The 57,155-nt window shown below is 57.4% G+C and carries 56 protein-coding genes and 2 tRNA genes (2 of these 58 only partly in view); 25 read left to right on the top strand and 33 right to left on the bottom strand.

All coding sequences use genetic code 11. From position 1 onward, the window contains the following. The 4 genes from KQI82_RS07710 to KQI82_RS07695 form a co-directional block, all read left to right on the top strand. Positions 1-4,762, top strand: partial view of a SpaA isopeptide-forming pilin-related protein gene (locus KQI82_RS07710; RefSeq protein WP_216632238.1) — the 3' portion only. The gene continues 413 nt to the left of window position 1, outside the view; only the last 4,762 of its 5,175 coding nucleotides appear in the window; its start codon lies beyond the left edge, outside the window; its stop codon occupies positions 4,760-4,762. Positions 4,763-4,765: 3 nt separating this feature from the next. Next, a complete protein-coding gene (locus tag KQI82_RS07705; RefSeq protein ID WP_216632237.1) occupies positions 4,766-6,568 on the top strand; it encodes a VirD4-like conjugal transfer protein, CD1115 family in 1,803 nt (600 codons plus the stop codon). After that, positions 6,531-6,866, top strand: coding sequence for a TrbC/VirB2 family protein (locus tag KQI82_RS07700; protein WP_216632236.1), 336 nt, complete (start codon positions 6,531-6,533; stop codon positions 6,864-6,866). The genes KQI82_RS07705 and KQI82_RS07700 overlap by 38 nt, the downstream gene beginning before the upstream one ends. A gap of 67 nt (positions 6,867-6,933) precedes the next feature. Continuing rightward, positions 6,934-7,773, top strand: coding sequence for a VirB6/TrbL-like conjugal transfer protein, CD1112 family (locus KQI82_RS07695; RefSeq protein WP_216632235.1), 840 nt, complete (start codon positions 6,934-6,936; stop codon positions 7,771-7,773). On the opposite strand, the gene KQI82_RS07690 is transcribed toward KQI82_RS07695, so the two are convergent. After that, positions 7,770-8,006, bottom strand: coding sequence for a hypothetical protein (locus KQI82_RS07690; protein ID WP_216557295.1), 237 nt, complete (start codon positions 8,004-8,006; stop codon positions 7,770-7,772). The genes KQI82_RS07695 and KQI82_RS07690 overlap by 4 nt on opposite strands. Positions 8,007-8,087: 81 nt before the next feature. Between KQI82_RS07690 and KQI82_RS07685 the strand changes: the two genes are divergently transcribed. The 5 genes from KQI82_RS07685 (at position 8,088) to KQI82_RS07665 (ending at position 13,362) form a co-directional block, all read left to right on the top strand. Then, positions 8,088-8,315 (top strand): helix-turn-helix domain-containing protein, encoded by a 228-nt coding sequence (locus tag KQI82_RS07685; protein ID WP_241426659.1) that lies wholly within the window; start codon positions 8,088-8,090, stop codon positions 8,313-8,315. 68 nt (positions 8,316-8,383) lie between these two features. Then, positions 8,384-8,722 carry a PrgI family protein gene (locus KQI82_RS07680; protein ID WP_216632234.1) on the top strand — a complete coding sequence of 113 codons (339 nt, stop codon included), beginning with the start codon at positions 8,384-8,386 and terminating at the stop codon, positions 8,720-8,722. Continuing rightward, positions 8,719-11,073, top strand: coding sequence for a VirB4-like conjugal transfer ATPase, CD1110 family (locus KQI82_RS07675; protein ID WP_216632233.1), 2,355 nt, complete (start codon positions 8,719-8,721; stop codon positions 11,071-11,073). Before KQI82_RS07680 ends, KQI82_RS07675 begins: the two co-directional genes overlap by 4 nt. Positions 11,074-11,077: 4 nt before the next feature. Further along, on the top strand, positions 11,078-13,027 hold the full coding sequence (locus KQI82_RS15655; protein ID WP_241426658.1) for a C40 family peptidase: 1,950 nt from the start codon (positions 11,078-11,080) through the stop codon (positions 13,025-13,027). A 62-nt stretch (positions 13,028-13,089) separates the two neighbouring features. Beyond that, a complete protein-coding gene (locus KQI82_RS07665) occupies positions 13,090-13,362 on the top strand; it encodes an HU family DNA-binding protein (protein ID WP_216632232.1) in 273 nt (90 codons plus the stop codon). 72 nt (positions 13,363-13,434) lie between these two features. On the opposite strand, the gene KQI82_RS07660 is transcribed toward KQI82_RS07665, so the two are convergent. Then, positions 13,435-15,117: a helix-turn-helix transcriptional regulator gene (locus KQI82_RS07660; RefSeq protein ID WP_216632231.1), complete on the bottom strand. Its 1,683-nt coding sequence runs from the start codon at positions 15,115-15,117 to the stop codon at positions 13,435-13,437. Positions 15,118-15,154: 37 nt separating this feature from the next. After that, positions 15,155-16,489, bottom strand: a complete 1,335-nt coding sequence (locus tag KQI82_RS07655) for an extracellular solute-binding protein (RefSeq protein ID WP_216632230.1) — start codon at positions 16,487-16,489, stop codon at positions 15,155-15,157. A 320-nt stretch (positions 16,490-16,809) separates the two neighbouring features. Here KQI82_RS07655 and KQI82_RS07650 point away from each other — a divergent pair, with 320 nt between their 5' ends. From KQI82_RS07650 to KQI82_RS15885, 4 genes are all read left to right on the top strand, one after another. After that, a complete protein-coding gene (locus KQI82_RS07650) occupies positions 16,810-17,205 on the top strand; it encodes a hypothetical protein (protein WP_216632229.1) in 396 nt (131 codons plus the stop codon). Next, positions 17,202-17,516, top strand: a complete 315-nt coding sequence (locus tag KQI82_RS07645) for a double zinc ribbon domain-containing protein (RefSeq protein WP_216557312.1) — start codon at positions 17,202-17,204, stop codon at positions 17,514-17,516. The genes KQI82_RS07650 and KQI82_RS07645 overlap by 4 nt, the downstream gene beginning before the upstream one ends. Beyond that, positions 17,513-17,989, top strand: coding sequence for a hypothetical protein (locus KQI82_RS07640; protein ID WP_216632228.1), 477 nt, complete (start codon positions 17,513-17,515; stop codon positions 17,987-17,989). The genes KQI82_RS07645 and KQI82_RS07640 overlap by 4 nt, the downstream gene beginning before the upstream one ends. Positions 17,990-18,487: 498 nt before the next feature. After that, positions 18,488-22,204: an S-layer homology domain-containing protein gene (locus KQI82_RS15885; RefSeq protein ID WP_216632227.1), complete on the top strand. Its 3,717-nt coding sequence runs from the start codon at positions 18,488-18,490 to the stop codon at positions 22,202-22,204. A 112-nt stretch (positions 22,205-22,316) separates the two neighbouring features. On the opposite strand, the gene KQI82_RS07630 is transcribed toward KQI82_RS15885, so the two are convergent. Next, positions 22,317-22,676 (bottom strand): helix-turn-helix transcriptional regulator, encoded by a 360-nt coding sequence (locus KQI82_RS07630; RefSeq protein WP_119190805.1) that lies wholly within the window; start codon positions 22,674-22,676, stop codon positions 22,317-22,319. Positions 22,677-23,086: 410 nt separating this feature from the next. Here KQI82_RS07630 and KQI82_RS07625 point away from each other — a divergent pair, with 410 nt between their 5' ends. The 8 genes from KQI82_RS07625 to KQI82_RS07590 all read left to right on the top strand — a co-directional run bounded on the left by KQI82_RS07625 (position 23,087) and on the right by KQI82_RS07590 (position 27,134). Then, complete coding sequence (locus tag KQI82_RS07625; protein ID WP_216632226.1) at positions 23,087-23,527, top strand: sigma-70 family RNA polymerase sigma factor; 441 nt, start codon at positions 23,087-23,089, stop codon at positions 23,525-23,527. After that, complete coding sequence (locus KQI82_RS07620; protein ID WP_216557324.1) at positions 23,508-23,762, top strand: helix-turn-helix domain-containing protein; 255 nt, start codon at positions 23,508-23,510, stop codon at positions 23,760-23,762. The genes KQI82_RS07625 and KQI82_RS07620 overlap by 20 nt, the downstream gene beginning before the upstream one ends. Positions 23,763-24,227: 465 nt before the next feature. Then, entirely contained in the window at positions 24,228-24,440 is a 213-nt protein-coding gene (locus tag KQI82_RS07615; protein WP_216632225.1) for a helix-turn-helix domain-containing protein, read from the top strand. Positions 24,441-24,549: 109 nt separating this feature from the next. After that, positions 24,550-25,845: a tyrosine-type recombinase/integrase gene (locus tag KQI82_RS07610; RefSeq protein ID WP_216632224.1), complete on the top strand. Its 1,296-nt coding sequence runs from the start codon at positions 24,550-24,552 to the stop codon at positions 25,843-25,845. A gap of 187 nt (positions 25,846-26,032) precedes the next feature. Beyond that, positions 26,033-26,467, top strand: a complete 435-nt coding sequence (locus KQI82_RS07605) for a MarR family winged helix-turn-helix transcriptional regulator (protein WP_216632223.1) — start codon at positions 26,033-26,035, stop codon at positions 26,465-26,467. A 105-nt stretch (positions 26,468-26,572) separates the two neighbouring features. Further along, positions 26,573-26,660 (top strand) — tRNA-Ser (locus KQI82_RS07600). A gap of 21 nt (positions 26,661-26,681) precedes the next feature. Continuing rightward, positions 26,682-26,772: transfer RNA gene (locus tag KQI82_RS07595), tRNA-Ser, on the top strand. Between the two features lie 143 nt (positions 26,773-26,915). Continuing rightward, the gene (locus KQI82_RS07590; protein ID WP_216632222.1) at positions 26,916-27,134 is read left to right on the top strand and encodes a heavy-metal-associated domain-containing protein; all 219 of its coding nucleotides are present in this window, start codon (positions 26,916-26,918) and stop codon (positions 27,132-27,134) included. Positions 27,135-27,193: 59 nt separating this feature from the next. Here the strand turns inward: KQI82_RS07590 and KQI82_RS07585 are convergent, their stop codons facing one another. After that, positions 27,194-27,805: a nitroreductase family protein gene (locus KQI82_RS07585; protein WP_216632221.1), complete on the bottom strand. Its 612-nt coding sequence runs from the start codon at positions 27,803-27,805 to the stop codon at positions 27,194-27,196. Positions 27,806-27,899: 94 nt separating this feature from the next. Continuing rightward, positions 27,900-28,439 carry a manganese efflux pump MntP gene (locus tag KQI82_RS07580; protein WP_216632220.1) on the bottom strand — a complete coding sequence of 180 codons (540 nt, stop codon included), beginning with the start codon at positions 28,437-28,439 and terminating at the stop codon, positions 27,900-27,902. A 149-nt stretch (positions 28,440-28,588) separates the two neighbouring features. Here KQI82_RS07580 and safA point away from each other — a divergent pair, with 149 nt between their 5' ends. The 3 genes from safA to KQI82_RS07565 all read left to right on the top strand — a co-directional run bounded on the left by safA (position 28,589) and on the right by KQI82_RS07565 (position 30,785). Further along, complete coding sequence (gene safA / locus KQI82_RS07575) at positions 28,589-29,191, top strand: SafA/ExsA family spore coat assembly protein (RefSeq protein WP_241426657.1); 603 nt, start codon at positions 28,589-28,591, stop codon at positions 29,189-29,191. A gap of 346 nt (positions 29,192-29,537) precedes the next feature. Next, on the top strand, positions 29,538-30,608 hold the full coding sequence (locus tag KQI82_RS07570) for a sodium ion-translocating decarboxylase subunit beta (RefSeq protein WP_216633660.1): 1,071 nt from the start codon (positions 29,538-29,540) through the stop codon (positions 30,606-30,608). Between the two features lie 36 nt (positions 30,609-30,644). Then, positions 30,645-30,785, top strand: coding sequence for an oxaloacetate decarboxylase (locus tag KQI82_RS07565; RefSeq protein ID WP_216632219.1), 141 nt, complete (start codon positions 30,645-30,647; stop codon positions 30,783-30,785). Positions 30,786-30,836: 51 nt separating this feature from the next. On the opposite strand, the gene KQI82_RS07560 is transcribed toward KQI82_RS07565, so the two are convergent. The 27 genes from KQI82_RS07560 to KQI82_RS07435 form a co-directional block, all read right to left on the bottom strand. Beyond that, a complete protein-coding gene (locus KQI82_RS07560; RefSeq protein ID WP_216632218.1) occupies positions 30,837-31,712 on the bottom strand; it encodes a 4Fe-4S cluster-binding domain-containing protein in 876 nt (291 codons plus the stop codon). Between the two features lie 134 nt (positions 31,713-31,846). Next, positions 31,847-31,978: a hypothetical protein gene (locus KQI82_RS15765; RefSeq protein WP_277602908.1), complete on the bottom strand. Its 132-nt coding sequence runs from the start codon at positions 31,976-31,978 to the stop codon at positions 31,847-31,849. Between the two features lie 385 nt (positions 31,979-32,363). Then, positions 32,364-33,449, bottom strand: a complete 1,086-nt coding sequence (locus tag KQI82_RS07555) for an anti-sigma factor domain-containing protein (RefSeq protein ID WP_216632217.1) — start codon at positions 33,447-33,449, stop codon at positions 32,364-32,366. Next, on the bottom strand, positions 33,439-34,077 hold the full coding sequence (locus KQI82_RS07550; protein WP_241426656.1) for a sigma-70 family RNA polymerase sigma factor: 639 nt from the start codon (positions 34,075-34,077) through the stop codon (positions 33,439-33,441). The genes KQI82_RS07555 and KQI82_RS07550 overlap by 11 nt, the downstream gene beginning before the upstream one ends. Before the next feature lie 89 nt (positions 34,078-34,166). Then, positions 34,167-34,835 carry a DUF4956 domain-containing protein gene (locus KQI82_RS07545; protein ID WP_216632215.1) on the bottom strand — a complete coding sequence of 223 codons (669 nt, stop codon included), beginning with the start codon at positions 34,833-34,835 and terminating at the stop codon, positions 34,167-34,169. Positions 34,836-34,862: 27 nt separating this feature from the next. Then, positions 34,863-35,522 (bottom strand): DUF4956 domain-containing protein, encoded by a 660-nt coding sequence (locus tag KQI82_RS07540; RefSeq protein ID WP_241426655.1) that lies wholly within the window; start codon positions 35,520-35,522, stop codon positions 34,863-34,865. 22 nt (positions 35,523-35,544) lie between these two features. Further along, the gene (locus KQI82_RS07535) at positions 35,545-36,258 is read right to left on the bottom strand and encodes a polyphosphate polymerase domain-containing protein (RefSeq protein WP_216632214.1); all 714 of its coding nucleotides are present in this window, start codon (positions 36,256-36,258) and stop codon (positions 35,545-35,547) included. A 140-nt stretch (positions 36,259-36,398) separates the two neighbouring features. Further along, entirely contained in the window at positions 36,399-37,130 is a 732-nt protein-coding gene (locus KQI82_RS07530) for a hypothetical protein (RefSeq protein ID WP_216632213.1), read from the bottom strand. After that, positions 37,123-39,309 (bottom strand): M1 aminopeptidase family protein, encoded by a 2,187-nt coding sequence (locus KQI82_RS07525; protein ID WP_216632212.1) that lies wholly within the window; start codon positions 39,307-39,309, stop codon positions 37,123-37,125. The genes KQI82_RS07530 and KQI82_RS07525 overlap by 8 nt, the downstream gene beginning before the upstream one ends. Then, on the bottom strand, positions 39,306-40,166 hold the full coding sequence (locus tag KQI82_RS07520) for an ATP-binding cassette domain-containing protein (RefSeq protein WP_216632211.1): 861 nt from the start codon (positions 40,164-40,166) through the stop codon (positions 39,306-39,308). The genes KQI82_RS07525 and KQI82_RS07520 overlap by 4 nt, the downstream gene beginning before the upstream one ends. Positions 40,167-40,169: 3 nt before the next feature. Beyond that, a complete protein-coding gene (locus tag KQI82_RS07515; RefSeq protein ID WP_216632210.1) occupies positions 40,170-40,991 on the bottom strand; it encodes a hypothetical protein in 822 nt (273 codons plus the stop codon). A 147-nt stretch (positions 40,992-41,138) separates the two neighbouring features. Beyond that, on the bottom strand, positions 41,139-42,686 hold the full coding sequence (locus KQI82_RS07510; RefSeq protein WP_241426654.1) for a sensor histidine kinase: 1,548 nt from the start codon (positions 42,684-42,686) through the stop codon (positions 41,139-41,141). Beyond that, positions 42,670-43,332 (bottom strand): response regulator transcription factor, encoded by a 663-nt coding sequence (locus KQI82_RS07505; RefSeq protein WP_216632209.1) that lies wholly within the window; start codon positions 43,330-43,332, stop codon positions 42,670-42,672. Before KQI82_RS07505 ends, KQI82_RS07510 begins: the two co-directional genes overlap by 17 nt. A gap of 279 nt (positions 43,333-43,611) precedes the next feature. After that, complete coding sequence (locus tag KQI82_RS07500; RefSeq protein WP_216632208.1) at positions 43,612-45,189, bottom strand: PTS sugar transporter subunit IIC; 1,578 nt, start codon at positions 45,187-45,189, stop codon at positions 43,612-43,614. Positions 45,190-45,231: 42 nt separating this feature from the next. Next, the gene (locus tag KQI82_RS07495) at positions 45,232-45,477 is read right to left on the bottom strand and encodes an HPr family phosphocarrier protein (RefSeq protein ID WP_216632207.1); all 246 of its coding nucleotides are present in this window, start codon (positions 45,475-45,477) and stop codon (positions 45,232-45,234) included. A gap of 18 nt (positions 45,478-45,495) precedes the next feature. Continuing rightward, a complete protein-coding gene (ptsP, locus tag KQI82_RS07490) occupies positions 45,496-47,220 on the bottom strand; it encodes a phosphoenolpyruvate--protein phosphotransferase (RefSeq protein ID WP_241426653.1) in 1,725 nt (574 codons plus the stop codon). 12 nt (positions 47,221-47,232) lie between these two features. After that, positions 47,233-48,426 (bottom strand): MFS transporter, encoded by a 1,194-nt coding sequence (locus KQI82_RS07485; RefSeq protein WP_216632205.1) that lies wholly within the window; start codon positions 48,424-48,426, stop codon positions 47,233-47,235. Between the two features lie 10 nt (positions 48,427-48,436). Then, positions 48,437-49,228, bottom strand: coding sequence for an SDR family NAD(P)-dependent oxidoreductase (locus KQI82_RS07480; RefSeq protein ID WP_216632204.1), 792 nt, complete (start codon positions 49,226-49,228; stop codon positions 48,437-48,439). 17 nt (positions 49,229-49,245) lie between these two features. Next, complete coding sequence (locus tag KQI82_RS07475) at positions 49,246-49,734, bottom strand: PTS sugar transporter subunit IIB (RefSeq protein ID WP_216632203.1); 489 nt, start codon at positions 49,732-49,734, stop codon at positions 49,246-49,248. A 24-nt stretch (positions 49,735-49,758) separates the two neighbouring features. Next, on the bottom strand, positions 49,759-50,877 hold the full coding sequence (locus KQI82_RS07470; protein ID WP_216632202.1) for a 2-hydroxyacid dehydrogenase: 1,119 nt from the start codon (positions 50,875-50,877) through the stop codon (positions 49,759-49,761). An 18-nt stretch (positions 50,878-50,895) separates the two neighbouring features. Further along, on the bottom strand, positions 50,896-51,330 hold the full coding sequence (locus KQI82_RS07465; RefSeq protein WP_216632201.1) for a PTS sugar transporter subunit IIA: 435 nt from the start codon (positions 51,328-51,330) through the stop codon (positions 50,896-50,898). Positions 51,331-51,350: 20 nt separating this feature from the next. After that, positions 51,351-52,496, bottom strand: coding sequence for an iron-containing alcohol dehydrogenase (locus KQI82_RS07460; RefSeq protein ID WP_216632200.1), 1,146 nt, complete (start codon positions 52,494-52,496; stop codon positions 51,351-51,353). 14 nt (positions 52,497-52,510) lie between these two features. Then, positions 52,511-53,290 (bottom strand): class I fructose-bisphosphate aldolase, encoded by a 780-nt coding sequence (locus KQI82_RS07455; RefSeq protein WP_216632199.1) that lies wholly within the window; start codon positions 53,288-53,290, stop codon positions 52,511-52,513. A gap of 94 nt (positions 53,291-53,384) precedes the next feature. Further along, the gene (locus tag KQI82_RS07450; protein ID WP_216632198.1) at positions 53,385-54,131 is read right to left on the bottom strand and encodes a hypothetical protein; all 747 of its coding nucleotides are present in this window, start codon (positions 54,129-54,131) and stop codon (positions 53,385-53,387) included. Positions 54,132-54,144: 13 nt separating this feature from the next. Then, positions 54,145-54,879, bottom strand: coding sequence for a DUF5058 family protein (locus KQI82_RS07445; RefSeq protein WP_216632197.1), 735 nt, complete (start codon positions 54,877-54,879; stop codon positions 54,145-54,147). 46 nt (positions 54,880-54,925) lie between these two features. After that, on the bottom strand, positions 54,926-56,365 hold the full coding sequence (locus KQI82_RS07440) for an amidohydrolase (protein WP_216632196.1): 1,440 nt from the start codon (positions 56,363-56,365) through the stop codon (positions 54,926-54,928). Between the two features lie 64 nt (positions 56,366-56,429). Next, positions 56,430-56,705 (bottom strand): hypothetical protein, encoded by a 276-nt coding sequence (locus KQI82_RS07435; RefSeq protein ID WP_216632195.1) that lies wholly within the window; start codon positions 56,703-56,705, stop codon positions 56,430-56,432. A 47-nt stretch (positions 56,706-56,752) separates the two neighbouring features. Here KQI82_RS07435 and KQI82_RS07430 point away from each other — a divergent pair, with 47 nt between their 5' ends. Then, on the top strand, positions 56,753-57,155 hold the beginning of the coding sequence (locus tag KQI82_RS07430) for a hypothetical protein (protein ID WP_216632194.1). Its footprint extends 905 nt past the window's final position; the window shows 403 of its 1,308 coding nt (coding positions 1-403); it begins with the start codon at positions 56,753-56,755; the stop codon falls past the right edge of the window.

Raw genomic sequence — 57,155 nt, 5'->3', positions numbered from 1 at the left:
GATGGCGCTGTGGTGCTACCTGCTCCCCAACTGGAATATCAACAACCTGAAGGTCAATCCCAATCTCACCGGAAAAGAGCTTCAGCGGGCGCAGGCCATTCTCGCCGCAGCCAAGGACATCTATGTGCGTGGCACGGCGTGGAACAAGATCTACTCGCCCCGCGTCACTGCAACGGCTGACCGGGACACCGCCTATGCCGTCACGGTGGACGGGCAGCAGTACAAGCAGCAGGTGTTCACCGTCCATTCCGACACATGGGTATGTAATTACGCCATCCGCGTGGCGTTCTCTGATCCCGCCTCCGTCCCCGCAGGAGCGCGTATTGTGGACATGAACAACAAGGATATTACCACCATCACCACCTCCGGCACCGGGGATGGCTATGGCGGTAAATTCAAGGTGCTGTACCCTGCCGCTGCGGTGGTGGGCAAGACCGGCAGCGTCCAGCTATCTTTTACCACCGATGTTTATAAGTATGCTGTGTTTTACGCTGTGTGCGCAGAGCAGAACAAGTACGGTAAGCTGCAAAATTATATGTGCGACACCGATCCTACCGTCACCATGCGCCTGTCCGCATACAGCAATTTCAGCGATGGGGAAAAGCCCGAAGCGCCTGACACCGGCCTGAAGCTCATCAAGCTGGAAAAGGGTACGGATACTCCTCTCAGCGGCGCTATTTTTGAGGTGGTCGATCCTGATGGAGCCACCGTCGGCACCTTCGCCACCGGCTCGGACGGCACCGTGACCATCCCCCTGACGCTGGCGGGCAACTACACCGTGTATGAGCGTGTAGCGCCTTTGGATCACCTACTCAGTGATACGCCCGCACAGAATATCAAGGTTGAGTATGGCAAGGTGGCGGAGCTGACCTGCTGGAACGAGCCTTACGGAACGCTTCGCATCGAGAAGCTGTCCGACACCGGGGCGCACCTGCCCGGTGCCATGGTGCAGATCAAGCACATCGAGAGCGGCGTGACCTACACCGCCGAAACCAATTTTGCGGGCTATGCCATCTTTGACAACATCAAGCCCGGTGCTTACGAGATCAAGGAGATCACCGCGCCCTCCGGCTGGCTGAAGGACGATGCCACCTATACGGCTTCCGTAGCCACCGGCGAAACCACGACCTTTTCTCTCGTGAACAAGGAGCTGCCCGGTCTGCGGATCATCAAGTATGACCGCAAGAACATGGTGGCGATGGCCAATGTCACCTTTGAAATTTTCCGAGACAGCGTTTCTCTCGGCAAATTCCGCACGGACGAGTTTGGCGAGATCCTCCTGACCGATGCTGCTCCCGGCACCTACCGCGCCGTGGAGGTGGACACCGGCAGCGATGGCCACATCCTCGACACCACGCCGCAGGAGGTGGAGCTGTCTGCCGGCGACGGCATCAAGGAACTGCTGTTCTTCAATGATGTGAAGCCCGGTATGCGGCTTATCAAAGTGGACAGCACCGACCCCAGCAAGGTCATTCCCAACGCAGTTTTTGAAATTAAGTCCGTGGCTGGTGATTACGGCCCCAAGGAATTTACCACCGACCAGAACGGCGAAATTGACCTTTCCAAGCTGCCCACCGGCGCGTATGTGGTGACGGAAAAATCCTGTGAGGGCTATATCATCGACCAGGCCCAGCGCATCATTCAGTTGGACCCCAACGAGGACGCACAGTTTGTTTTCACCAACACCATCAAGCCCTCGTTGCAGATCATTAAGACCAGCTCGGACGGGAGCCGCCTGAAAAATGTTCATTTCCGTATTGCCAAGATCGAGGACGGGACGCATTATCTCGACCGCACCACCAATGAACAGGGCGAAATTCTGATTGCTGATTTGGAACCCGGCGTGTACTCCGTCAAGGAAACCGCCACGGATTCCTCGCATATCCTCGACCTGCGGGAGTATCACATGGAACTGTTCGCAGGCCGAACCAGCACCCTGACCATTGAAAACCAGAAGCGTCCCAACCTGACTGTCTACAAGCACGATGCCGACACCGGTGAGCCCATCGCAGATACCGTGTTTGAAGTCCGCGCCGCAGACGGCCACAGCGTCGATCAGATCAAGACAGACGGCGAGGGCAAGGCAGAGCTGAAAAATCTGCTGCCCGGTGTGTATGAAATCACAGAAAAATCTGTGCCGTCCCCCTATCTGCTGGATGCGCCCTCTCAGCTTGCCACCCTCTACCCTAACCGCGACCACACCGTGTATTTTGAAAACCATCAGAAGCCCGCACTGACCGTTAAAAAGGTGGACAGTGTGACCGGCGATCCCTTGCAGGGTGCGAAATTCCATGTTACTTATGCCAGCAATAGCACATCTTCCGGCGAGATCAACGACCTCGGCACTTACTATACCGATGAAACCGGCCAGTTCCAGTTGACCGGTCTGCGGGACGGCTGGTACAAGGTAACGGAGCAGGAGCCGCCCACGGGGTACGCCATCAAGGAGGCCACGCAGGAGGTCTATATCAAGTCCGGCACCGGCAAAGTGCTGACCTTTGAAAATGTTCCCCTTTCCGCGCTGGTGGTGTGGAAGTATGATTCTGTCACCGGCGAAGCGGTGAGCAACGCTGTATTCCAAGTGAAGTACCTCGGCGGCACCAGCGGGACGGGCGGTACGGTCATCGGCACCTACAAGACTTCCGCCAATGGCAGCTTCACCGTGACGGGGCTGAAGGAAGGCACTTATATCGTCGAAGAGCTTGCCAGTGACAGCAATCATGTGATCGACACCGCACCGCAGACGGCGTACATCAGCGGCAAGCAGCAGGATGTGGTGCAGCTCTATTTCGGCAATTCTCCCAAGGGCAGCCTGCTCGTCAAGAAGATCGACAGCGCGACACACGCGCCGCTCTCCGATGTGGAGTTCTTGGTGACGACTGCGGACGGAACGGTGGTGGGCGACGCCAACGGCAAATATGTGACGGATAGCGCGGGCAGCTTCACGATCAGCAATATCAACCCCGGCACGACGCTGGTGGTGAAAGAGACCCGCGCCAAGAACGGCTATGTGCTGGATGACACACCGCAGACGGCCACCATCAAGGCGGGCCAGACCGTGACGCTGGAGTTCCGCAACGCGCCGAAAGGCTCGCTCATCATTGTAAAGAAGGACGCTGTGACCGGCAAGGCACTGAAAGGCGTGACTTTTACCGTTACCACTTCCTCCGGCCAGTTTGTCGCGGACGCTGAGGGACAGATCAGCTCCAACGGACTCTATTACACCGACGAGAACGGAAAAATCATTCTCTCTGGGCTGGCTCCCGATACCTATGTGGTGACGGAAACCGCAACGATCCCCGGCTATGTGCTGGACAGCACCCCGCAGACCGTGGTGGTCAATGCCAACGACACGCAGACGCTTACCTTTACCAACGAACCCATTGGCGGCCTTATCGTTATCAAGAGCGATGAGGACAGCGGCAAGCGCATCTCCGGCGTTCAGTTTGAGGTGCGTAAGATGAACGGAGAAGTCATCGGCAGCTACACCACAGATCGTAACGGCGTCATTCAGCTTCCTGAACTGGAGCGCGGCTGGTACACCGTGACGGAGCTGAAGGCTGCGTCTGGCTACCTGCTGGATACCACGCCCCATCGCATTGAGGCCAAGGACGGCCAGACGGCCACGCTGGAGATCACCAACCACAAATCCTCCCGCATTTTGCTCCACAAAGTGGACAAAGCCACCGGCAAGGGCATCTATGGTGCGGTGTTCCTGCTGTACGACAGCAGTCACAACCCCATCGGGGAGTATGTGACCGATCAGGACGGCTATCTCTATGCCGATGAAGGGCTGGAGGATGGCCGCTACTATCTGCGTGAGATCAAGGCGGCAGACGGCTATGTGCTTGACCCGGAGCTGAAAACCATCTATGTCCGCTACGGCTCCACCACGGAGATTGAGTGGACGAATAGCGCAGAGTGCGGCCAGATCCAGATCATTAAGAAATCCGCAGACGATAACGCCACCAACGGCCTGAGCGCCGGGACGCTGCTGGAGGGCGCAGTGTTTGAGATCTACGACAAGGCGGGCAATGTGGTGGACACCATCAAGTCCGACCGCAACGGACGTGCTGTTTCCAAGACGCTGCCCCTGTCCCGCTATACCGTCCGTGAGATCAAAGCGCCTGCCAATTACTCCATTAACCCCACGGTGATGACCGCCTATCTGGAATTCAACGGACAGATCGTCACCTTTGAAGTGCAGAATACCAGCGTTTCCACCGGCGTATCCATCAAGAAAACCGGCCCCGTGCAGGCTGTTCCCGGTCAGCCGATTCGCTACGTGTTCTCACAGATCAAGAACAGCTCCAACGTCGCCCTCGACTCCTTCTATTGGCGCGACCAGCTTCCCGCGCAGGTGGCGCTGAATAAGATCGTCACAGGCAGCTACAACCAGCCGCTTTCCTACAAGGTGGTCTATAAGACCAACCTGTCCCACGATTATCGCACTCTGGCGGATAATCTGAGTACCAGCAAGGTCTATGTGCTGGATGCCCGCCCTGCCGTTCTTGGCCTTGCCGCCAACGAGCGTGTTACCGAAGTCATGTTTGTGTTTGGAAATGTAAAGGCGGGCTTCGCGCAGGTGGAAACGCCGTACATCTACGCCACCGCCCGCAGCGGTCTTGCCAACAACTCCGGCATTGTGAATGTGGCGGATGTGGGCGGTCTTTACAATGGGCAGTGGATTCAGGCAGTATCCCGCTGGCTCACCACTGTTTACACCAAAACAACGGTGAAGCTGCCCAAGACGGGGTACTAAGCCTTGCGGCAGAATGACTTTCGCAGCGCCGCCCCTGTGTGGGCGGCGCTTTCCCCGTTGGTTCTCTGGCTGGCGGTAATCGCTGCCTATGCCTATGAGGACGGCATGACCATTTTTACATGGATGGGGCGTTTCAGCCAAGTGCTGGAGCGCCCCTTTTCCATTGGATGGACGGCGCATACACCGAAATTTATGCTGGTGAGCCTGATCATCTATGCGTTCGGCATTGCCCTTTACTACTCCGGCAGAGAAAACCGCAGACCGGGTGAGGAATACGGCAGCGCTAAATGGGGCGACCCAAGGGCGCTGTGCCGGAAGTATATGGATCACCAGCATAAGGACGCCAATATCATTTTGACTCAGCGCGTCCGGCTGGGCATGGACGGCTACGTCACCCAGCGCAACATGAATGTTCTGGTCATTGGCGGCTCCGGCAGCGGCAAGACCCGCTACTTTTGTAAACCGGGCCTCTATTCGGCCAACTGCTCCTATTTGGTCACCGATCCCAAAGGGGAACTGCTGAAGGCTGCGGGGGGCCTTCTTCTGTCTCTCGGCTATGAAGTGCGGGTATTCAATCTCATCGACCCCGAACAGTCCGACTGCTACAATCCCTTCGTCTATGTGCGGGAGGAAAAGGATGTGCTGTCCCTCATCGACAACCTCATCAAGAACACTACGCCCCGCAACGCCTCCAGCAATGACCCCTTTTGGGAAAAGGCTGAGGTTGCGCTGGATTCCGCACTCATGCTCTACCTCATCCATGAAGCGCCGCAGGATGAGCAGAACTTTGAAACCATGATCTACATGATGAATTTTGCCGATGTGCGGGAGGAGGACGAGCAGTACCGCAGTCCTCTGGATATGCTGTTCCGGGCATTGGAGGAGGAGCAGCCCGCCCATGTCGCCGTTAAGCAGTATAAGGTTTTCAAGCAAGCTGCCGGCAAAACCGCAAAATCCATTCTTGTGACGGCTGCTGTCCGGCTGGCGGCCTTCAATATTCCGCAGTACGCCGCCATGACCTCAATGGACGAGATGGACTTCGGCAGCCTCGGCGAGCGCAAGCGCGCCATCTTCTGCGTCATCCCTGTCAATGACAGCAGCATGAACTACCTTGTTGGTATGCTCTATACCCAATGCTTTCAGGAACTATACCGCCGTGCGGACCTGAAATACAACGGACGGCTGCCCGTCCCCGTGCGCGTCATTCAGGACGAATGGGCGAATGTGGCCCAGCCGGAGAGCTATCCGAAGATCCTCGCTACCTGCCGCAGCTACAATATCGGGCTGAACATCATCGTGCAGAATGTGCAGCAGATCAAGGCGCTGTACGAAAAGGAACACGAGAGCATCATCGGCAACTGCGACACGCTTTTATTCCTTGGCGGCGGCAACGAGCCCGCTTCGCTGGAGTTTATCGTAAAGCTGCTGGGGCGGGAGACACTGGCTACCCGCACACGGGGACTGACCAAGGGGCGGAACGGCTCCAGCACCACGAATTATCAGCAGACGGGCCGCGACCTCATGACCGTTGATGAAGTCCGCAAATTGGACACCAATAAAGCGATTTTATTCATCCGCGGCGAGGACCCGGTGATCGACCGAAAATATAACCTTAAGCGCCATCCCAACATCAAATTGACCTCGGACGGCAAGGCAAAGCCATACATCCACAAGCCGCAGGGCGTGCCGGATTACGCACTGCCTGATCTGCCCTATGCGTTCAAATCACTGAACGATTACGAATTTATTGATATGGAGGAAAACGAACATGAGCAAACAGAAGAACAACGACATGATGAAGCCTGACAAGTGGAAGCGGCGTTACTGGACGGCGGCTGGTGCTGCCGTCCTCTGCCTCTGCTGCACCTCGCCCGCGATGGCGGCGGGCGGCGATCCGCTGGATATTGTGAATAACCTTTCCGATTTTATCTTCAGCATCATCAAGGCGCTGGGCGTTATCATTCTCGGCTGGGGCATCGTGCAGGTGGGTATGTCGATCCAGTCCCATGACGCCAGCCAGAGAACGCAGGGCTTCCTTTGCTTGTTTGGCGGCTTAATGATCGCCTTTGCAAAGGAGATTCTGACCGCCATCGGCGCGATCTAATGAAAAGAGCCGGAAGATACTGCCTTGCGGCGGATCTCCCGGCTCCCTTGCGGGAGGTGATTTTCATTTGGATAACAACTGGATCGTAGAAAACCTGACCAACGCCTTTGGCGTTTGGAACAGTAAAATGACGGAGATGTGGTCACTGCTGACGGAATCGCCCCAGACCTTCAAGGGCGGCACCATCTGGCAGGCCATTGTGACCATCAACGGCGGGATGCAAGCCATCGGCTACGGGCTGCTGGTGCTGTTCTTTGCCATCGGTATTTTTCGCAGTGCCTCCGGCTTTCGGGACTTTCAAAGGCCGGAGCATCTGCTGCGGCACTTTATCTACTTTGTGCTGGCAAAGCTGGGTATCACCTATGGTATGGACTTGCTGGTAGATGTATTTGATGTGTGCAGCGGCATTGTGGCAACGGCGGCGGGCAGTATCGGCGGCTTGACCGGCGCATCCGTGGCACTGCCGCAGGAGATTGCGGACGCCATTGGAGACGTGGGCTTTTTTGCAAGCATCCCCCTTTGGCTGGTGACGCTGCTGGGGAGCCTATTTATTACGGTGCTGGCCTTCATTATGATTCTCACCGTCTATGGGCGATTTTTTAAGATCTATATGTACGCCGCGCTGTCCCCGGTGGCACTGGCATCCTTTGCCGGAGAGGGGACTTCCCATTTCGGCAAGGCGTTCCTTCGGAGCTATGTAGGCGTGTGCATGGAAGGGGCGGTGATCGTTCTGGCCTGCATCATCTTTTCAGCCTTTTCCTCCAGCGGTACGCCGGTGGTGGATAGCAGTGCCTCCGTAGTGACGCAGGTGTGGAGCTATTTGGGCGAGGTCATATTCAATCTGTTGGTATTGGTGGGCTTGGTGAAGTCTGCCGACCACATCGCAAAAGAGATGCTGGGGCTTTAACCAAAATCATGGCGAATACCGCCACTGCTTCCGATTTCTTCAAATGCGCGAATGATCTCCTCAATTTTTTGAAAGCACTCACTGTCATTAAGACGATCATCTTCGATAATTGCTTTGATTTTACAGAGTGCTTGATAGCATTGTCCTTCCACTATCTGTGTAAATGGCTCGTTCTGCTGCGGGAAAGTGATCTGCACCTCACCTTGGGCAAGGATGTGACTTAATAATTCCATAGCCAACTCCACTTTTGAACACCTCAACTTTCTGTATGGGGATTATATCCCCTTAATACATGGGATTATAACCCCCATAATATGAGTAGTCAAGCTGAGGAGGTTCCCATGATTAAATTCGACAAGCTATGGCTGGTTATGGAGCAGAAGGGTGTCACTACCTACGCCCTTCGTGAAAAGGGCGGCATTGACAGTAAGACCATTCGACGGCTCAGAAATAACGAGAACATGGAGACAAAAACCTTAGACAAGCTGTGTAAGGCGTTAGATTGCAAGTTGGAAGATATTGCGGAGTATATCGCGGATTGAGTAAAGATGATTTGGAGGCTATTCCAAATCATCTTTTTTTATTATATTTGCAGAAAGAAGGGGTTTAATTGGAAATCAAAATCAATAAGGAAATTCGCGCTTACCGCGAAACGCTCTTTTTCGGCCTGTCTGTGCGGCAGTTTGTCTGCTCCGTTTTGGCGGTGGGCGCTGCGGTGGGACTGTATTTCAGCCTGAGCCGAGTGTTGGACCGGGAAACGGTGAGCTGGGTGTGCATTGTCGGCGCGGCTCCCGTGGCCGCTGCGGGCTTTTTTCAGTACAACGGCCTCACGCTGGAGCGATTTTTGTGGGCATGGCTGAAATCAGAGGTCATCATGGCAGGCAAGCGTGTCTGGAAAGCGGAGAACTATTATGAAGAAGCGATGAAACGAGAGGTGAAAAAACATTGATCCTTTTCAAGCATCGGCGCAGCGCAGAACGGGACACTTTTTCCGTTCCCCGCAGCGTCCAGAAATCCATTCCCATCAAACGTATTTATCAAGACGGCGTGTTTCAGGTAAGCGGCAAGTTTTCAAAAACTTGGCGCTTTTTTGATGTCAATTATGCCGTGGCCTCCCCGGAAAAGCAGAGGGAACTCTTTATGACCTACTGTTCCTTCCTGAACTCGCTGCCCATCGGAGCCACGGCAAAGATCACGCTCTTTAACCGTCAGCTCAATCAAAAGGACTTTGGGCGGACGCTGCTCATGCCCATGCAGGGTGACCGCCGTGACCTCTACCGGAACGAGTATAACGCGCTTGTTTTGGGCAAGGCGGCGGAGAGCAACAATCTCATTCAGGAAAAGTACATCACCGTTTCGGCGGAGAAGAAAAGCGTGGAGGAGGCCCGCGCGTTCTTCTCCCGTGTTGGGACTGACCTTACCACGGGACTTTCCCGTATGTCCTCCAGCGTCCGTGAGATCACGGTCAATGACCGCCTGCGGCTTCTGCATGACTTCTATCGCCCCGGCGAGGAACAGCTATTCCGCTTCAATTTGGAGGACACCATGCGAAGGGGCCATGACTTCCGGGACTGCATCGCCCCGGACTGTATTTCCTTTCAAAAAAATCACTATGAGTTGGGCGATCATGTGGGCCGTACCCTGTTCCTGCGGGAATATGCCAGCTTTATTTCCGATGAGATGATCACGGAGTTGATGGACTATCCCCGAAACATGATGCTCTCCATCGACATTATCCCCGTGGCGATGGACGAAGCAGTGAGCGACATCCGCAAGCGCATCATGTCTGTGGAATCGGACATCACCCGCTGGCAGCAGCGGCAGAATCAGAACAACAATTTTACCGCCAATATCCCCTATGACTTGGAACAGATGCGGAGCGAAACGAAGGAGTTTATGGACGACCTCATGAGCCGCGACCAGCGCATGATGCTTGCACTCGTCACGCTGACGCACCTGGCAGATAACCTCGAACAGCTCGATCAGGACACCGAGGCTCTGCAAGCCATTGGACGGGCGCGGGGCTGTCAATTCAACATTCTGCGCTACCAGCAGGAGGACGCACTGAACACGGTGCTGCCCCTCGGCTTAAAGCGCATTGACGCCACCCGTACCCTGACCACGGAATGTACCGCCGTTCTCATGCCCTTCAAGTCGCAGGAGATTCAGGACGCGGGCGGTATTTACTACGGCGTCAACGCCGTGTCGCACAACCTCATCATTTGCAACCGCGGAAACCTTTTGAACGGCAACGGCTTTATTACCGGCGTTTCCGGCTCAGGCAAGTCGATGGCGGCCAAGCAGGAGGTCTCCGCGCTGGCTCTCTCCACAGACCATGACATTATCATCGTGGACCCGGAACGCGAATATGGCGAGCTGGTACGGGCATTGGGCGGTGAGGTCATCACCATCTCCGCCTCTGACCCAAATGGCTGCCACATCAATGCGCTGGATTTGTCCGAGGGGTACGGGGACGGCAAAGAGCCGCTGGTGATGAAGTCCGAGTTTATCATGTCGCTCTACGAGCAGCTCATGGGCGCGGACAAGATCGAGCCGCAGGAGAAGTCCATCATCGACCGCAGCGTGGGCAATATCTATCGGGAGTATCTGAAAAACTATCAGGGGCAGCCGCCCACGCTGAAGGACCTCTATGACGACCTGATGAAGCAGGTCAACCCGGAGGCGCACCGGATCGCACTGGCGTTGGAGCTGTTCACGGTGGGCAGTCTGAATGTTTTTTCCCACCAGACCAATATCAACACAAAAAGCCGCATTCTCTGCTTCGATATTCAGGACTTGGGCGAAAATCTGAAATCGGTGGGCCTGCTGGTGATGCTGGACGCCATTTACAACCGCGTTATCCAGAACCGCAGAGAGGGAAAATACACCCATGTCTACATCGACGAGATCTATCTGTTTTTCGCCAACGGGAGCGGCAGCGGACACAGCATTACCAATTACAGCAGCGAATTTCTCTACAAGTGCTGGAAGCGCTTCCGTAAATACGGCGCGACGCTCACCGGCATCACACAGAATGTGGAGGAATGTCTGCTGTCCAATACGGCGCGTATGATGTTTGCAAACTCCGAATTTCTGCTGATGCTCAATCAGGCCACCACCGACCGAGAGCAGCTTGCCCGCCTGCTGGGTGCGTCGGATACGCAGATGAGCTATGTAGACAACGCCCCTGCCGGTCATGGACTCATCAAGGTAGGCGGGGCCATTGTGCCCTTCGCCAATGAGCTGCCTAAAAATACGGAGCTGTACCGCTTAATGTCAACCCGCCCCGGTGAGGACTGACGCTATGCGGGACTTGAAGATCAGACCCGGCATGGACACGCCCAAGGCAAAGCTGAAGAACCCCACACCCAAGGACGCAGAATCCATTCTGAAAAAGCACATGGACAATCGGCAGCGGGAAAAGGAGCCGGAAAGCCGCGATCCCGTGCGTTACGCCACCGACCGCGTGGAGAAAACTATGCGCCGTGGCGCATTTGGGGCGGCAGATACCTCGCGGCGTATGATAAAGCGCTATCAGAAGCAGAAACGGCAAGGTAGGAATAGTGCGTCGGAAAACCGTACTGCGGCAGAAACGCTCGAAACCATGGACGGTGTGACGCCAACAGAAAGGGGCCTGCCCGATACGCTGCAATCACACGCCGCACGAAACAAAGTCGGAAATCAGACCGTACCTCCGCAAAATCGCGGAGGTACAAAAAGCGCAAATGCCGCCCCGCAGGAGCGTGGGCGGCAGAAAGCCATACAGGACGCAAAAGCCGCCTATCGGCGGAACCTTGCCGAGAAAAGAACAGCAGAGCGGAACATTGTACCTCCACCGTCCGACCGTGGAGGTACAACGACCCCTCCGCATAAAAGCAATCAGGGCGCATCGGTCAAGGGCGGTCCTGCCCCAAAGAGCGGACAGGCCATGACCAAGGCTGCGCGCACCATGCGCGTTCGACCAACTGACCACGTAGCGCCGAACAATGAAATCATCACGCACCGCGCCAAGGCTGCGGCACAGCGCAAGGCACAGCAGACAATGCTCCAGACATCCGCAAAGAACGGAGGCAGGTGGGCAAAAAAGATGGGCGGCGCAATGGTGCAGGCGGCACAGACGATTAGGCGAGGTATTGCTTCTGCCGCAAGCTCCATCGTGGCGGCGGGCGGCGGTACGGTGGTGCTGGTGCTGCTCCTGACGGTGATCCTCGTGGCGGCAATCGTGGCATCACCCTTCGGCATCCTTTTTTCCAACGAGAGCCGGGAGGCAGGCGTTGTGCCGCTCTCCGCTGCGGTGGCGCAGGTCAATTATGAGTATAACGAGCGGTTGGAGGAATTGCAAACAGCGGACAGCTACGACTCCATCTCCGTGACCGGGCAGTCTGCTGATTGGGTGGAGGTGTTGGCGGTGTTCGCAGTGAAGGTGGCGGGCAGTAACGATGCGGACGCCGCGGACGTGGCCACCATGGATGCCGACCGCATTGCCCGCCTGAAAGCAGTCTTTTGGGACATGACCACCATTGCACACCGCATCGAGGTCATTCACCATCCCGGCAGTGGCGATGATGATGGATGGACGGAGCGAAATCTCTATATCACCATCACCGCAAAAACGGCAGAAGAAATGAAAGCAGTTCACCATTTCAACCGCAATCAAATTGCGGCGCTGGAGGAGCTGCTGGAGCAGCGGGATCTCCTGCGGGAGCTGATTGAGGATGTGTACTCCGTCAGCGGGGATACGGCGGCGCTGCTCCGCGATCTGCCGGAAGACCTATTGCCGGAGCGCGAGGCGGTGGTACGCACCGCCTGTTCTCTTGTCGGCAAGGTGAATTATTTTTGGGGAGGAAAATCCCTCGTAATCGGCTGGGACGCCCGCTGGGGCGAGCTGCGGCAGGTCACTGCGGCAGGCAGCTCCACCACGGGGACCTACCGTCCCTACGGGACGGATTGCAGTGGATTCGTCGATTGGGTGTTCTACAATGCCACGGGTGGCGGCTACATTATCGGTCATGGCGGAGGAGCCACCGCACAGCACAGCTATTGCACCGATATTTCATGGACGGACGCACAGCCCGGTGACTTGGTGTTCTACCCGGATAATTCCCATGTGGGTATTGTTGGCGGCAGGGACGCAAACGGAGAATTGCTCATCATCCACTGCGCCAGCGGCTACAACAATGTGGTCGTGACTGGGCTGGAGGGCTTTACCTCTATCGGACGACCGCAATACTACGCCGAAGCAGGCCGCAGTTGACAGTTTCCGACTCCCTCCGTTATAATGCGGTCATACCACAAATGAGAAGGAGAGCGATTTCTATGAACAAAACGGAACTGATCGCAACCATGGCAGAAGCCAGCGGCCTGACGAAGAAGGACTGCGAGGCGGCCCTCGCAGCCTTTACCGGCGCGGTGGAGACTGCCATGAAGGGCGGAGACAAGGTGCAGATGGTGGGCTTTGGCAGCTTCGAGGTCAAGGAGCGCCCTGCCCGCGTGGGCCGCAACCCCCGTACCGGCGAGTCCATGACCTACCCCGCCTGCAAGGTGCCGGTTTTCAAGCCCGGCAAGGCCCTCAAAGACGCTATCAAGTAATCATACTGCGGAACAGAAACGCACCCCTTGCGCCGGTCTGAGCGACACGGCGCAAGGGGTGCGTTTTCTTTGTTATGTTTCGTTCTCCTGTTCCTCCTGCGTCTGACGCAGGATCGCGGCATATTGCTGTACCTTTCGGTAGGAATCAAGCCCCGTCTTTCGGAGAATGCTCTTGGTGTGGCTGTAAATGGTGCTCACCTTAACAGAGAATTGAACGCTCATCTCCTGTGGCCCCATGCCGGCAACATAGCCCTCATAAATCTTGCGCTCCGTACTCGTCAGCTTATCCAGCCCGGTCACAAAGATCCGGTACACCTCCGGGTCGATGTCGTCCTTCTGCGCGTGAGCCATCCGGGATGCGTCCGTCTGTACGGTTTCCAACTGACTTTGCGTTTCCTCGACCTGCGCCTGAAGAAATTCACTTTGCCGCAGGGCCGCATCCTTCTCACTCTCCAGCGCGGAAACAGTTTCTTGATGCGCTTCATCCTGCGCCCGCAGAGAACCGGATACGGCGGCAAATTCGCTGTAGCTCATCTGCCCGTTGCCCCGGTTTTCCTCCGTAAGCTGCCGGAGATCCCGCAGCAATGGAGAGAGGTATCTGCGGCTGACAACAATGCAGGCAAGACACAGGGCGAAGAGCAGCAGGAACAGCAGCAAGGCGGTCTGCCAGACGCTGTGTACCACAAGCTGTCGGTAATCCTGCGAGGGGATCAGCACCGCCAATGTCCTGCTTTCGCTGTCTCCGTCCGCGGCGGTAAAGTCCATGGTCATGCCCACATAGGAGAGGTCCCCGCATTTCATGGCTGTCAGTCCGTGACGCAGGGAGGTAAGTGCGAGGGTGCCATTGTTCGGCACGAAGCAGTAGTCTCCCGCACCGCCGGCCATCAGGCATCCACTGCCATCCAGCGTGTCGGACACGCTGCCCTCTGAGGCCATGAGGCAGGCAACGCTCTGAAAGCCGGTGGGCTGCTTATGATGGGCGGCAAAATAAGTCTGATTGACCCCAAAGCCGCACAGACCGTATACCGTGCCGTCCTCCCCGACCATGGGAACGGTCAGCAGCACGGCCCGCTCTGAGGTGCCGGGGAGTGTGATCAGCGCCGTGGTGCGGCAGGAGGCGGAAGAAACCGGCGTGGCTGCATCCGCAAGGCGTTCCCGGTAATCCGGCAAAGTCTCTGTGTTGAACTCCCGGCTCCATTTTCGGTGGGGCATGACGCCGTGGGCCTTCCCGATCTCCGCCATGCCCCGGTAGAGCAGCAGATCCCCGGTCAGATGCTCGGCATTGCTCCGCTGGACATACAGTCCGCTGCGGTCGGCTTCGCCGCTGCTCACGCCGATGGCGGCTTCCAGAATGACAAAGGCTTCGGAGCAGTCCGTCTGACGGGCGTACTGACACAGCGGCTCCAGCAATGCTTCCTCCACCTGAGAGATGGCGTCCAGATTTCCGTCCAGCTCCGAAAAGGTCATGCCCTGTTCCGACAGCGTGTCCTCCAGAATGTCCGTCATATCCTTGGACAGATGGGTACTCATGCCGGAGACATTCCGCCAGAGGGAGGCCATGTCCGAACGGAACACCTCCATCTGGATGCTCATGCTTTTAGACAGTTCCTCGCCGGGAGTATTGATCCGCCCGAAAATTTGCAGGCTGACCAGCAGCACCGCAGCCAGAAGAAGGCCCATCGCCGCCATGTAGATCACCAGCTTGTGCTTCATGGAGCGGTTGGCCAGTTTCAGTTTTTCCAGTACATGGCGCATTGCGTCTCACCTGCCTGTGGTTCGTTTTTCATCCGCGTCAGCCCATGGAGCAGAGCAGCGTCCATGTCTCGTTGGCAAGATCATCCATATTCTCGCCATTTGCAAGGCGGGCGGGATAGTCCTTCTGTGCCTCCCGCAGCGCGTCGTAAAGGGCGCTGACCTTACCGTAATAGCCGGAAAAGCGCGGCTCAGATACCGGCGTATATTCCTGCCGCATGGTGTTCAGCGCGGCGTAGAGATTCTGGTATGCCTGCTGCGGCTCAGGAAAATCCGCATAGTCCTCCACCGCGTCGAATGCGCCGTTCCGCACAGGCATATAGCCGGTTTTGGCCACAAAATCAAGGTTCCGCTCCGGCTCCGTCAGCCAGTGGACAAACAGGCTTGCGGCCTCCGCCCGCTGTTCATCGGTCTTATAAGCGCAAAGGCCCACCCCCGCCTGGGTCATCAGCGCATCGGTGCCGTTGGTTTTCGGCATGGGTAAGACTTGCAGATTCATCGGCTCCACTGTGCCGTCGAGATAGCTTACCTTATCATTATAGTAGAGAATGGCGGCGGACGAGCCGATGCCGGAGATGGTTTCGCCGGTCATGACCTGGGTGTTGGAATAGAGGTCGGACATCTGGATATGCCCCTGTACCAGCGCGCGGGCAAATTCCAGCCAGCTCTCCTTAAAAATGGCGTTGTCCGTGTCGTACCAGCCGTCCTCGGTATAGAAGTCCTCCGCACCCTGTTCCATGGCCCGCAGCTCCACGGCGCGGATGGGATAGTCCATGGCGCAGAAGGTCTTGCCGCCGCTGTAGTCATAGAAAGCGCCGGCAGTCTGATAAAAGCCCTCCCATGTGGCAAGGTCGCTGTACTGCGTGCCGGTGGCGGCAGAGAAGCGGTCAAAGGCGGAGCCGTTGAGCATCAGCACATGGGTGGATTTGGACATGGGGAATACCAGCAGCTTGCCGTCCGCCGTGCCGTCGTCCAGAAAGCCGGAGACGAACTCCTCACGCTCCTTCTCGGTAAAGAGGTCGTTCCAGTCCAGCAGATTCTCCGCCCCCAGCGACAGCGCGTCCCCAATGTGGCAGGTGAACACATCCGGCATCTCCGGAAGCTCGGAGCCGCCCGCCTGCGCCTGCAGCAGAAACGCGCCGATCTGGGAGGCACTGCTGGTGCCGGTGACGGTCACCCGCACGCCCTTTTCCGCGCCCACCGTCCGGTTGAACTCGTCCACAAGCTCGTCCATGGGAGAGCCGGACTGCTCGCCGTAGACATGCCAGAAGGCCAGCGTCACGGGGTCATTCTTGTTCAGCAGTGACTTCTCGCAGCCTGCGAGGGGGAAAATCATCATAACCGCCAGCAGTGCGGCAAAAAATCTCAATTTCATGTTCTAAGTCTCCAAAATCGAACGGGTGTTTGAGAAAACACCGTATTTTTCCTGATTTTTGAAAATTTTTATGCCTCCGTCTCCCCAATTTCGGGTTTTTGGAGATGACAGGATCGAGGAAATATGGTACACAACAGGAGAACGGACGGCCAAAGCGATGCTTTGGAGCGTCCGGTCAGCAGAGAGAAATCGGAAAGGGGTACCCCTTTCCGATGGAGCATTGCTCCATCGGAATGACCTCTCGCCGCCGTATTTGTTTCTCTCGCATTATAGCATAGCCCCCTATGCTTCGCAAGAAAAAACGGAAGGGAGGAATGTCTGTGGCCGAATCACGGAAAACAGCAACCTACAAGGTCGTGGCGGACGCCGGAGGCGGGCGGGTGTTTCGGTTCTACTGCGACATCTCCGGTGAGCTGTGCTGCGTGACCAAGCCCATCCGGGCGGACACGGAGGAAGCGGCGCTGGAGATCGCGTGGGAGACGGAGGGCAGGTGGGAGTTCAACCTCTGCCCCAAATGCGGGAAGTATGTATCCTCCGCTATGTTCAATGTCAACGCGGGGCTATGTCTGGACTGCGCCCCGTGGGAAACGGAGTTCCCCGCCTTTTGCCATCACTGCGGTGCGCGGCTCCGGGAACCGGACGCCTGCTTCTGCCCCGTCTGCGGGGCGAGATTGCAGGTGGGCGGCACAGACGGAAAGGAGGGAGCCGCCGAATGACAGATTATGACCTGAGAACCGAACGAGCCCTGCGCCGGGTGGTGCTGCTGGAATATGGCTTCGGGCCGGAGACATTGCGGGGACGCAAGGTCTGCCCGGTCTGCGGCAAGGCCAACAGCGCTGGTCAGACGGACTGCGCCGACTGCGGCGCTGCCCTGCCGGAGAATACACTCTATGACTTTTACCGTTCCCGCCACCGCTGCTGCCCCGGCTGCGGCGTGGCCGTCACCAATGTGGCGCGGTACTGCCCCGAATGCGGGACGCGCTTGCCGAAGGCAGGCGTGACACGGAGAAAGGGGGCGGCGGTTTGAGCTTGTTCCGAAAGCGGGAGCCGCCTGCCAGCGGCCCCGGAGCGGAGCTGCCGCGCGCGGCGGTCTGCTCCCCCTCCCGCGCCATGACCCGCCGCGCGGCGGAGTGGATGGGTAATTTGGGCGGCTGCCGTCCGCTGGGCATCCTCTCCGACGACTGCGACGATGTGGTTTGGCAATGTACGGCGGAGAGGGCGGATCTTCTGCTGATGAAGGCCGACTTTACCGATGGCGCGGAGGAGCCCAGGGACATCTCCGCCTGCTGCAATGTCGCCGTCGAGGTGCGGCGGAAGCTGCCGGATTGCCGGGTCTACCTCATCTGTGAGGACGGCCACCCGGAAAAGCTGCCCGCGCTGGAAAAGGCCGTGGAACTGAAGCTCATCGACGGCTACTGCATCGGCGACCTCGCCGCAGAGCAGATGCGAACGTGGCTTAGCGAAACGGCAGAAACCATCAGCGGGCGGAGCGCCCGGTAAAAACCGGCCCGGCAGCCGCGAGCCGGGGGCAAAAACGCGGCGCACAACAAATTCTTTCTATGAAGGAGGCAATGATCTATGCAACGAACAAAAAGCAAAATCCTGAGCATCCTACTCAGCCTGGTGATGCTGCTCTCGCTGCTCCCCACCACGGCGCTGGCGGCAACCTATCCGGATAGCGTCAGGGTGTACAACGCAAACGGCGATATTAAAAGCCTCAGCGACGGGAAATGCCTTGCTGCAAATGATGCTGACAGCGCAACCCTCTATTCCAGCGGCGATCCCTATGTCGCACGCTATGAGAAGTCCAGCGGTACGCTGTTCCTCAATGGCTACCAAGTCGATGTGACAGGTGGCATGATTTTTGCGGACGGCGACCTGAACATTGAGGTTGTGAGTAACAGCAGCTTTACCACAAGCAAGACATCTAACGATAATCTGTACGGCATACAGGCCAACGACGGCAAGCTGAACATCTACGGCTCCGGCACGCTGACTGTGACTGCGAATGGTAATGGTACTGTCTATGGCATTTATGCAGATGAGGGCGTCACAATCTCCGCACCGCTGGATGTGCGGGTCGGGAAAGTGGATCCATCGAAGAACGGTCCGTTATACGGCATTTATACGAAGAGCGGTGCGATCTCTCTGTCCGGCAACGATATGACCGTTACCGCAACAGACGCAAAGGAGAATGTCTACGGTGTTTACAATGCTGCGACCCCATCTGCAATTGCAGGCAACGGCAACATCGGCATCAGCGGGAAGCTGACCGTGAACCTGAGCAACGGTAGCTACAATAGAGGTATTAGCTCGCAAGGCGGCGTCATCACGCTGGATGGTGCAACAGTGAAGATCCCCGGCAGTTATTATTACGGCATCTTCAATAACAACGGAAATGTTGTCATCAAGAGCAGCCCTGATGTGGACATCTCGTCCGATATTTCAAACAACAGAGGTATCAGTACAGAAAATGGCGGAAATCTGAACATTGAGGACAGCACCGTCAAGGTAAGCGCAAATGGTGTTGTGGCAGAGCTCAAAGGAAATGTGTCGATCAAGGATTCAACGGTCGAGCTAACATTAACCTCTAACGATTACCAAGTTATTAGGACAGGTAACAGCAGCACGGCGAATGAGATTAACCTTTCCGGCAGCGGCACGGTGACGCTCACCGCATTGGGCAATCAATCGAACTCCATGATCGGCGGCAAGGTGACTCTCGGCCCCAACACGAAATGCGTAAAGGGCACCTACTATGGTTCCTATCAAAACTATAGCGGCGATTACGACGCAGCCAGCGGCAAAACCGTCCTCCAGTTCGTGCATGATGCTGCCGCGTCCACGCCCACGGCGACCGTGGACACTGTGACCATCGACGGCACGACCGGCACGGCGATTGCCGACAAAGATGTGGTTATCACGCTGACGAACGACAAGTTCTATACCATCGCGGCAGACACCGATGTCAAGGGCTGGTTTACCAACCTGCCTGCCGGTCTTGAAGCCAAGATCAAGACGGATGTAAGTGCAAATGCGACCACCGCGACCGTCGTGATCAGCGGCACTCCCTCGGCAACCAGCTCCGCGGCGCTTGTCATTAAGATCCCCGCGGCAAGCCTTGTGAACAACGCTGACTTAACCGTGACGAGCAACCCCAACGCGAAGTACAATATCACAGCCCCGGCTACTCTTATCGACGTTCCCACCGCCAATCCTGGCCTTGTCTATGACGGCACGGAAAAGACCGGCGTGAACGCCGGCACGGGCTACGCCCTCGGCGGCACCTACGAGGCGACCGATGTGGGCGCTATGAACTATACTGCTACCGCGACGCTGGAGACTGGCTATGAGTGGGATGATGGCACCACCGATGTCAAGACGATCACATGGAACATCGGCAAGAGAACGCCGACTGTCACAGACTTCAACTTTGTCGCACCGACCGATTTGATCTACGACGGCAACGATAAGACGGCCAGCGTCACCCTCAAGAGTCCCCTTACGAAGTCCGGCGCGATCACCGTCAAGTATGAAAAGGACAGCGCTTCCGTGACCGAAACCAAGAATGTCGGAACTTATACCGTCAAAATTGATGTTGCAGCCGGAGACAACTTCAACGCAGGCTCTGATCTGACTGATACTGCATGGACATTCGCCATCACTCCGGCTAATCAGAGTGCGCCTACCGGTCTCGGCGTGGAGGCTCCCACCACCAGCAGTGGAAAGGGCAAGATCACCGGCACCACCGACAAGATGGAGTACAGTACCGACAATAGCTTTACTTCTCCTGCTGGTACGACCTGCACGGATACGGCAACCGAGGTTGCCCCCGGCACCTACTATGTGCGCTTCAAGGCAGATGCCAACCACAATGCGGGCACCGTGTCCGCCGCGTTGGTCGTTCCTGCTTACGGCGCGACACCGTACAGCATTACTGTAAACAATGATGGAAACGGCAATGCCAGCGCCGACAAGACCTCTGCTGTGGCGGGCGAGACCGTCACCCTAACGGCCACCCCCAGCACCGGCTATGTCTTTGATAAATGGGTTGACAAGACTCCCACCAGCTTGACCATTGTTACGGGCGGCACATTTACCATGCCCAGTGGGAATGTGATCGTCAAGGCAACCTTCAAGCCCGCTGCCCTCACCGGCCCGGTGAACATTACCGGCACAGAGAAGTTTGGTCAGACGTTGACAGCGGATACCACTGGCATCACCAATAATACCGGCACTCTGATCTACAAGTGGTATCGCGGTTCCGATGAAATCATCGGTGCGACTGGCAGCACCTACACGCTGCGTGCAGAGGACATCAATAAGACCATCACCGTGAAGGTTTCCAGCGATGTTCAGACCGGCGAGATCACCAGCTCGGCGACGGGGATCATCAAGAAGGCGGACGGCCCTGCGGCTCCTGCTGCGTTCACTCTCACCTTTACGCCCAACGCCGATGGCACGACCTTTACGGCGACCATCCCCACCGTGACAGGCGGTGAATACAGCTTCGATGGCGCGACCTATTCCACGGCCAACACCAAGACGGATTGCGCCGCGAATACAAGCTGCACCGGCTATGCGAGGATCGCAGAGACTTCCACTCACAAGGCCAGCGCACCGACCAGCAGTACGCAGACCTCCCCGAAGCTGACCGTTGCCACCCCGACCTTTACGCCCAACGGTGTGAGCAGCTTCACCGGCATGCAGAGCGTCACCATCTCCTGCGCTACGGTAGGCGCAACGATCCACTACACCAAGGACGGCACAGACCCGACGGCCTCCAGCCCCGTTTACAGCACTCCGCTCTCTCTGACCTCCACCACGACGGTCAAGGCTATCGCGGTCATGACAGACATGAATGACAGCGCAATCGCAACGGCTACCTTCACCAAGTCTTCCGGCGGTGGCGGTGGCGGCGGTGGCTCCTACACCCCCAGCTACACCGTTTCCGTGGATAAGACCGAGAACGGCACCATCACCGTTTCTCCCAAGTCTGCCTCCAAGGGCGATGCCGTGACCATCACCGTGAAGCCCGACAAGGGCTACGAGCTGGACACGCTCAAGGTTCTGGATAAGAACGGCGATAAGGTGAAGCTCACCGAGAAGAACGGCAAGTACACCTTCACCATGCCTACGGGCAAGGTCACGGTCAAGGGCAGCTTCGTTGAAGAGGCTCCGGTGCAGATTTTCAAGGATGTTCCCGTGGACGCTTACTACTATGAAGCGGTCAAGTGGGCGGCAGAAAAGGGCATCACGGGCGGCATCGGCAACGGCCTGTTCGCTCCCAACCAGCCCTGCACCCGCGCGCAGATCGTCACCTTCCTGTGGCGCGCGGCGGGCAGCCCCGCACCCAAGAACACCGGCATCGCCTTTGGCGATGTGAAGCCCGGTAGCTTCTATGAGCAGGCCGTGGCGTGGGCCGTGGAGAACGGCATCACCGGCGGCACCGGCGACGGCAAGTTCAGCCCTGACGCCACCTGCACCCGCGCACAGAGCGTGACCTTCCTGTACCGCGCGGCGGGCAGCCCCAAGGTCAGCAGCAGCGCTGAGTTCGGTGATGTGGCGACCAATGCCTATTACGCCGACGCGGTGGCATGGGCCGCCAAGAACGGCATCACCGGCGGCATCGGCGGCGGACTGTTCGGCTCCGGCAGCGACTGCACGAGAGCCCAGATCGTCACCTTCCTCTATCGTAACTATCAGAGCAAGTAACCGTATACTAACCCCGCAATAAGAACGGCGGCAAAGGATCACCATGTCCTTTGCCGCCGCCTTTTTATCTTTTGGAGCAAAAAAGAAGCAGGGTGTAACCCCCACTTCTCCGTTACTGATCTTTCTTTTTCTTCATTTTCTCTACCTGACGACAGAGATCAATATAGTCCCTTGATTCAGTATCGTCTTTTCCAGAGAAGAATTCCAGAACATCGGCGCTGACGGAATTCGGACGAGAGGTGCCAGCGTGTGCTATGGCATCCAAGCTGATGTGCAGCTCACGGGCAATAAGGAAAATAGTTTCGCCCTTCGGATTGCTGCGACAGATCTCCAAATCCATGATCGTTCTTGTATTCATGCTTAGCTTGCGGGCTAATTCTCGCTGAGAAAGGCCCCGTTCCTCTCTGGCCTCTCTCACAGCCTTTGCCAGAAGATCGAGCGCAACATACACATTCATCACCTCTACTACCATTTTAGTGTGTACTCCAGCTCACTTAAATTAGTATGTAGGGCAGTATTATGATGTACCGCAACTCACCATTGGAAAGGAGTTGTATTTCTTGAATCAAATCTCTAAATTAAGGAATTTCCAGTAAAAGACCGCGCTTGTTGGTGCGATGCGGGTAGCGGACCTTAGTCAAATTGATAGAAGCACTGCTATTCATCATATAGCTTTTACGGTTCTAAACGGTGTATTCAACTACACCGCTTTGTATTGCTTAAATTACCATATTTTCTTTTTCCATCGGCTCATTGTGCCGTTGGAAAATTTTTTTGAAAATTTTTGCCGAAAAGTGCGCAAAACCACCCCTCCCAATCGGGATATAAGCAAAGGGGAAAATACACCGCCTCCCGCGGTTCGGGAAGGAGGTGCAAAAACTCATGGAGCTGACGCCGTCCCAGAAGGAAACTGCTCGGCATGAATTCGACAGGCTATGCAAGATGGTGCTGCGCGGAGAGGCCATCGATTATGACAATCACATCGCATGGCGCTCCAAGCATGAGACTTCCCTTTCGTGGTTGTCAGAAAGTCAGGAGAGACAGTTGGGCGTACTGGACGAGTACCCGTGCGAACGATTCTGCTTTCAGGTGCAGGGCTATACCATCCCTATCCGCAGCGAAATCCTTGCCAATGCCCTTGTGAAGCTGTCTGAGAAAAAGCGGGATATTATTCTGCTTGCGTATTTTTTGGATATGACCGATCAGGAGATCGCGGATAAGCTGGATATGGTCCGATACACCGTGCAGCGCAGACGTGCAAAGTCTCTTAAGGAATTAAAAAAGAAAATGGAGGTTGATAGCAGTGACGAACAAACCGGGTAATGCGAATGTATCCCTGCTCCCTTTTTCTACCATTGAAGCAGCATCTTCCGGAGATGTGGATGCGATCAATGCCGTGCTGCGGCACTACGAACGCTATATGGCGGCTCTGGCGACAAGGCGGCTCTATGATGAGAACGGCGTTGAGCATCTTTGCATTGATGAGGAAAAGCTATGCAGGATGCGAACAAAGCTGATCACCAAGATCATTGAATTCAAGGTGATCCGAACCGTGTGAATACATCTGCCGCGCAGGAATGTGTTTGCCCCTTTCCACACTTCTGCGGCGGCATCTCCGTGCATCTGCGAGGAAAGGCCCCTATCTCATGGATAAGAGCCTTTCCCGGCTGATACACAGCCTGATATATGCACCTTGACAACGCGCGCTGCGCTGCATAGGCAAACGGATAACGTTCCGAGCCGGACGAGCCGGCAGACGGCGCGCCAAGACCCATCCAGATAACTGGACAGGCGAGCGAGCAAGCCAGTCTGTAACCGTGCGTGGCAGCACGGCGGCCACGACTCCGAGTTTGGGATAATGATACTCCCGCGTTGAACGCCCTCAAAGCATTGCGCGGCGCACCCATCAGCATGGGCCGGGGTGAGATTCCCGTGGGCGGCTGCCAGCCGCCATCCGTTCTTGCCACTATTTATAGCGTGATAATAACAACCTATAACTTTTACTATTTTGGGAGGTATCCCCATGACAGATAAAATCGGCTTAACGATAGAAGAAGCCGCCGACTATACAGGCATTGGCAGAAACACCATGCGGAAGCTCGTGGAATGGGAGAAGATTCCCGTACTGCGGATCGGGCGCAGATACATCATCCGCATAGACGTTATTCATAAGTTCATGGAAGCCAACCAGGGTGCAGATCTTCTGGTGCGAGAACAGGTCCACGCAGTCAGATGAAGGACAGGACAGTGCGGAGCTTTTTATTTGCCGGTTTATGTGCGGTCTGCTATAATAGCAGACAACACATCATAACAGCTCCGTTTGCCGCTATGAGAGGAGAAGCACTATGGCAAAAGGTTCTGTAAGAAAAAAGGGAAAGAAGTGGTACTATCGGTTCTATGTAGAGGACGCCAGCGGCAACAGCGTCCAGAGGGAGTTTCCCGGTTCTGAGAGCAAGAGCGAAACGGAAGCCATGCTCCGCAAGGCCATGGCGGATTATGAAGAAAAGCAATTCGTAGCAAAATCTGAAAACCTGACCCTTGCAGGGCTGCTGGACAAATGGATTGAGGAGGAACTGAAGCCCGGTTCTCTGAGCAACGGCACGGTGGCCGCCTACATCGACACAGCCAGACGCATCAAGAAGCACCCCATCGCCGACCGTAAGCTGAAGAAGATCACACCGGATCATCTGCAAAGCTATCTGGACCTGCTGAGCCTTGGCGGTGAATGGCCGGACGGCACGGTGAGGAAAGCGCTGAGCAGCGGCTCCATGCGGCAATACTCCGCTGTGCTGCAAGGTGCGTTCCGCTTCGCGGTGTTCCCGAAGCAGTATCTCTCCTTCAATCCCATGCAGTACATTGTGTACCGCAAGAGGGCGGAGGACTATGACCTGTTTTCGGAGGATAGCGCAGAGGAGGATGTTCCCATTATCCCAACGATCTCCTACGAACAGTTTCTTGAACTGAATGAGATGCTGTCCAAAAAGAAAAATCCCGCCCTTCTGCCCATCCAGATCGCATACTACACCGGACTTCGCATTGGCGAGGCTTGCAGTCTGACCTGGCAGGACATTGATTTGAAGGAGCAGCGGCTGACGGTGAGACGCAGCATCCGCTACAACTCGGCGCGGCACAGGACGGAGATTGGCACCACGAAGCGCAAAAAGATCCGCTCAGTGGATTTCTGCAACACACTGGCGGAGATTTTGAAAGAGGCAAAGAAGGCGCAGATGCTTGACCGCCTTGCCTGCGGGCCGCTATACAGCCAGAACTACTACTTGAGCATTGAGGAAAAGAACCGCACCTACTATGAGGTCTACAGCCTGCCGGTTTCAGAGCATCCTCCAGAGGGCTATCAGGCGATCAGCCTTGTCTGTGTGCGACAGGATGGCAGGTATGAGTCTCCGGCAACGGTTTCCAATATGTGCCAGACAGCGAAGAAAAGAGTGGACGGTATGGAGAGCTTTCATTTCCACCAGCTTCGCCACACCTTCACCAGCAATCTGTTGTCCTACGGCGCAGCGCCGAAGGACGTGCAGGAGCTTCTTGGTCATTCGGATGTGACGACCACAATGAATATTTACGCACACGCCAGTAAGGAAGCCAAGCGAGACGCCGCGAAACTGCTGGACAAGGTGCAATAAGACTTTCCCTTGTTCTTTCCTGACAAGGGAAAAAACAAGGGAAATTGAGAGCAGAGAAATATCCAGACGCCTTGAAAAGCAAGCAATTTCAGCACTTTTGAGGAAAATGATTTACAAATTGAAATTCAGCACGTAAAATAGTTTACGCGGAAACAGTTTACTTGTCAACTGTATGGGATGTGATTTTTTGAAAATTTCAATCAGCCGCTTTCTGCGGTTTCAAAAGAAATTGTCAAAGCTCTATGAGGAGCACTTCGCCTCGGCGGCGGCCCAGTGCGGTCTATCCAAGCCGGAGGCCGACGTGCTGATCTTTCTGGCCAACAATCCGGAGTATCACACGGCCCGGGATGTGGCCATTTACCGTGGGCTTTCCAAGGCCTACGTCTCCCGGGCGGTGGACCGGCTTCAGCGCAGGGGCTTTTTGCAGGTGGAAACCCAGGCGGAGGACCGGAGGGTTCAGAACCTGCGCCTGACGGAGGCCGCGGCAGCGCCTGTCGGAGAGCTTCAAGCTGCCCAGGAGGTTTTTTTTGCCGGGCTGACCCAGGGAATTCCGGCTGAGCCCGCGCAGATTGCCGTTGACGTATTGGACCAGATCATGAAGAACACCGATATCACAAGATAGCCATAGATTTTCCAAAAAAGCCGCCTTTACCGCCTTGACAAATTTATCTGCCGTATGGTATCATAGGTTTTGCGTTTGGGGCGCGGAATATGCTTTTACAGCTATGGAGAGATGTCCGAGCGGTTGAAGGAACCGGTCTTGAAAACCGGCGATGTGAAAGCATCCGTGGGTTCGAATCCCACTCTCTCCGCCATTTTCAAACCGCTTGACAGTTGGAGAAGTACCCAAGAGGCCGAAGGGGCTCCCCTGCTAAGGGAGTAGGCCGGGAAACTGGCGCGAGGGTTCAAATCCCTCCTTCTCCGCCAAATGAAAAAACCATGGAGCTACAACAGCTTCATGGTTTTCTTTTTATTTTCAAATTGCAGATACAAGCGATATAATCGCCCTCAGGGAATCGGCCTTAAATAATCAGCCGCCGCCCCGGCAACAATAAAGTCGAGGTGATTATATGGCACAGGAAAGTGTGTATTATTCCATCAACAAGGACGTGGGGCTCCATGACACCAGCCTTTTGAAGCGGGCGCTGGATTCGCTGCCCGGCGTGACGTCGGTGAGCATCAACAAAGAGCAGGGCAGCATTGTCGTCGATTACGACAGCACCGGCGTTTCCCAGCGGGAAATTGCGGAAAAAATTAAAATTTTAGGCTACCCCATCGAGCATTCCTGAGTAAAAAGGCCCGGAGGCGCAGAGCGCTTCCGGGTCTCTTTTTCACATGCTTCTGTTATTCAGCCGCGCCGGCCGCTCTTTTCCACAACCCGCACCCATGTGTCCTCTCCTTTTCGGATTCCTCCCCTATGCTCCTCCGCCGGGACGCCGAAGGGCATCTGGGCAATCAGCTTCCAGTGATCCGGGATGTCAAAAGCCGCGGCCGCTTCACGGTCAATCAGCGGATTATAGTGCTGAAGGGAGGCGCCCAGCCCCTCGGCCTCCAACCCCGTCCACACGATATACTGAAGCATGGCGCTTCCCTGTTCCGCCCAGAGGGGAAAATTTTCGCTGTATAGGGGGTATTTCTCCTGAAGACCCCGCACCGTTTCCTGGTCCTCGTAGAAAAGGATCGTGCCGTAGCCAGCGGCAAAGGATCCGATCTTTTTTTCCGTATTGGGAAACTTCTCCTCCGGCACCATCGGCCTCAGCGCCTCCAGCACAATGTTCCACAGCGTTTCATGCCCGCTTTGCAGCAGGAGCACGAGCCGGGAGGAATGGGAATTGAAGGAAGACGGGGCGCAGCTCACCGCGTCGTTAAGCATCTCTTTCAGCCTGCTGTCAGAAATGGTGCTCTTTCCCGTGATGTCGTAGCAGCTATAACGGCTTTTCACCGCCTTAAAGTAATCCATTGCACATGCCTCCTTTCCCCCTTATCCTCTCTCCCTTTGAGGGATTTATGTAATGGGATGCAAAGTCTCCCACAGGCGCGGCAGGTACATGCTTTTATCCCAAAAGCTCGACAATCCCCAGGGCGATCATGATTCCGCCGCCAAGCACCACAAAGGCCCGGGGATGCAGGGCAAGGCCGGTGGCCGCCAGCCCAATGGCATTGCCAGCGGCCACGCAGAGCAGACTGATCCCGCCCACGGACAGTGCGGCGATCCAGGATGGGATTCCGGTCAGTCCGGCGCCGAAGGCCACAGGGATGCAGTTCACCGCGAGGCCGCTTCCTAACATAAGCGTCTCATGCCAGGAAAAGCCCTTCTGGTAGCAGTCGGAGCCCGTATCCTGTTTCCCCGGCAGCAAAGACCACAGTCCCATGGCGATGATGATGCCTCCTCCCACCAGGTTGGGCAGCCGCCCCAATCCGGACAGCAGCGCGGAGGATGCGCAGAAAAGCGCCGTCACCGCGGCGGAAAAAAGGCCGATCACTGCGTTTGCCCGGAAGGGAAGCCGCTTCTTTTGCAGGCCAAGGGACAGGCCCAGAAACAAATTGTCAAGATTGGTGGAGACTCCCAATAAAAGAGCCGAAACAACGTGCATAAGCGTTCACCTCCCGCCAGCATATGGCCGCCGCGGAATCGGTGTGACCCGCTTTTCCAGTCCCGCCCATGGCGTCGCTTCTTTTTCCAATATTTTTGCATTGAACTCCCACCGCAAGCAATGTTACCCTTTTCTCAGGAGGTACAGATATGAAACGATTTGCAATGAAATTCGCAACAACCGTGCTCACACTTTCGCTCCTGTCCACCGGGGCATCCGCCCTGACCCACACCGTGGTCCAAGGCGACACCATGTGGAAACTGGCGGTCAAATATGAGGTTGGCACCAGGGAAATCATCAACGCCAATCCCCAGATATCCAATCCGGACCTGATCTATCCCGGCCAGGCTCTGACCATCCCTCAGCTTGACCAGGGTGTCTCCGCCTTTGAGAGCGAGGTCATGCGCCTGGTGAATGAAGCCCGGGCGAAAAATGGCCTGAAGCCGCTGAGCGCCAATTGGGAGCTCTCCCGCGTCGCCCGGTACAAATCCCAGGACATGGTGGACCGGCGCTACTTCTCCCACACCAGCCCCACCTATGGCACGCCCTTCCAGATGATCAAGTCCTTCGGCCTTACTTACCGCACCGCAGGTGAGAACATCGCCTACGGCCAATCCACCCCCCAGGCCGTGGTCAACGCGTGGATGAACTCCAGCGGCCACCGCGCCAACATCCTGAACCCGTCCTATACCCAGATCGGCGTCGGATATGTGGCCAATGGCCACTACTGGACTCAGCTGTTCATCGGGTAAATGCGTTTTATTGTCTGAGCCGTTTGAGTCCGCTCCCAACCGCCCGTCTCGGTCTTTTTCAGTGGAATGGAGGCTAAAAATTTTCCAGCGCTCTATTGACAAACGATCAGCCTCTCGTCTATACTGAGGAAAGAAAAGGGAGTAGCTTGCGGTTTATCCGTGACAAACGGCGTCATGACGGCCTTGCGCCCGCGTTTGTATGAAAAAGCGAGACTTTTATTGCAGTTGACCTGTAATAAAAGTCTCGTTTCTTTTTTTACGGGTATTGCAGCTTAAAATTTTAGGAGGTCTTGTTGTGGATATCTTGCTGGAAAATATCCTGCTGTTGGAGTGGAAGCAGGTGGTCATGTGGTTCATCGGCGGGCTTTTGATCTACCTGGCCATCAAAAAGAACATGGAGCCGTCGCTCCTGCTCCCCATCGGATTCGGCGCCATTCTGGTGAATCTGCCCCTGTCCGGCGTTGTCACCCAGGTCTACGACGGTGTGGCGGAGCCCGGCGCGCTGGATGTGCTGTTCAACGCCGGCATCTCCAATGAGCTCTTCCCCCTGCTTTTGTTCGTGGGCATCGGCGCCATGATCGACTTTACGCCCCTGCTCTCCAACCCCAAGCTGATGATCTTCGGCGCCGCCGCCCAATTCGGCATCTTTTTCACCCTCTGCATCGCCGTACTGCTGGGTTTTGATGTCAGCGACGCCGCCTCCATCGCCATCATCGGCGCCGCGGACGGCCCCACCTCCATCTTCGTTGCCAACTACTTCCAGTCCGCATACATCGGCGCCATCATTGTGGTTGCCTACTCCTACATGGCCCTGGTCCCCATTGTCCAGCCGCCGGTGATCCGGCTGATCACCACCCGCAGGGAGCGGCTCATCCGGATGGAGTACGCCTCCAAGCCTGTCTCCAAAACGGCCAAAATCCTCTTCCCCATCATCATCTCCATCATCGCCGGTCTGATCGCTCCCAGAAGTCTGGCCCTGATCGGCTTTTTGATGTTCGGCAATCTGGTCCGGGAGTGCGGCGTGCTGGACACCCTTTCCGAAACCGCCCAGCGGATTCTGGCCAACCTGATCACGCTTTTCCTGGGCCTCACCGTGGCCTCCAAAATGCAGGCGGACGCCTTTTTGAGCAAGGAGACGCTGATGATCCTTGGACTGGGCCTCTTTGCCTTCGTGTTCGACACCGTGGGCGGCGTTATGATCGCAAAGCTTTTCAACCTGTTCTCAAGGAAAAAGATCAACCCCATGATCGGCGCCGCCGGCATCTCCGCCTTTCCCATGTCCGCCCGGGTCGTCAACAAACTGGGCCTGGCGGAGGACAACCAAAACTTCCTGCTGATGCACGCCGTGGGCGTCAATGTCTCCGGTCAGATCGCCTCGGTGATCGCCGGCGGCCTGATTCTGAAGCTCTTCGGCTGATATGCACGCTCTTATCTTGTGAAAGGAGGTCTTCCCATGCTCCATGTTGACGCGCTGATGAAGGTACTGCCGCTGGCGCTGGACGGCTGGTTTGGCGTGTTTCTTGTAACGGCCGTGGCCATTGTGTCCATTTACCTGCTCAATTGGATCACATCCGGAAAATCAAAAAAGGATTAGCGGTTGAGTCAATAAAAAAGAGTGCGGAAGCTGCGCTTCCGCACTCTTTTCTCATGCTTTTTTAATCCACTTGAGGTCGTAGGGTTCATACACCACACGGCGGTAGGCATCCACATCCAGAGGAGTCTTGTCCCAGTCGGAGTGGAGATCGCCGTTTTGCTTGATGAGGATGTCATAGAGAATTTGGTAAACCGTATCGCCATCCCGCTCCACAATGGTGCTGTAGGGCAGGGTTTTGTGATAAGTCAGCTCCATACCCTTGTAGTCAAAGTGGAACCCGCAGCGCATCCGGCAGCCGTCCAGTCCGGTAAATTGGGCGATGGACCGCAGATTCTGCAAAATCATGTCCCCGTCCTCCTCATAGAGGTTCTCCGGCGTGGTGGCGGTATAGTCAAAGCGGAACTGGATGCTCACCGGCAGGTGCAAAAAGCGCTCCAGATAGGGGATCAGCCTTTCCTTGGGGTAGTCCCGGTACAGCACACAGTTGATCCGCACCGGAACCGCCAGCTTACCCAACAGCTCGTCGTTGGACTCCTCCACATATTTGACCAGATGGCGGGACACATTGATGCAGGTGATCTTCTCCCGGTTTTTCTCCGTAAATCGGACCACATCCTCTGGAGACTGCTTTCGGGAGACGGGCAGCGTGGTGTTGATATAGACCTTGTGGGTGGTGGGCACATGGTCCAGCATCGTCTGAAGCGCCTCAAGGTCCGCAAAGGGCTCGCCGCCGGTGAACACGAAATCGCACCTCGGCGTGATGGCGTCCATCAGCTCAATGCTGCGGCATATCTTTTCCACACTGAATCCATCCAAATTGGAGTATTCTTCTTTATTGATGCAGAAGGGGCAGTGGTTTCCGCAGTCATACGGTACAAACACCGTGACGGTAGCCCCACCCTCCCGCGTCTTATAGGGGTATTTCATGGTTTGTCAGCCAGCCTTTCCCATGAGATTTGCATTGGGAGTCTTTTGTGCCGACGGACCCAGGCGCGCCGCCCATAGAAACAGAATGCTCTCGCGGAGCTGCATCCCCGCAGGCTCCCAGGCGTCCGTCGAAATCAAAAAAAGAGATGTTCTCTCCAGAACATCTGTCTTTTTGCCTGTTTTATTATAAAACCCCCGACTTGTGCTGTCAATATGTATCCTGTGTTGTTTTTCTGCCCGCCTGCATTTTTCAATGCCTCTCCCATATCCTCCCCACATATATGAACAAATTCGTAATTTTCCCATCAGACCTTGACAGGCGCTTTTAAATTATGTAAACTATTCCCATCTAAGAACTGTAAGGAGGAACTTCATGCGCAGGGCATTGATTGCGATGATCAGCTTTTTGGTCATGTGGGGCGGCTGGCTGATATACTCCGCCAGGAAGTCCCGCCGCGATTGTCAGGAAAAAGAACCCAAGGACTCGTAAAGAGCTCCTCTGCCGGCATTGGCAGAGGAGCTCTTTTTATAAATGTGTACGCCTTTTGCGCTTGGGCCGGCAGGCGGTCTGAACAATGGGATATTCCTGGTAAGTCCGATCAGCCCTTTCAAAACGGGGGACTTTTCAAGCTGAGGCGGGAATCCCGTTTTTTACTCTTCCGGCTCATCGGCCTCATCTGTCTCCCCATCGGATTCGCTCTCGCCGGAATCCTCCTCATCCTGGGTTTCATCGCCTTCACTGCCGCTTTCGGAAGGTTCCTCTTCCCATGAACTGTCGGCAGATTCCTGTGCCGGGTCCGGGGATTCCTCCTCCGAATCGTCGTTCTTGTGCCACTCCTTCTCCTCCTTTGCCGATGCGGCGCCTTCCTCCGGGTCATCCGGGTCCTCCTCCGGATCAGCGGGCTTCTTGGCTTTCTCCTCCGATTCCTCAGGATCGTCGCTTTCATCCGGCTCCTTGCGTTCCTCCTCTTGCTCCTCCTGTTCCTCCCGCTTCTCCTCCAGAGCCTCTCGGAACTCAGGGACCTCCATCCATCTGGCGTCCTGGGCCAGCAGCTCCAGCAGCGTCTCCTGGTCCAGGTCCTCCAAATCGTCATCTTCCGTCATCAGCCGTCCGGCGATATAGCGGCCCAGAGACACGCCGCTGCGCTCCGCCGCCTGGACATCCTCCGTCCGCCCGGACAGAAACGCCGGAGTCCGGCTCTGGAACAGGTCCCGCAGACTCCCTTCCATTCCCCGGGCCTCCTCCCGCTCCGGCGCGTATCCGATCAGCAGGGTCCCGCCGCCCACCAGCCGCTCCAGCTCCGGCCCCATCTCCAGAATGGAGCGCCCCTTCAGGGCGGCCAGCACACTCTCCGGAATATCTCCCCCTGTGGAGACGGCGCTGAGGATGTTGTAGTTTTTATCCAGCACCACCTGGATGCCCTGCTCCGCCTCAAGGGAGACCACGGCATAGGCTGTGGGCGTGAGGAACCGGGAGGTCAGCAGCAGCGAAATACACACCAGACACGCGGCGGCGATCCCGCCGATGCGCCGGATCATCCGGGCCCCGGTCCTCCGCACGGGCGGTGCAAAGTCCAGCACCTTTCCCCTATCCTGATACAAATCCTCCGGCAGGACGTAGATGCGCTGGCCAACCGCCATCTGCGGCCTGCGCCTGATGCGGACCACCGCGCCCCCTTCCTTCATGGCCAGGGCGTAGGACTCTTTCAACTCCAGAACGACGGCTTTATCTATCATGATTACACCTCGCTCCTCTGATCCAGCTGAGTAAACCTGGAAACTTCTTCACAAACACCAACATGGTGCCCAAAATAAACACCTTGCTGTCCTTCACAATTTTCTCCGTCACGCCGCACACCCGGGAGACTTCCCGGACGGGCAGCTTCCGTTTGCGATAGGTGTGCTCCACCACCCGCGGCTCCTCGCTGGAGCGCCGGGCCACATCCACCGCCCGGTCCCGCGTGTCCCGGTGCCTGGGCGCCTGATCCGCCAGAGTCTCCATGGTGAGGCCGAACAGGGACAGTTCCTCCTGATAGGCCGCGATCTCCTCCCGCAGGGAACTTTCGTCCGCCGGCTCCGCCGCAAACTCCCTTCCGCTTTCCTGTAGCTCCTCCAGAGACGCCTCCCCGGCGCGGCGGTTTTCCTGTTCAAGAAAGGTCCGGAGCCGGCTTTTTATCACCAGCCCCGCATACGCAAGGAAGTTTCCCCGCTGGGGATCGTATCTCCGGACCGCCTCGGCAAAGGCGATCAGCGCAATGCTGAACGAATCGTCATGCTCCACCGAGACATACCGGCCGGTGCAGCCGCTGACCGTGCGGACGATGAACGCCATATGGCGCTCAATCAGCGCGTCTATCTGTTCCATTTGGATGTTTTCCCCTGCAATCACCACGGCCACCTCCCGCCTCAGTTTCAGAGATACTATATCAGATCTCTCCCCGGCAGGCAACCGTTTTACGCGGCTCTCTCCCCGGCCAGCAGGTTGACGCTGTCGATACCCCCCACGTCGAATAGCTGGCCGATCAGCGTATCGCTGTTCGCAACATCCACCTGAACCTCATAGACCAGTTCAAAGGAATCGGAAAGTACGTTCTTGGCCTTCACCCTGTTGCGCAGGCAGCTTTGCTCCACAATGGCGCCCACCACGCCCAGGTCCGCGCTGCTGCCCCGGACCACCAGCATCATGTCGTCCGGCACCTTGTTCCTCCGGCCGGTGCAGACCAAAAAGGTCCCCAAGACCAGGCTTCCGGATAAGCCGATCAGATAGCTTCCGGTGGCGGCGGCCAGGCCGATGGCCATGCTCCAGAAGATGAACCCAATGTCCCGGGGGTCCCGGATGTTGGTACGGAACCGGACAATGGACAGCGAGCCCAACATGCCCAGGGAAAGGGCCAGATTTGACTGGATCAGGTCCATCAGGATAGTGGAAAGGAATGCCAGCGCCACCAGTGTGGCGGCGAACCGGGGCCTGTAGGCCGCGGACGGGTTGGCCAGGCGATAAGCGCCCCACAAGATGACCGAAAGAAACAGCGCGGCGCCCAGGCTGAGAAAAACGGCCTTGGTATCCGGCTTGGAGACAAGTGTGCCCAGCAGCTTGTTGACCGCATCGTTGAATTGTTCCATATCAAGTTCCTCCTTTGATGGCGGCCGTCAGGCCACCTGGGTCTGGGGTGCCAGGACGTTTACGCCATCGACGCCTTCCATGTCGTTGAACAACAGCAGCAGTTTCTCCTCTTCCTCCCGGGGAACGCTCAGGCGGTAGACCAGCTCAAAGGAGTCGGAAAACACATTTTTGGACTGAACGGTGCTGCCTGACAGCCCGCTGAACACGGCCTGCACGTCCCCGATCTTTTCCTTCCTCCCTCTTACCACCATGGTCAGCGCGGCCCTCTTCCTGTCGGCGCGCCCAAGCGTCAGCATGACCAGGCCCATGACGGCCGTTCCCGCCATCCCCACGGCGAAGGACCCCAGCGCCGCGGAAATGCCGATGGAGAGGCTCCAGAATACGAACCCCAGGTCCCGGGGGTCCCGGGTGTTGGTCCGGATGCGGCAGATGGACAGCGCTCCCAACGCGCCAAGGGAGTAGACCGGCTTACTCTGGATCAGCACCAGCAAAACCGTGGAGGACAACGTCAGCATCATCAGCGTGACGTTGAATTTCCGGCTGTAGCTCAGCGAGTCGTGACAGAGGCGGTACACCACCATCATAACGCCCGCCAAGATCAGCGCCGCCGACAGCCGGACCAGCAACCCGCCCGCTGACATGGGGGCCAACGGCGCTTCCATGCACTCAAAAAACCATTTGCTCATTGCTTCCATCCTCTCTTTCTCATCAGGAATAATACGTGTGCAGCAGCGCCCGGGAACTGCCGAATTTGCTGGGCGGCGTCCTGGTCAGATCGCACCGGGCCAGCGCCTCCTGCACCTGACGCAGCAAAAAGCGGTCGTACTTGATCTCCAGGATCGTCTCGTCCCAGGGCAGGGTGGACTTGAAATTCAAACGCTGTGCAAAGAGGTCGTGGCAGAACTCACAGCAGCGCAGGTTGTTGTCCAGCGTCACCCGGGTGTTGAAGTTAGGATGCGTATAGGCCCGGCGGTCGTACTCCACAAGGGAGACCGGGCGGTAGAGCCGGGTGGTCATCAGGTCGTAGGCGTAGCGGGCGCACCCGGCGTCATAGTGCAGCAGCACGCTGTAGTCCCGGTTGATGAGGCGCATGGCCTCCTCCCGGGTGATGACCACGCTCTCCTTCAGCTCCCGGCCGCAGCTCTTGCGCTTCATCTCAAATTTTGCCTTTTTGTCCTCCGGATGATAAATCCGGACCCGGATGCGCTTTTTTTCATCCGCGTGTTCCTTTTTATCCCGGTAGTCCTCGTTGCAGATGCTGTCAAAATACACGCTGCGGACCGTATAGCCATTGTAGCCGCCGTAGGCGTCCGGCGTCAGAAGCCGGTCCAGCGCATCCAGTAGAAAGAGGCGGTCCGGCAATGAAAGCAGGTATTTGATCTCCCGGCGGGCAACCGCCAGCACGTCTGTCTGGGCGTTCATTCTGTCATCTCCTTTTGCTATAAGATACGGTGCCGCCCTTTTGTTTCGGTACCATTTTCCCAAATCCGGAGAAATGATTTTGCCGCTTCAAAAAGGAAGGCGCCCGCACAGCTGTGCGGGCGCCTTCCTTTTGAGGTTTATCAGCTTTTCCGCTCCCGCCGGGACTGATGCCGTGCCACGGCAAAACCCAGCAGCGCCATGCCCGCCGTCCCGTAGGCCAGCCGGACGAGCAGCGCCTCAGCCGGCATGGTGAAGGCCGGATCCAGCACGCTCAGGCTCAGGGGATACTCTGTGAACAACGGCTCGGCGTACAGGCTCCATTCCACCGACCGGGGCAGGTATGCCGCCGTCAGCGCCGCGGCCATCAGCACAAACAGCAGCGCCGGATGAATGCGGCCCGCCGTCAATCCGCAGCCCAGCCAAAAGAGCGCCGGCGGCAGCAGGGCGATAAGCGATGGGAGCAGCAGTCTGGCGCAGGGCACGTCGGTGCCAAACAGCGCCCACAGGAACCCAGCCCCCAGCGCCGAGACCGCAAAGGCCAAAACCAGCCATGCTGTGAACGCCGCGCCGCACTTTACCAGAAGATACCTCCCCGGGCGGACAGGTGCGGCGTCAGATAGAACCTCCAGTCCCCGCGTCCGCTCCGCGCTCTGGTTCCACAGAAGAAACAGCAGCAGCACGCTTAAAAGCGGCAGCAGCCGCGCAAGATACGCGCCAAAGCTCCATGGGGAGAAAGGGGCCGTGTTGGCCACGCCCAATATAATGGTACCGGTCAAAAGCCGCCAGCCGTACCAGATCGTCACCACAGTGATGCCCAAAAACCCCTTGTTCCAAATGGAGCGGCGCAGCTCATACCAAAACACCTTACCCACGCTGCACATCTCCTTTCTCCAGTCCGCACTCACCTAAAAAGTCGCCTAAAGTGATATACGGCGGCATCTCTGTCCCGCCCTCCCGGTACAGCTTTGCCCAGATATCGTCCAGGGGCTCTTCACCGATCCGCTCCGCCGCCCGGTAGATCATCAGGGCATTGCCGTCATACCAGTTGGCCCCGGCCGCGCTGGCGGAGACATCGTTTTGATACCGCTCCGGAAGGCGATTGAGATAGTCCGGATGGCGCTGATAAAAGGAGGCGGAAAGCTGAGACATGGTGTTCTCCCACTTTTTCACGTAGTTCCTGTGGGCGTACTCCCTGCCCATCACCCGGCACATCAGCCGATAGGTGGTGTAGACCGTGATCCCCTCGTCGTTCCAGCAGGGGTCTTCCGGGTCCGTCAGCGTGGCGCCCAGCCCCCACCACTGATGGATGATCTCATGGGCCAGAATCTCCGCGCTGCCGGGCCCTTTGTCCGGGTCGGCCAGATTTTCATCGCTGAAATAGCTCTCGCCCATGCCGCTGACGCCGGAGACCGCAAAGCCGCCGAAGTTGAACGCCGTGGTCTGAATGATTTTGAACCCCTCCCCCCCGGAGCGGGGGCCGTATGTGGCGCTACAGTATTGAATGGCCTTCTCCATCAGGTCCAGCGCCCCGTCTTTCAGGCGCTCCTGATATTTCTTGCTGTAGCAGAAGTCCATGGACGTTCCGTCGTCCGCGTCAAGCTGCGTGGTGATGAAATCCCCCGCGTAGAGGAAGAGCCGGTCCGTGCCGGTATTCTCCACCATCCAGGAGTTGGTCCCGTCACCGCTTGTGCCAAGCAGCGTCGCCGTGCCTGTTCCCACCGGCACAAGATCGTCCTTCAAATCAATGCGCAGGGATATCTCAGCCTCCTCCGGCACCGCCACGCAGCCCGCCACCACGGGGGCAAGGGTCTTGCTGGTCATGGTCACGCTCCGGGCGCTGATGGTGTCGGCGTTCAGCTGGGACTCCATCTCGTTCCACATCTTCGGCATCCCACCGTAGTGAATCCGGAGTTCGATCTCCTCCTCCGCCGGCAGTGTGCATCGCAGCTCCCGGGAGGCAAGCATGTCGTTGCGCAGGTCCTCAAACGGAATTTCTTTCCCGTTCGCCGAAACAGAGCGCACCGCATAGCCGCTGTTCAGTTCAAAGTACAGCTCCTGGGGCCGCCCCGAGGAATTGCGGATCGTAAAGGCGGCGTCTCCGGACATGGTGCCCATGAGATAGCTCTTGATCCGGACCCGGAGCGCTGTCTTCTCCAGCGTCAGCGCCTCGTTGAACCGGTCCTCCTCCTTGTCCAGACACTCCATCCAGTTGGCCGGGCTGTGGTCCGAAAAAGGCTGCCACAGCCAGAGAAGCCCTCCGCCGCACAAAAGAACAGCCGCCAGGACTGGCAGCGCGGAGCGGCGTGCGTGCCTGAAAAAGGAACCAAGGGCGCCCCGGCCGTACTGCCGCACACACAGCAGGCTCAGCAGCCACGCGCCGCCCATCAGCCCTATCCACACCACCCTGCTGTAAAGCGCGGTGCGCCACACAATGGCGCTGCCAAAGGCGTCGGAAAGAGTGGAGACCAGCGGGACGCACCACTGCGCCAGAAAAAACTGCCGGCAATCGGTGCCCATGGAAACCGCCAGCGCCGCCAAAACAGCCAGCAGACTGACATCCAGCCGCTGGACAAGCTGCCAGAGAGCGGCGGCGGCCAGAGCGCCCATAATCGGCCCCGGGAGAAACAGCAGGCAGACGGAGAGCGTATAGTCGCTGAGCGAGAACACGATGTCCAGCTTCCAGGCGGTGTAAGGAAGATAACTCACGAAGACGGCAGCCGCCGTCAAACCGGCCACGGTCCACACCGCCATCAGACGGACCGCCGCCATGCGCATGGGGTTCACAATGGCGTCGGACAGGTCACCGATTCCGCTGCGGCGGGCCTGATCCAGGGAGAACAGCACCATCAGGGCAAAGAAAACCGCGCCCAGCGCTCCGCCGGCCAGCATGGGGTTGGCAAGGTACAGCGCCGACATGGAATCCCCAATGGTCAGAGTCAACAAGCCGTGTCCTGTCAGCGGGGCCAGCGCGGAGAGGCCCGCCAAGAGACAGGTCAGCGGATTCCGCGACAGCCGTTTGAGCTCCACGCGATAGAGAGAGAACCGTTTCATTGCGCGCCGCCCCCCTTGGTGATGAGAAAGAGATAGGCGTCCTCCAGCGTCGGCTCCACGGCCTCCGCCTGCGCCGGCAGCTCCTCCGCAACGCCGCGGCACAGCACGCCGGCGGCGGTGTTGACCCGGGAGGTGATGTGCAGGGATTCCTCCGCGTCCGGCCCCTCCAGGAACGTGCCCACATGGCCCTGGGCGGCGCGGATCAGCTCTTCCGGACGGCCCGTAAATAAAATCCGTCCCCCGTCGATGACAATGATCCGGTCGCAGACGGACTGCACATCCTCAATGATATGGGTGGAGAGGAGCACCAGCTTATCCTGGGCGGTGGAGGAAAACAGGTTGCGAAAGCGAATGCGCTCCTCCGGGTCCAGCCCCACGGTGGGCTCGTCAAAAATGAGGAATTCCGGCGCGCCAAGCAGCGCCTGGGCAATGCCCACCCTCTGGCGCTGACCGCCGGAGAGGGTCCAGATCCGGGCTTTTCGCTTCTCCTCCAGGCCCGTTGCCGCAATGGCCCGGGCAATGGCGTTTTTGCTGTCATCGATGCTTTTCAGCGCGGCCATATAGTCCAAAAACTGCCAGACGGTCAGCTCGTCGTAGAGGCCGAACCGCTGCGGCAGATACCCCAGCCTGGCTTTGAGCTGCCGCTCGCACGCTGTAAGGGACGTGCCGTCCACGCGGATGCTTCCCTGACTGGGCAGCAATCCCGCCACAAGCAGCTTCATCAGCGTGGATTTTCCCGCCCCGTTTGGCCCGATCAGCCCGATGAGGCTGGGGTTTTTCAGGGAAAGGCTGATGTCCCGCAGCGCCTGCTTCCCGTTGGGATAGGTCATGCTGAGATGGTCGATTTCGATTTGCATTGCTTACTCCTCCGTTGTCTGATGGTTTGTGCCGGGTGCGGCGCTGTAATAGCGGATGTATCCGCCTTGCGCGTCGGCGGCGGTGCGGGCGTCAAATTCCGCCTTGGTGCAGGCTTTCAGCCCGGTCAGGGTCCCGTTTCCATCGCCGTCGGGCCGCCCATAGTCCCGCAGCGTCACAACGTCCACCGTGCCGCCGTCCGTCCAGTGATTGGTGATGGTGCCCCGGAACCTTCCGCTCTCCGGCGTCTTGCCGTTGGAAGAGCGCACGTCGCAGAAATACCGGACCGTCTCTCCGTCCCACAGCAGCGCGTCCCGGCTGACGTCATAGGACAGGCCAAGGGGCTGATATTCCGCATACAGCGCGGCCAGTTCCTCCGCGCTCATCGGTTCGCCCGCCTGGGCGGTGCCAGGGTCCGGATGCAGCAGCGGCTCCAAATCCCGGCTTTGAAACTCCGATTCAGAGCAGACGCGCAGTCCCGTCAGAACGCCGCCCGGATCAAAGCTTCCGTCCGCATTGCGGGTCAGCCCGGAAAAGTCCCGCTCCGCCCGCACGTCGACGACGCCCTCCCGGTCGAAAAAGGTCATGCCCGCCGCATTCTCATCCACCGGGTACAGGTCTTCGAAATATCGCACCCGGTCTCCGCCAAAGAGGAGCTGGCCGCTGCGCTCCTCATACGTCAGTCCAAACGCGCTATAAGCGGCAAAGGCCCCGGCGCTGTCGGCCTCCCCGCCGCAGGACGTTCCGTCGGCTTGGCTTATGCGTGTGCAGGCGGAGAGTATGGCGGCGAAAGCGGCAAGGCATGGTATGATCCGTACTTTTTTCATAGACGATCTCCTCCATAATTTGAAGCTATGGACAGGATACCGCCCTTATTTGGAGTGGAGTTGAATTTTTCATGGAGATTGTGTGGAGTTTGCCTGGCGGCGGGATATAAAAGCGCGGCAGACCGGTATCCGGCCTGCCGCAAAACGCTATTGGGGAAAAACGATATCCGCTTTGACGCCGCTTTCGGTATTGCAGATGGCAAAGGAGGCGTGATGCCGCTCCGCAATCATTTTCACAAGATATAGCCCCAGTCCGCTGCCCCCGGTTTCCCGGTTCCGGGACTCCTCCACCCGGTAAAACGCCTCGCACAGGTGGGGAAGCGCATGCTCCGGAATCTGGACGCCGCTGTTTTCCATGGACAGATGCACCCCGCGCTCCTCCGCCTGAAGCCGCACCCTGGTGGAGGCACCGGGTGGAGAATAGGTCAGGGCATTGGTCAGCAGATTGGAGACGGCAAGGCGGAGGAGCGTCCCGTCCCCCTCCACCGTGAGTCCCGGCGCAAGGTCCATTGAGAGAGTCTGTTCCCGCTGTACGGCCAGGTCCTCCGCCTGCTCAGTCTGCTGGCGCACAAGATCGGAGAGGTCAACCGCTTCCCGCCTGACGAGGCCGTCGGCTTTTTCCATGCGGGAGACTGTCAGCATCTCCTGAATCAACGCTTCCATGCGCCCGGTCACCGTCAGGGCGCGGGCCAGATACTTATCTCTGTCCTGGTATACGTCCACTTTGCCCAGCATGCCGGAGATCTGACCTTTCAAAATCGTGATGGGGGTCTTCAGCTCATGGGACGCCGCAGCGAAAAAGGCGGTGCGCTGGCGTTCCGTCTCCCGCTGGCGGTCGATGTCCTCCTGCAAGGATGCGTTGGCCTCCTTCAGCTCGCTGAGCGCGCCGGAAAGCCGCTCTGAGAGTTCATCCAAATTTCTGCCAAGAATTCCGATCTCATCTCCCCGCTTTTCTCCGCATTTCCACGAGAAGTCCAGCCCGGCCATCCTTTGGGATATCCCGCTCAGCCGGACGATGGGACGGGTGATATAGCGGGAGTAAAACAGCGCTCCCAAAAGGGAGATGGTCAAAACCAGCACCATGAGATACGGCATCACCCGGCCAATGGCCTCCAGCGTCTGGTTGACGCCCACCAGACTGGCTACGACGGTCAGCTCGTAGGGCGTATCGTCGCCCGCGAAATAAAACGGCATATTCCAGTCCGAGCTGGTGACGGCAACCGCGCCCATCCCGAAAAATCCATCTTCAAAAAGGCCTGTCGTTTCAGATTCCCCGCTTGTGACCACCACGTCCGACTCGCCGGCCTCCTCCGTTCCTCCGGGGCCCTCAGCGGTGATCGTCACGCTCAAATTGGCGGACCCGGTTCCGGCGGCGGCAGCGGCGCTCCGCGCAACAGAGATCGGCAGGTCCACCAAATTGCCCTCCGTGTCTGTCACCACCACCTCCGCGCCGGTGTCCAGAAGGAAGGCGTCAAGCAGCGGCCCGCTGTCCTCCAGCGCCACATTCTGAAGCTCGTTGACCAGCTCATCCGTCTTTTCCTTCAGGTCGTCCCAGGCGATGGTCTGATAGGTGATGGGCGTGGCCCACGCAAGGAACACATAGGTGGCGGCACAGGCCCCCATCAGAATCAGCGCGGTGAGCAGGAAGATTCGGGCCGTCAGACTCTTGCGGATTTTTTCAATGAAGCTTTTCAATCCGATACCCCACCCCTCGCACAGTTTCTATGTAGTCCCGTCCCAATTTCCTGCGCAGATTTTTGATATGGCTGTCCACAATCCGCTCATCTCCCAGAAAATCGTAGTTCCAAAGCCGGCCTAACAGGACGGAGCGGGTCAGCACCCGCCCCTGATTCCGCACCAGTTCCCGCAGCAGCTCAAACTCCCGGTTCGTCAGTTCAACAGGCGTTCCATCCACGCTGGCCCGGTAATCGTCCAAATCCAGCAGCAATTCCGCGTAGGAAAGCGTGTGCCGCTCCTCCCCGCCGCTCCGGCGCAGGATTGCCCCGATTTTCCGCAGCAGCACAGGCATGGAAAACGGCTTGGTCACATAATCGTCCGCCTGCAAATCGAAGCCTTTGATTTGGTTTTCCTCGGCATCCAGAGCCGTCAGCATGATGATGGGAACATCAGACTCCCTGCGGACCAGTTCGCAGACCCCATAGCCGTCGATTTTCGGCAGCATCAAATCCAGCAGCAGAAGGTCCCAGCTCCCTTTATGAAACAATTCCAGCGCCGTGACCCCGTCCCCCGCGGCGGCGGCTTCATAACCGGCGTCGCGCAGGTACGCGCACAGCAGCTCCTGAATATCCGGTTCATCTTCAATGACTAAAATACGTCTCATGGTATCACTCCCATTGAAAAGTATACCACGCCTTTTTGAATTTCGTATGGATTTTTGCACTTTATTGAAAAGCGCCTGCGCGGCATATCCGCCTTCATCAAGGGCTTTCCGGGATTCCGCCTCAGGCCTCATTTTTAGGCTTATGCAAATCACATGCCGCGCAGAGGACGGACCCACAGGGATGCGCCATGGCGCGGGTAAGATAAAAAGCCAGTCCAAAGACCGGCTTTTTATCGCGGCTGCGGCGCGGAGGCGGATTCGGGATTCGAACGCACAACCTCATATTATACCCACCAGCGACAATACTATGCAGATGAGAATGGTGCAGAGCATCATCGGCAGGAACTTCCCGCCCTTACGCATATAGCAGTACACCCCACACACCGTCAAAAATGGGAACAGCTGCGGGATCACGGCGGATATGCTTTTTTCCACACCCGGAATCGCAATAGGCAGGTGCACATTGAAAAAGCAGATCGCGCCAAGCAGAAAATATCCGAAAATGCTTGCCCCGATCATGAGGCGGTCCTTCAGTCCGCTTTTTAAAAAGGTGACGATCGCCTGTGTGCCGCCCCGGTAGCCCGCCTTATAGGCCTTCCAGCCGATCACTTCCAGCGTCGGATGCAGAATGACCGGCGTGAGCATGCCAAGAAAGCTGCCCGCCGCCGCCAGCGGATAGAACGTCATCTTCAGCATATTCCAAAAAACCATGTAGTTGATCGAGTCGCCAAAGCCCGCGACAGGCCCCATGAGGCTCGTCTTCAGCGTGGAGATCGACGCGCCAAGCTCCTCCTCCGCGTTCGCGGCATTCTTCTCCTCTTCACGCACAACAATTCCAAGGATTGAAGAGCCCCAAATGACCTCCGGGATAAACGGCTCCAGATGCCGCTCCATCGCAGCCTGGTAGGCATCGTCGTCCCGGTAGATTTTTCGCAGTACATTTTTAAAGCTGTACGCCATACCGGTGCCATAGAAGGTATCCATGGCCTGTGAACAGCGGTGCACAAAGGCAAAGCGCGCATAGCCCATGAAGTGCTCATGATCGGTAAGCACAGAGTCCTCAAGTTTGCCGGCGACCAGCGCGCGGTCGATGGGTTTGATCTGCGTATTCTGCGTCATCTTGCAGTAGATGAGCGCAATGCATCCGGCAAGCCCCACATAGGGCAGAATGCTGCCCTGCATAAGGCAGGCGGCAAAAAAGCCCAGTGCAAAGAAGGGAAACACGCTGCTTCTGCCGATGGTATTCAGGCACAGCGCTATGCCCAGGCCGGGCAGGATGCCGCCCGCCGCCTCAAGCGCGTGCAGCACCTGCTGCGGCAGGCGGGGTACGAGCCACTGCAGGCCCGCTCCGCCGAAGTAGACGGCGATAAACATCGGGATGGCGCGAATAAAGAATTGCAAAACAACAGGCGAAATCACCGCGTCAAAGACCAGGAGATTGTACTTTCTCTCCCGGATGTGCCTGCGGGCGCTGTTATTAAAGCGTGTGGCCAGCGTGCGGCGCAGCCCGTCAAGCTTTGCGCCGCCGATACCGAAAAATACGGATACGCAAATCGCCAGTCCCGCGCTCCAATGAAAGCGGATCGCCATCGGCACCGCCGCCAGCGCCGCGGCCGCATAGTCAACCGGCAGATTGGCGCCCACGGGCAGGGCGCAGATAAAGGTGAGCGCCAGCGTGCCGCCGATCACCAGGCCAAGCTGCACGTCTCCGAAAAGCAGGCCCATGATAACGCCGATCCAAACACAGTCCTGGGCCCATGCAACGCCGGAGACCGGATGGGAAAAATCCCACCAGCAAAACCAGTAGTACAGTGCGATCAAGACCGCCTGTGTGATCGAAAAACCGGATGCAAACATAGTGAATTCCCCACTTCCTGTCGGTTCTCAATTTACAGCGGCTTACAGCGTCCGGGAAAGCGCCTCGATGGCGTCCTCCTCCTGGGCCCCGTCGCACACAAGCTCCACCTCCTCGCCGCAGGAGATACCCGCGGACATGATGGCGACCATTGATTTCGCGCTGATCGTTTTGCCCTTGTAATTGATATAGACGGAGCACGGAAACCTTTTTGCCGTTTTCAGAAAAGCCGCGGCCGGACGGGCATGGAGCCCCTCCGGGCAAGTGACAACCGTTTTTTTTGTGATCATATGATGGCCCTTCTCCTCTCAATCTTCGCCTGTTCCTGTCAAAACTGAAGCTACTTCCTCCCGCGTGGCAAGGCGCAGCACCCTTGCGGCAAGCTCCCTGCAGGTTTCCTCGCGCAGCCGTGCCATCGCCGCGCGCAGCGCGGGGATGGCTCTGGATGTGACGGAAAACTCGTCCAGCCCCAGCCCAAGCAGCAAAGGCACATAGGACGCGTCACCGGCGGCCTCGCCGCACATGCCGCAGGGGATGCCGGCCTTGTGGGCGCTTTCGATGGTGTGCGCGATCATACGGATCACAGCCGGATCATAATGGCTGTAAAGATTCGCAACCCGCTTGTTTCCACGGTCCGCGGCCAGCGTGTACTGCGTAAGGTCATTTGTCCCGATCGAGAAGAAGTCCACCTCCCGCGCAAGCAGATCCGACATCATCACCGCGGACGGCACCTCGATCATGATGCCCAGTTCCACATGTTCGGCAATGGGTATATTTTCCCGCAGCAGCTCCCCGCGCGCCTCGTGGAAAACCTCCTTTGCCTCGCGCAGCTCCGCCGCGGTTGCGATCATGGGGAACATAATGCGCAGCGTGCCCTCCCGTCCGGCGCGCAGCAGCGCGCGCAGCTGGGTTTTGAAAAGCGTACGCTCACGCAGGCAGATGCGGATCGCGCGGTAGCCCAAGAACGGATTTTCGTCTGCCTCCAGCTTCAGCGCCGGAATTTTTTTGTCGCCGCCGGCGTCAAAGGTGCGGATGATGATCGGCCGCCCCTGCATATTGCGCACCGCCTCGGCATAGACCCGGTACTGCGCTTCCTCCGTGGGAAGCTGCTCCCCGCTTTGATAAAAGAGGAACTCACTGCGGAAAAGGCCGACACCCTCGCAGCCGTTCTGACAGGCGCTCCTGCACTCCTCCGCCGAGGCAACATTGGCATAGAGCAGCTTTTCCCTGCCGTCCGCCGTGCGCGTGCGGGCATGGCGATAGGCCTCGCAGTCATCCCGCGCGCTTCTGGCCGCCTTTTGCGCAAACGCGGCGATGCTTGCCTCATCCGGGTCAAAACAGGCATATCCGCTGCTGCCGTCAAGCTGCACAAAGCGCGCGCTGGCCGCCGCCTGCAAGGCGCCCTTGCAGCCCATCACGGCCGGAATACCCATCTCATTGGCCAGCACAGCGGTATGGGAGGTGCGGCCTCCGTCCTCACAGAGGATGCCCAGGACACAATTGCTATCCAATCCGGCCGTCTCCGAGGGCGTAAGGTCCCTGGCCACAAGCACCGCAGGGGTGTCCATCCGCACCGGAGCGGCATCCTGCACCCCCATCACTTCACGCAGAAGCTGTATCTTCAAATCCCGCATGTCCGCGCCCCGTTCGCGCAGATACGCATCGTCAAGCGCTTCAAAGGCGGCGGCAATCCCGTCAAATACCTCCTGCACCGCCAGGGCAGCGTTTTTCTTTTCGCTCTCAATGGCCGCAAGGATTGGGTCAATAACGGAGTCTGTGTCCTCAAGGATCTCAAGATGTGCGTCAAGGATTTCCGCCTGCAGCGTCTCGCCGGCTGCCCGGGCCGCTTCGCCGCGGGCCGATACCTTTTTGTGCAGCGCGTCAACACACGCTAAGAAGTTCAGTTTTTCCGCGGCGCTGTCTTCAACCGTGCCGTCCGGAACGACAAGCTTACCGGGGCAGTAAAGCAGCGCCTCCCCCTGCGCAAGTCCCCCTGACACACCAATTCCTTTTAACCATGCATTTCGCCGCATCGTCACACTCCTTTATGATATGTTCCTCTTTGGCTGAAAGAGGCAGATGAAGAGCACGGAGAGCACGCATGCCGCAGAAAAAATCCACCACATGCAATGGTAGCCGCCCTGACTGTCTGCCGCTGTGCCGATGATGTAGGACTGAAGCATCGCGCCGGACTGGAAAATCAGATTTTCCAGCGCGCACATGCTGCCGATGTGCTTTTCCGGCGCGCGCTGAATACAGAGATTCGCCAGATGTGCGGAGGGCAGATTTACCACGATCCCGTACACCACGCCGACGGCCATCAGCGCGGGGTAGCCCTTGAGCATGCCGAACAGAATTGTGCAGAGCGCCCCGCAGGCGAAAAGAACGATAATGAACCTTCTTGGGTCCCAGCCGAACTTTTTCACCAGCGCGCCGGAGCAGCAGGTCGCGGCAATGCCCACCACACTGTACACCGTCAGCAGCGCCCCGCCAAGAATGCCGCTGTATCCCAGCTCCACCTTCATATAGGTGTTCATCCATGTGGCAAAGCCAACGGACGCGAACATGGAAAGCATGCCACCGACGCCAAGGAGGAGCTGCTGGGAGTCGCGGAAATAAAGCACGGCCCCTTCAAGAAGGCCTCTCCCGCTCACGCCGCCGCCAAGCTTGTCCTGCGTCCGTACGCTCAGTGCCAGCAGCGCTGTCACCGCAATGCCGATATAGGCGATGATGCGGATCGTCGCCCGCCAGCCAAGGGCCTCGTTGAGCGGTTCACCAAGCGAATTGGCCAGCAGAATCCCCAACGGCGGCGAGGCCAGCAGAATTCCCATTGCCACCGCACGGTCCTTCTGCTGAAAATAACCGCTGACGATTTTCGAGCAGGAGGAATAGATGCCTCCGCAGCTGACGCCCTCGACTGCCCGGATGATCAAGCCCGCGGGATAGGAGGAGGTGGAAGCGAAAACAGCCGAACAGACCGTCGCCACGCAGACCATACCCATCAGAAGGTACTTTGGCTGCAGGCGATCCGCCAGAATGCCCCCGGGAAGCTGCATAAAAAGATAGCCGATCATAAACGCCGTCATGTAAAGTCCCATCTGCACGCTGTCCAGCTGAAATTCCGCACCGGCATCCGCCATCACCGGACTCCAGATATATCGCGTGAGAAATGCAAAGGAATAGGCGAGTGTGACTGCGACCAGGGCAAGCCATCTGTTTTGTCCGATTTTAAGCTTCATTTTTCTCTCCTTATGTCTCGGGGCAGATCGCGTCCGGCCCATGGCCGTTCATTGTACCGCCGGAGCAGTCAAGCACCGCGCCGTTGATCTGGGACGCGCGTTCGGAGCACAAAAAAGCACAGGCCCAACCCATCTCCCGCGGCGTGGCCATCGTCCGGTTCGGAATGTAGGAAAGCGTCCGCTTGTAACGCTCCGAGTCAGGATCCATCGTACTGTTCCAGACATAGCCGGGAACGATGGCATTTACAAAAATGCCGTCCTTTCCCACCTCGTGCGCCAGGTTTCTTGTCAGCGCCGTGACGGCTCCCTTTGTCGCAACATAGGTCGAATTGTTGATGCTGCTGGACCAGAAAACGGACTTGGTCAGCACATTGAGGATGTGGGCTTTTTTGCCCGTGCTCTTTGCAAGCCTGACAAGCTCACGGCTTGTGAGCATCACGGACTCAACATTGGCAGCGGATGCGCGCTGATAGTCCAGCGGGGAATAGTCCTCGATGGGCAGGTGCCGCGTCCATGTCGCCGCATTGTTGATGACGATATCCACCGTCCCGAACGCCTCGACGGCCTTGCTGAAAAGGGCGACAACATCGGCCTCCTTGCTCACATCGGCCTGCACCGCCACAGCCTCGACCTGATAAAAGCTTCGAAGGCTCCGGGCAAAGGCCTCTCCCTGCGCCGCATCGGACCTGAAATCCACCACGATTTTTGCTTTCTCCTCGGCAAAAGCCTCGCAGATGCCGGCCCCTACGCCCTTTGCACCGCCGGTGACGATCACGACCTTATCTTTTAACCCTAAATCCATAGTATTTTGTCACTCTTTTACTCAAATTTTTTCGCGACCTCGGCGACCGTTGCCATGCTGTCATCGGGCAGCGGCTGGAAATAGACCTTTACACCCGCCTTCTCCAGTTCCTCAAGCATTTCCAGTTCCCCGCGGCTGATGCTGATGGATTTGTGAACGCGGATCCGCTCACTTGTCAGCTGACTCTGGCCGATGTTCAGGCTTTGAAAGCGGTAGCCTTTTTGATAGGCGCGGCTTGCGCTCTCGATCTCCCGGAAGATAATCAGGTGCTTTCCCTTGCCAAATCCGTTTTCCTGATATGCCTTTACGCATTCCTCCACCGTGCATACGCGAAGACTCACACCCGGCTGCATACCGAACGTCATGATGTCGATCAAGGTCTCATCTTTGACCACTTCATCGTCCACAACGTAGACGGAGGTGATGCCAAAGCGCTTGATGATGCCCACGGCGACCTGGCCGTGTACCATGCGGTAATCGATGCGGTTGATCGCAATCTCTCCCATGGCTCTTCCCTGCCTTTCACATGTTCAAATGCCCATATTCTTCCTTGCGTCTTCGATCCACCGCTTGAACTCCTCCGTTTCAAGGACCTGCGGATTGAGCACCCTGGAGTAATCGCTGTTGGCAATCATATTGTAAATGCCGTCAATGACCAGGCGGATGGTATTCGCGCTGGAGTCCCTGGTCGCCCCGGCCAGGTGCGCGGTAAGCGTAACGTTGTCAAGCCTGAGGAATGGGCTGTCCGGGCCGACAGGCTCCTCGTCAAACACATCGATCGCAGCGCCGGCGATTTTCTTTTCCGCCAATGCGCGGCAGAGCGCGTCATAGTCCACCAGACCGGAGCGCGCGGTGTTGATGAAATAAGCCGTCGGCTTCATTCTGCCAAACTCCTCCTCCCCGATGACGTGGAAGGTGTCGGCCGTCAGCCTTGCGTGAACGCTGACAAAATCGGATTTGCGAAAGAGCGTGTCCTTATCCACCACCCGACATCCGAATCCCTCGGCAAATCCGGGCTTGATATAGGGGTCGCAGACAAGCACGCTGACGTCAAAGCCGCTGAGCTTCCTTGCAACGCGGCTGCCGACCTGGCCGAATCCAAAAAGGCCGATCACCTTACCGCGCATGTCGGGAATGCAGGAGCTGTTGGGAAAATTCTTGCTCCACTCCCCGCTTCGTATCTGGTGATTGGACCTTGCAATATTGCGGGCTTCGGAGAGCATCATGCCGATGGCATAATCGGATACGGCATCGGCATTGCGGCCAATGGCATTGATGACCGCGATGCCGCGCTTGGTGGCGTCCTCAATGTGAATGTTTTCAAGTCCGGCGCGCATAACGCCAAGAATGTGGGCATTTTTAAGCTCCGACATGTTTTCGCCGGTGAATGGGGTGAAGCTTCCGATCACAATGCCCGCATCCGCATGCCGCGCGAAAAAGGACGCCGGGATCTCCACGGCTTCGGGTCCCTTGTGCTCGATGTCGGCAAGTATCCTGGAGAAGGCATCATAGCTCATTGCCTCGCCCCACTCGTCGTAGACAAGCTCATAGCTGCCAAGCTTATCTATGTATCTGCTGATCCCGGCCTTGATTTGGTTATGGTATTTCTCTCCCTCGCCCCTGGAGAGCAGGCAGGCAATTTTCATCATGAATGATCGTCATTCCTTTCATTTTCTCAAATAAGCGGACAGATCCACAACGCCCGTCTGCGCCGCCTCAACAGCGGCCCGGCACAGCTCCTCCGGGTCCGCATCATCTCTCATGCCCAGAATTTCAAGCAGCATGGAAAGGTTCGCGCCCGTTACGGCATTGAGTTTCAGGTGGTTTTCCCGTGCATGGCGCAGAAGGAGGTTGCACGGCGTGCCGCCCTTCATGTCGACAAGCACGACGCAGGTCGCAAACGCCCCGACAGCCCTTGCAAACGCATCGCGAAACGCGTCAAGGTCGTCGCCCGGCTCAAGACAAAAGGCCGCCATATTCTCAATGTCGCCGAACACAATCGACGCAGCACTCATCAGGCCTTCGGCCAGAGTGCCGTGGCTGAGCAGCACAACGCCCAAAAGCCCCGGGCGAATATTGTTTTCATCAAATACAATTCGCATAAAACTTCTTTCCGTTCGGTTCAGAGGATTGCCCTGAGCAGCGCCTCCACATCCGCCTTCGCGGCGCGCCGGCAATTCGACAGCGCCTGCGGATAGTTCCAGGCGGCCCCGGCGATCTGGTCAAGCTGCTCTTCCTTTACGCCGATCTGACCCAGGCGCCGCGGGATGCCGATCTCCTCCGACAGCCTGCGCACGGCGCCAATGGCCTTCTCCGCCTGATCGCGTTCGCTCTCACTCCGGTCGGCGGCGCCGATGGCCAGGGCGATCTTCGCGTACTTCTTCTGCGCGACGGGCAGGTTATAGTCCATGACGGCCGGTAGCAGGACCGCGCAGGCCATGCCGTGCGCGGCGCCGCACACCGCGCACACGGGTGATGCGATCGCATGGACAAGGCCCAGGAAGGTGGAGTTGCAGGTCATGCTGGCCATACAGGAGGAATAGAGCATGGCCTCCCTTGCCTGCTTGTTGTCCCCGCGCAAGGCGGCGGTGGGAAGATGCTCAAAGATACTTGTGATTGTGCTCAGATTCACCGCGTCGGTCAGCGGCTGCGTCGTGATTGAAGTGTAGGACTCAATCGCGTGTGTCAGCGCGTCCATCCCGGTGTAGGCCGTAACCATAGCGGGAAGCCCCATTGTCAATTCCGCATCAAGAAGCGCGACTTTGGGCATCATCCTTGTGGAGCCAACTGTAAACTTGCGGTGGCTCGCCGGGTCCGCCATCACGGCGACGAGTGTCACCTCGCTGCCGGTTCCCGCCGTGGTCGGGATGGCAATCACCGGCGCCGGCTGATTGGCAAAGCGGTCAAAGCCCACATAGTCGGCAAGGGAGCCGCCGTTATTGAGCAGGACAGCGGCGGATTTGGCCGTGTCGATGGAGCTTCCTCCGCCGACCGCGATGAGCAGCTGTGCGCCGCTCTCTCTGGCAAGCTTCGCGGCATCCTCGGCGTTCTGAATGGTTGGGTTTGCCTGCACGTCGGCGTAGACGGTGCATGCTACGCCGCCGGCTGCAAGCACAGCCTCCACCTTCTCCAGAAGCCCCGCGCTCCTGATTCCGGGGTCTGTCACCACAAGCGCCCTGCCGCCCCACTTAAGCGCCTCTCCGGGAAGCTCCTGCAAACTGCCCCAGCCGGAGATGATCTTGGTTGGGAGATAGAAAGACTGATACATATTTAACCTCCAGCTTAACCCAGCTCGCGCAGCGCCTCGTCAACAGTTGCGTTTTCATGGACGATCCTGCGCAGCGCAGCTGCCATACCGGCAATATTTTTATGGCCCCAGAGGTTGCGGCCGATGGCAATGCCCTTTGCGCCGCAATCAAGGGCCGCCGCGGCCTGCTCAAGCACCTGACGGTCATTATCGACTTTGCTGCCGCCCAGCACAACCATGGGAACATAGCAGTTGCTGACAACCTTCCTGAAGCCGTCGGGGTCGATAAAGGTGCCCTTGACAAAGTCGGCGCCAATCTCGGCCGCTGCGCGGCAGATTGTGTTGAGCGTCTCCGCATCGTACTCGGAAGCGGATTTTGCGGTCTTATAGAGCATCTCGGCGCCGCAAAGCAGGCCGTAGCGGTCGCACTGGGCGGAAACGCGGGCGATATTCTGCATATTGTGCGCATCAAACCGGGTGCCGGTAAGCCCCATGGTCATCACGGCGTCGGCGCCCACGCGGACCGCATCTTCAACCGTGTAGGGAATCTCACAGCCGTAATCAAGGAACAGATTCCCCTCGCTTTTGGCGGTGCCGAACACCTCGCCGCGCAGAATCGTGCCGGCGCGACCGATCTCCCTGCGGAATTTTTTGATCACGCCGTAGTTTGTCAATACCGCATCCACGCCGCCCTCAACAGAGGCCGCGATGGCATAGCCTGGGTCAAGCCAGATCTTTCCCGCGCCGCCGTGATCAAGCGCAAGGATCAGCGTTCTGTCGTCTGAGCCAAACACCTTGTAATATCTGCTTTTCATGGTTTGTTATCTCCTTTTCTTATCCTGAGTTTGACGTTCTTTTTTTACTTCATGCCAAGCGGAGAAACCCGCTTGGCATGAAGTAAGAACATGTTTACTTCTGCGTGTCGTCGCCCGCGGCGGCCTTTTTCTTTTTTTCGCTGGCCATGGCAAAGAAAACGTTGATCACAATCGTCGCAACAACGGCGATAAACGCCTGATAGTTGCCGCTGATGATATTGGAGAAAACCGTCAGGATCAGCACACTGACGGCCAGCGCGGTGACCGCACACTTCCAATTCATAAGCGCGAACTGGACAAAGATGGCGCCGAACAGGGCCGGAAGAATATAGGTGAGAATCTCCTGGAAGGACTCCGGAAGAATTCTGATGAGCACCGTGCCGACGATGACCATGATCACCAGAAAGACCGTGTTCACGATTGTGGAAGCGATGACGCCAATGGAGGCGATGACGTGCTCCTTGGGGCCGCCGGCAAGGCCGCAGTCCACGGCGGCCTTGGCTCCAAGCGCGCTCGGCAGGCGCATATTCTGCACGTTGCCGGTCAAAGACGCCATGTATTTCGCGGCGGGACCCATCAGCAGTACGTCCGTGATGAGGCTCGGCAGGTCCAAAAAGACGTGTCCCATGACGCCGAAGATCGCCATAAACGCGGTGATAATAGGCGTCCAGCCCGGGAAGTAGCCTTTGATAAAGCCGAAGTAAATCGCTCCGAATGTACTGAAGACCATGCCAAGGATCAGTGTGAGCTGCCCCCAGAAATGGACGGATTTGTAATACGCCTTGGAGGCGGTCTCAAAGGTTTCCTGCGTCACATCGGTTTTTTCAATATTGTTCTCCATGATTCGCTCCTCCTTAACCTACGAAAACTGTTGCGACGGCGCCCACAATGAGAGAGAACGCCAGCGACCACTCTCTGAGCCACTTGATGTTCTTCTTTTTTGCAAGGATGGAAAACGCCGCCATAGATGCCGCGCCCAGCATAACAGAGACGACATACTTGGGCTGAAGCTCAGTGAGCAGGGTCTTCTGGGAGCCGCCGAAATAGTTCAAAGAGGTATATCCAAAGGAACCAAGGGCGGCGCTGATGCCAAGCACGCGCATAACCAGGCTGTTTCCGCTCTTGGCCGCCTTGGTTGTCGCCATGGAGACGGGGCGGACAAAGATCGTCGGGAGCACCAGCATTGCGATGCCGCCAAGGTTCATCACGAAGATACAGGCCGTGAACGCCTGCGGGGAGAAGTCGGCGGCGCCAAGTGTCGTACCCACGGCCTGCGCCGCAAACTGAGCGGCAAAGCTCTCATACATGGAGTTTCCGATAACACTCAGACGGGAGAGCGTAAGCGGGCCGCCGATACCGGTGATGAGGCCGAGTCCGGCAATGAACACGGAAAGAGCCGGGCCGATCGTGCAGATCAGGCCGGAGCGCATGGAACGGCTGACATCCTGGGGAGAAATGCTGAATTCCCTCTTGTACTTCATACCCAGACGCCAGAAAATATACGCCTGTACGAAAATCAGCAGAATGAGCGGTGCGCAGCACAGCCACATTTCAAGGCTGTTTGCAATTTTCATGGTTTGCTCAAGCATCTTTTTTCCTCCTATACACTATCGGATGAGTTATTTCCCACAGAAATTATTTGCACATGTCGGTTGCCTTTGCATCAGCAGGGATCGGAGAGGTGTAGGGATACGCTTCTGTCTTCTTTGCGTGCTCCGCCTTTGCCGCCGCGATCAGCCCGGGACGGCCCATGAACTCCGCCGCGGAGCAGGCCAGCGCCTTTGCCGCGCAGAGCATGCCGGCCTGTCCGATGTGGCTGCCCGCGCACACCGTCTGCTGCCAGCTGTGGTTGCCCGTCCCCACCGTCTGGCAGGCGATGCTGTACTGGCAATACGGCATCTGCCAACTCACGTCGCCGGAATCGCCGGAATAAGGGGCCGTCTGGCCCTTGAGCATATCGTCGCCGACTCCCTCATAGAGGTCATCCGCCGCATGCTCGTCCGTAATGTTGTACATCATACGCATATTCTCAAGCTTTTCCTGCCTGGTCACACCGGCATTAAGCTCCTTGGCGAATTCCCAGTCCTCCTTGGTGAACTTTGGGCCTCCGACGCGCTTCAGATTGGCCAGCGCCACCTCGGAGAGAACGGCGTTTGCGATGTTGTTTGACGAGCATCCCCTGCTCTGCTTGCAGACCTCCACCGTCGTATCGGTGGCCAGGGCCATGCCCCTGGCGATATTCGTCACGCGCTCAAGCAGCACGTCAACGTCCGCTCTCGTCGGAGCGCGGAGGTTATACCATATCTCCGAAAAATCCGGGACAACATTGGGTACAACGCCGCCGTTGGTGATCACGCTGTGGATCCGGTTGCTCACCGGCATATGCTCACGCAGGAACTGCACGCCGACATCCATCAGAATCGCAGCATCCAGCGCGCTTCTTCCCAGATGGGGCGTCACACCGGCGTGAGCCGCCCTGCCGTGAAAACGAAACCTAACGGAGTAAATCGCCAGAGATGAGGCCTGCGTGCAGATGCTGGCATTCGCGGGGTGCCACGTGATCACAGCGTCGAGTCCGTCAAACACTCCGTCGCGCGTCATAAAGACCTTTGCGCCGCCGCCTTCCTCCGCCGGACAGCCGAACATCTTGACCGTACCCCTGATCCCGTTTGCGTCCATGGCCTGCTTCAGCGCAATGGCGGCGGCGCTGCTGCCGGCGCCGTACAGGTTGTGTCCGCAGGCGTGTCCATTTTTTCCGGTGGGCTTATGTACGGGCGCGATCTCAACGCCGACGCCGGGCAGCGCGTCATATTCGCCCAAGATGCCGATCACCGGGCCCTCGCCCGTGGTATAGGTCGCAACAAACGCCGTCGGGATATCGGCAACCCCGCGTTCCAGCGTGAACCCGTTTTCCTCCAGCCAGCCGCTGAGCAGCCTCGCAGATTCCACCTCTTCATACTGCAGCTCAGGATTTTCCCAGAGCTGCCTGCTGACAGCGATAATTTTCTGCTCGTTCTGCTCGACCCAATCTATGACTGTACTTTGTACGTCGGACTGAATCGCAGAATAATCCATAACCGCATTCTCTCCTTTCAATTTGCGCCGCATTGCAGCGCACTCAGAAATCAAGCGCCCCGTCTTAACTGCAGATTAAGCACCAAGGCTTTGATTTTACCGGATTGATCTTCTCCTCTTGCGCAAGAAAAAATCGTGATAATGTGCAGATACATCCTCTGCAAAGCAAATATTGTGTTGAAACTGCCAAAATATTTGCTATAATTTTATTATAAAAGTAAAAATATCGAGTGCAACTGTTTTCTTTTCCCCCTGTTTTCAACATAGTGGCAACCATTTTGACAACCATTTTCTCTTCCTCTGAAACACCTAAAACCGTCATATTTTTGCGGCGAATCATCGCTGCGCCAACATAGTGGCAACTTTTGATGCGCACCGGCTCTGAACATGGAGAAAGGCAGGCATCCTATGTGGATCAAGCAGACATCGGTACAGAAAAAAGGCGCGAAACGGGTCTATTATCAGCTGATGAAAACGGTCTATACGCCGCACGGCTCACGTCAGATTGTGGTTGCGAACCTTGGGCGCGCGGAAAATGTGGAGCTTGCTCTTGCCAAGCGCCTTGCCGCCTCGATCACCGATGAATCCTATCTGTTTCTGCCGGAGGAGACGCTTTCACTGCTTGACGCCAAACTTTACGGAGAGATATACCTGCTCAACAAGGCCTTCGAAATCACAAGCCTGCGCCGCTTTCTGGAGGATCATGCAAAATATAAAGGACTTTCCGCCGCCTCCGTCGACGCTCTTTTCTACCTTCTCTCCTACTACTCCTTCCAGTTCGGGGAAATGA

Origin of the sequence: Dysosmobacter acutus, from assembly GCF_018919205.1 — a bacterium.
Taxonomy (GTDB): Bacteria; Bacillota; Clostridia; order Oscillospirales; family Oscillospiraceae; genus Oscillibacter; species Oscillibacter acutus.
This window is presented reverse-complemented; position numbering and strand designations above follow the sequence as displayed.

Bases quoted from the DNA above. Each gene is read 5' to 3' on its own strand.
- KQI82_RS07700 (WP_216632236.1), top strand. From the start codon at position 6,531: ATGAGCAAACAGAAGAACAACGACATGATGAAGCCTGACAAGTGGAAG.
- KQI82_RS07690 (WP_216557295.1), bottom strand. From the start codon at position 8,006: ATGGAATTATTAAGTCACATCCTTGCCCAAGGTGAGGTGCAGATCACT.
- KQI82_RS07685 (WP_241426659.1), top strand. From the start codon at position 8,088: ATGAGTAGTCAAGCTGAGGAGGTTCCCATGATTAAATTCGACAAGCTA.
- KQI82_RS15655 (WP_241426658.1), top strand. From the start codon at position 11,078: ATGCGGGACTTGAAGATCAGACCCGGCATGGACACGCCCAAGGCAAAG.
- KQI82_RS07665 (WP_216632232.1), top strand. From the start codon at position 13,090: ATGAACAAAACGGAACTGATCGCAACCATGGCAGAAGCCAGCGGCCTG.
- KQI82_RS07660 (WP_216632231.1), bottom strand. From the start codon at position 15,117: ATGCGCCATGTACTGGAAAAACTGAAACTGGCCAACCGCTCCATGAAG.
- KQI82_RS07655 (WP_216632230.1), bottom strand. From the start codon at position 16,489: ATGAAATTGAGATTTTTTGCCGCACTGCTGGCGGTTATGATGATTTTC.
- KQI82_RS07645 (WP_216557312.1), top strand. From the start codon at position 17,202: ATGACAGATTATGACCTGAGAACCGAACGAGCCCTGCGCCGGGTGGTG.
- KQI82_RS07630 (WP_119190805.1), bottom strand. From the start codon at position 22,676: ATGGTAGTAGAGGTGATGAATGTGTATGTTGCGCTCGATCTTCTGGCA.
- KQI82_RS07625 (WP_216632226.1), top strand. From the start codon at position 23,087: ATGGAGCTGACGCCGTCCCAGAAGGAAACTGCTCGGCATGAATTCGAC.
- KQI82_RS07615 (WP_216632225.1), top strand. From the start codon at position 24,228: ATGACAGATAAAATCGGCTTAACGATAGAAGAAGCCGCCGACTATACA.
- KQI82_RS07610 (WP_216632224.1), top strand. From the start codon at position 24,550: ATGGCAAAAGGTTCTGTAAGAAAAAAGGGAAAGAAGTGGTACTATCGG.
- KQI82_RS07590 (WP_216632222.1), top strand. From the start codon at position 26,916: ATGGCACAGGAAAGTGTGTATTATTCCATCAACAAGGACGTGGGGCTC.
- KQI82_RS07585 (WP_216632221.1), bottom strand. From the start codon at position 27,805: ATGGATTACTTTAAGGCGGTGAAAAGCCGTTATAGCTGCTACGACATC.
- KQI82_RS07580 (WP_216632220.1), bottom strand. From the start codon at position 28,439: ATGCACGTTGTTTCGGCTCTTTTATTGGGAGTCTCCACCAATCTTGAC.
- safA (WP_241426657.1), top strand. From the start codon at position 28,589: ATGAAACGATTTGCAATGAAATTCGCAACAACCGTGCTCACACTTTCG.
- KQI82_RS07570 (WP_216633660.1), top strand. From the start codon at position 29,538: ATGTGGTTCATCGGCGGGCTTTTGATCTACCTGGCCATCAAAAAGAAC.
- KQI82_RS07565 (WP_216632219.1), top strand. From the start codon at position 30,645: ATGCTCCATGTTGACGCGCTGATGAAGGTACTGCCGCTGGCGCTGGAC.
- KQI82_RS07560 (WP_216632218.1), bottom strand. From the start codon at position 31,712: ATGAAATACCCCTATAAGACGCGGGAGGGTGGGGCTACCGTCACGGTG.
- KQI82_RS15765 (WP_277602908.1), bottom strand. From the start codon at position 31,978: ATGGGAGAGGCATTGAAAAATGCAGGCGGGCAGAAAAACAACACAGGA.
- KQI82_RS07555 (WP_216632217.1), bottom strand. From the start codon at position 33,449: ATGATAGATAAAGCCGTCGTTCTGGAGTTGAAAGAGTCCTACGCCCTG.
- KQI82_RS07550 (WP_241426656.1), bottom strand. From the start codon at position 34,077: ATGGAACAGATAGACGCGCTGATTGAGCGCCATATGGCGTTCATCGTC.
- KQI82_RS07545 (WP_216632215.1), bottom strand. From the start codon at position 34,835: ATGGAACAATTCAACGATGCGGTCAACAAGCTGCTGGGCACACTTGTC.
- KQI82_RS07540 (WP_241426655.1), bottom strand. From the start codon at position 35,522: ATGAGCAAATGGTTTTTTGAGTGCATGGAAGCGCCGTTGGCCCCCATG.
- KQI82_RS07535 (WP_216632214.1), bottom strand. From the start codon at position 36,258: ATGAACGCCCAGACAGACGTGCTGGCGGTTGCCCGCCGGGAGATCAAA.
- KQI82_RS07525 (WP_216632212.1), bottom strand. From the start codon at position 39,309: ATGAAACGGTTCTCTCTCTATCGCGTGGAGCTCAAACGGCTGTCGCGG.
- KQI82_RS07520 (WP_216632211.1), bottom strand. From the start codon at position 40,166: ATGCAAATCGAAATCGACCATCTCAGCATGACCTATCCCAACGGGAAG.
- KQI82_RS07515 (WP_216632210.1), bottom strand. From the start codon at position 40,991: ATGAAAAAAGTACGGATCATACCATGCCTTGCCGCTTTCGCCGCCATA.
- KQI82_RS07505 (WP_216632209.1), bottom strand. From the start codon at position 43,332: ATGAGACGTATTTTAGTCATTGAAGATGAACCGGATATTCAGGAGCTG.
- KQI82_RS07500 (WP_216632208.1), bottom strand. From the start codon at position 45,189: ATGTTTGCATCCGGTTTTTCGATCACACAGGCGGTCTTGATCGCACTG.
- KQI82_RS07495 (WP_216632207.1), bottom strand. From the start codon at position 45,477: ATGATCACAAAAAAAACGGTTGTCACTTGCCCGGAGGGGCTCCATGCC.
- ptsP (WP_241426653.1), bottom strand. From the start codon at position 47,220: ATGCGGCGAAATGCATGGTTAAAAGGAATTGGTGTGTCAGGGGGACTT.
- KQI82_RS07485 (WP_216632205.1), bottom strand. From the start codon at position 48,426: ATGAAGCTTAAAATCGGACAAAACAGATGGCTTGCCCTGGTCGCAGTC.
- KQI82_RS07480 (WP_216632204.1), bottom strand. From the start codon at position 49,228: ATGGATTTAGGGTTAAAAGATAAGGTCGTGATCGTCACCGGCGGTGCA.
- KQI82_RS07475 (WP_216632203.1), bottom strand. From the start codon at position 49,734: ATGGGAGAGATTGCGATCAACCGCATCGATTACCGCATGGTACACGGC.
- KQI82_RS07470 (WP_216632202.1), bottom strand. From the start codon at position 50,877: ATGATGAAAATTGCCTGCCTGCTCTCCAGGGGCGAGGGAGAGAAATAC.
- KQI82_RS07465 (WP_216632201.1), bottom strand. From the start codon at position 51,330: ATGCGAATTGTATTTGATGAAAACAATATTCGCCCGGGGCTTTTGGGC.
- KQI82_RS07460 (WP_216632200.1), bottom strand. From the start codon at position 52,496: ATGTATCAGTCTTTCTATCTCCCAACCAAGATCATCTCCGGCTGGGGC.
- KQI82_RS07455 (WP_216632199.1), bottom strand. From the start codon at position 53,290: ATGAAAAGCAGATATTACAAGGTGTTTGGCTCAGACGACAGAACGCTG.
- KQI82_RS07450 (WP_216632198.1), bottom strand. From the start codon at position 54,131: ATGGAGAACAATATTGAAAAAACCGATGTGACGCAGGAAACCTTTGAG.
- KQI82_RS07445 (WP_216632197.1), bottom strand. From the start codon at position 54,879: ATGCTTGAGCAAACCATGAAAATTGCAAACAGCCTTGAAATGTGGCTG.
- KQI82_RS07440 (WP_216632196.1), bottom strand. From the start codon at position 56,365: ATGGATTATTCTGCGATTCAGTCCGACGTACAAAGTACAGTCATAGAT.
- KQI82_RS07435 (WP_216632195.1), bottom strand. From the start codon at position 56,705: ATGATTCGCCGCAAAAATATGACGGTTTTAGGTGTTTCAGAGGAAGAG.